This is a genomic window from Allostigmatella hybrida, from assembly GCF_020103775.1.
Lineage (GTDB): Bacteria > Myxococcota > Myxococcia > Myxococcales > Myxococcaceae > Hyalangium > Hyalangium aurantiaca.
In genome coordinates, this window is the sequence record NZ_JAHXBH010000004.1 from 396,607 (window position 1) to 453,747 (window position 57,141).

Genomic DNA, 57,141 nt, shown 5'->3' on the forward strand with positions numbered 1-57,141 from the left:
GGAGCTGTGGGTCGCGCACAAGGAGCTGGGGCTGTCGCTGGAGGACCTCGCCACCATCCTCGTCTCCGGCTTCAAGAGCGCCTTCCTGCCGTTCCGGGAGAAGCAGGACCTGCTGCGCAGCGTGAACCAGGAGATCGCCACCACGCTGGCCGCGTTCGAGACCCGGCCGAAGATGGTGCGTCAGCCCGCCTGAGCGGCTCCCATGGACCTGGAACTCGCCGGGAAGGTGGTGCTCGTCACGGGCGGCTCCGAGGGGCTGGGGGCCGCCGTGTGCGGCCGGCTCGTCCAGGAGGGGGCCCGGGTGGCGCTGTGTGCCCGGAACGCGCAGCGGCTGGAGGCCACCGCCACGGCCTTGCGCGCCCAGGGCGGTGACGTGCTGGCCTTGCCTACGGACGTGACTCAACCCGAATCGCTGGAGCGCTTCATCGAGGCGGCCCACGCGCGCTGGGGGCGGGTGGATGCGCTGGTGAACAACGCGGGCTCCGCCGCGTCGGGTCCCTTCAGCGCGCTGAGCGATGCCCAGTGGGAGGAGGATCTCCAGCTCAAGCTGTTCGCCGCGGTGAGGGCCGCCCGGCTGACAGTGCCGCACCTTCGCGCGGCCGGGGGCGGGGCCATCCTCAACGTGCTGTCCATCCGGGCCAAGGCCCCAGGCGCCCAGTCCATGCCCTCGTCGGTGACGCGCGCGGCGGGCATGGCGCTCATGAAGGCCCTCTCCAAGGAGCTGGGGCCCGACCGGATCCGCGTGAACGCGGTGCTCGTGGGAATGATCGAGAGCGGCCAGTGGGCGCGCCGCGCCGAGGCCTCCGGCAAGCCCCCGGCGGAGCTGTACGCCCAGATGAGCCGGGACGCGGGGGTTCCCCTGGGCCGCATCGGACGGGCCGAGGAGTTCGCCGACGCGGTGGCCTTTCTCGTCTCCCCCCGGGCGTCCTACATCAGTGGGACGGCCCTCAACGTGGACGGCGGCCTGTCCCCGGTGGTCTGAGCCCCGGCGCTAAGGCGTCCGCGGGGCCCTGGGGACGAGGAAGAGCAGCCGTCCCTTTTGCTTCATCAGGCCCGCGGCCAGCTCCGCATCGGCCCCCCGGCCCCAGAAGACGTCCACCCGCCCCGCGCCACGGATGGCACCGCCCGTGTCCTGGTTGAGGACGAACCGGGACAAGGGCTGCCACGCCACCTGGCCGTCCGCCGTGGCCACGGGCCGTTCGGTCCGGATGTAGGCCAGCGCGCCGCGGGGGAACAGCCGTGCATCCGTGGCGATGGACCGGCCCGGCGTCACCGGCCGCCCGAGCGAGCCCACCGAGGCGCCCTCCAGGAAGCGGAAGAACACGTAGGACTCGTTGTGGTCGAGCACCCGGTGGCACTGGGCCGGGTTCAGGGCCAGCCAACCGCGCAGGGCCTGCATCGACATGGTCTCGCGGGGAATGGCGCCCTCCTGGATGAGGAGGGCGCCGATGCTCCGGTAGGGCCGTCCATTGGAGGCGGCATAGCCGACGCGCCGCTCCGTCCCGTCTGGCAGCCGCAGGATGCCGCTGCCCTGGACCTCCAGGAAGAAGAGCGCCACGGGATCCTTCGCCCAGGCCAGCTCCAGCTTCTGGTTCCCCAGCTTGCCGCCGCGAATCTCCGACCGGGTCCAGTAGGGGACCACCCGCCGCCCGTCGAGCCGTCCGAAGAGGCGCTCCGCCTTGAACCGCTCGGCGAACGGTTCGAGCGAAATCTCCAGCAAGTCGCCCGGGGGGCCGTGGATGGGCGTGGCGTACTCGCCCGTGGGGCTCAGGCTCGCGTCGATCAGGGGCTCGTAATAGCCCGTGAAGAGCACCGTGCCGTCCTCTCCACCCGCGGCCTCCATCCACTCGAAATCTTCGAGCACGCGCCGGGTGAGCTCCGCGGGCGTCAGGCCCGGGGTGACGCGGGCGCTCAACCGCTCCAGGGCATCCCGCATCTCCCCCGCGGTGACGGTGCGCGGTCCGAAGATGAAGCCCTTGCCGGCGGGCTGGGCGCGGAGCCAGGTCAGGCTCTGGGAGATCGCCGTCCGGAGCGACTCGGCATCACCATCGTCGCTCAGCTCCAGGGGACGCGAGAGGGGGACGAGCGCCTCTTCAGGGCGGGTGATGGGGGCCCGGGCCGCGCGGGAGCACGCGGCGGCGAGCAGCAGGCACGCGGCCCACCCGAGGGCATGAGACAATCGCATGCCAGGGTCTATCGCGTACCGGCCTGGGACGGCGCAAGCGCGGGAAACACGCGGCCCGCATTCATCCCCGCGCCCACCCCCAGGGCGAAGGCGAGCGCAATCCACAGGAGGGTGCCCCGCCGGGAGCGGGACGGCGCCTGCCGGGGGTGCGCCTGGGCCGGGGGCGTCTCCTGTTCATCCGGGATGAGCACCAGGACCTTGATGCCGCCGTAGAAGAGGGTGTCCACCAGCTCGGTGAAGAACCGCTCGTACTCTTCTTCGGTGAGGTCCAGGCCCCGGCCGTAGCGGCTCCGGTGGCGCTTCAACACCGCGGCATGGTTGCGCAGCTGGGCTTCCTTCTTCGACACATCCACCCAGCCACAGGGAATCGCGGGGGCCCACTCCTGCGTCGACACGAGGGAGATGGGCTGCCGGGCCAGGAGGCCCCCCGCGGTGCTGGGCCCATCCGGCTCGTCGATGCGCAGCCGGTAGGCGGCCGTCCCATAGCTCTTCCGGGCGAACGCGGCCCGGACGAGATCGGCGATCACCGCGGCCTTGTTCGCGAACGCCGTGCGCAGCTTCTCCCCCGTCTGATGGGGGTCTCCCGCGCTGGCCGCCGTGATGACGGAGGCCGGTTCGAGCGGCGCCTCCAGCCGGTAGTCGGGCTGGGTGACGGTGGGAATCGGCGCGTGAAGGCTCCCGTCGGCGGGCTTGGCGGAGGGCCTGGCGGCGGGCTTGGGGGCGGGCGTGTCCGGAATCTCCAGCGGTGGGAGGGTGTAGGGCGCGGTGGCCGGGGCGGGGGGCTCGGCCTTCGCGGCCTCCAGGGCCCGGCGGGCCCCGGTGTTCCGGCGGATGGGCCGGGTGGCGTCGTCGTTGGGAGGGGGCGTGGCCGGGCCGCGCAGCCGTGGCTCGGGGGACGTCTCCTCCTCCGGCTCGGGCTCCTCCCAGGTGGGCTGGGGCGGCGAGGTATTCAGGACGAGGCGGGTGGAATCCTCCGGGGCTTCCCAGGACTCCTCCTCGTCAGCGGGCGGCGCCTCCTCCTCCAGCGGACGGATGCGCGTCTCTTCGGTGGACACCGCGGGGGGCCGGGGCTCCCGGTGTTTGCTCGCCATGTTCCTCCCCTTTCGTCATGGATATCCGCGCGCGGGTTCTATCCTGTTCACGGCGTGTCCTGGGAGTCGAGAGGCAAGGACACGGAGAAGCGGGTCCCCTGTCCGGGCCCGGGGCTCGTGGCCTGGATGGTTCCCCCGTGGCGCTCGACGATTTCCCGGCAGATGGCCAGGCCCAGGCCCAGGCCCCCCGCGTAGTGCTGGGCCGCGTTCCGGGCCCGGAAGAAGGGGGTGAACAGGCTCGACAGGCTCTCGGCGGGGATGCCGATGCCCCGGTCCTCCACCGCGAGGTGGACCCGGGGCGGCTCGGCGTGGAGGCGCACCTGAATGGGGGCGTCCGGAGGCGAGTAACGCGCCGCGTTCTCCACCAGGTTGGTCAACAGCTGGTCGAGGCGCTGCTCGTCCCACTGGCCCACCAGGGGGGCCTCGGGAAGCTCGAGCTGGATGGGCGTGCGCCGCTCGCGGCTGGCGTGCTGGATGCGGTCGACCACCTCGCGGGCCAGCGCGGACAGGTCCATGGGCGCGCGCTTCAGGGACAGGCGGCCTCCCTGGAGGCGGGCGATATCCAGCATGTCCGAGACGAGCCGGGTGAGGCGGTCCACCTGCCGCCGCAACCGCTCCAGCGTGGAGCGCTGCCGCTCCAGGGGGAGCACCTGGTTGTCCTGAGCCTGCCGGAGCAGCAGCTCGAGCGTGGCCTTGAGGGGCGTCAGCGGGGTGCGAAGCTCATGGCTGGCCATCGACAGGAATTGATCCCGGATGGAGACCGCCTCGCGCAGCTCCTTCTGGGTCTGTTCGATGCGGGCCGCCATCTCGTTGAAGCTCGCCGTGAGCTGAGCGACTTCGTCGTCTCCCCGGGCGGGAATGGGCTGCTTGAGCGACAGCGTCTTGAGCGCGGAGAAGCCGTCGCGGAGGGCGCCCAGCCGCTGCGCCACATCCCGGCCGACCCACTGGGACAGCAGGAGCGCGACCGCCCCCGCCAGCAGGGCGACCGCCACGACGATGGCGCTCAGCCGCGTCACGGGCGCGAACGCCTGGCGCAGGCGCGAAATCACCACCACCGTCCAGGGGGTGCCCGGCACCTGGGCGTGGGCGATGAGGAGCCGTTGCCCCGAGGCATTGAAGGTCTCGAGCAGGCCCTCGGACACGGAAAGTTCTTCCTCCTTCACGAGGGAGAGAACGGGCGCGCGCGTGAGGACTTCGCCCCGCTCGGTCTCCCGCAGGAGGCGGCCGTCCCTCCGGTCGAAGAGCTCGACGTGGTATTGCTGGGAGGCCAGCGTCGCCTGATTGCCCAGCCGGAGCAGTGAGACCCCTCCCACGAAGACATCCGGGGCCGGCAGGCCCGTGTCCACCTGTGCGGAGAACGCCACGGCGGGGATTCCCGCCGCGTTGAGGAAGGGCCGGGACAGGTACACCCCGGCCGAGGCCAGGGCCTCCTGGAAGTAGTCCCGGTGCGCGAAGTTGCCCTGGATGGGGCCGGTCCGGGGGGAGGCCACGGCCACATTCCCGTGGCCATCCAGCATCCAGACCTCATCGAACTGGCCGGAGACCCTTTCGAGAAGGGAAAACCGCGTCCGCAGGGAGGCCGTGTCCCGGTCGCGGATCCATCCCCGCAGCGAAGGGTCCTGAACCTGGGTGGACAGCAGGGCACGGGACATCGACGCGCTCTGCTCCAGCCAGGCCGCCTCGGCCAGGGCCGCCTGTTGGGCCTTGCCGCGCAGCTCGCGCTCGATGGCTTTCTGCGCAAGGACCGAGGCCAGGGCCCCCACGGCGATGATGGGCAGCACCGACGCGAGGGCCATGCCGCGGAACAGCCGCCACCGGACCCCGGAGGGCTGGGGCTGCCGCGTCACGGTGGCCAGCAGCAGGCAGCCCAGGGACAGGACCATGTAGAGTTCCATTCCCGTCCAGGAGTTGGCGGCGGCCAGCACCACGGCCATGATCGCGAACAGGACACAGAGCACCCCCGCCCCGGCCCGGCACAGGTGCCGGTGGCCGCGCAGCCCGCCCACGGTGAGCAGGACACTGGAGCCCAGGAAGAGCAGGGCCATGGGAAAGGCCATGGGGGCGATTCCCCGGCTGATGGTGGGACCCGCCTGGCTGGGACTGACCAGCAGGAGCACCCCGAACGACACGGACACCGCCGCCAGAAACCACGGCAGCAAGGTCCGCTCACGCCAGCGGGGAAGCTGCTCCAGCAGGAGGCCCACCGCCATCAGGGGGTAGAGGATGCCCCCCGTCAGGCCGCGAAAGGTGACGGACGCGGTCCACCAGTAGATCGCCAGCGGTACGAGGAACAGCGCCCAGCCGGACCAGCGGATCCACGCGGGCCAGCCGCTGTACAGCATGGAGGCGATCATCATCGCCGAGCCCACGAGGAACGCCGAGCCCAGCAGCCGGATGTACGGGTAGATGGGCTGGAAGATCCGCGCGCCGAACTCGTAGGGCACGTAGACCATCGTGATGCCCACCAGCAGTCCGAAGGCAGCCGCGACTTGCTCGACACGAACGCGAATCAAAGGGAGAGGTTTCCGGAGCCAGGGGCCAAGGCCGTGCCAAGTCGAACAGGATTGCAAGCCAGCCCAGTGGAGTCCAACGAGAAGACGCCCCGCGTGCGGCCCGGCGCGTGAGGGTGTGCTAAGTCCTGGCGCCCAGCGCGCCCTGCGGGTGGAATCGCGCTGAACCCGGGCCGTGCGTCCGGAACGAAGCTCACGCCAATCATTTCAGGGAGGGAAGATGGAAGACATGTCTGGAGGGCCGGGGCCGATGGGCGGCGATGCCCGGGAGAAGGTGAACCTGCCCGGGATTCTGCTGATGGTCAGCGGCGGCATCGGAATCGCCTTCGCGTTGCTGGGCGCCGTGCAGTCCCTGACCGGGGGCAGCGCCGCGCAGATGGAGCAGATCCTCAGCGATCCGAACCTTCCCGAGGGCGTGAAGACCTTCGCCACGGCGTCGAGCAAGGGCGGCATCTTCGTCAACCTGATCAGCCTGGCCCTCAATGGCCTGGTCTTCTTCGGCGGACTGAAGATGAAGAACCTGGAGAACTACAAGATGGCGATGGCGGCCTCCATCATCGCCCTCATCCCGTGCTTCGGGTGCTACTGCATCGGCATCCCGGTGGGCATCTGGTCGCTCATCACGCTCAACAAGCCCGAGGTGAAGTCCGCCTTCCGGACCGTCTAGCGCCGCGCGGCGCCGGGCCTGGGGGCACCTGCTCCCACGCCCGCACCGGTGGGGAGGAGCACCCCGGGCCCGCGCTTCTGCATTCGCGTGCACACCAGCTGCACCTCCGGCGTGAGGACACGCCGGGCCGCATGCAGGGGCACGTAGCCCCGCGCCCGGTAGAAGGACTCCGCGTTGAGGCTGGCATCCAGGTTCAGGGTCCGCGCATGGGCGCCCCAGGCCAGCGCCTCCAGCGCGGACAGCAGCGCGGAGCCCACGCCATGGCCCACCGTCTCCGGGGCGACGTAGAGCGCCTCCAGCTCTCCGCGCACTGGGTCGAGCTGCCCGAAGCCCACCAGCTCGTCCTCCCACTCGGCGACGAGCACCGTCCGGGGTGGGTCCACGGGCATGTAGGCCTCGGGCCGCAGGAGGTCCACCCAGGTGCTCACCTCCTGGGCGCTGTAGGCTCCCCGGCACAGCGAGGAGACGGAGCGGGTGTGGAGCCGCCACAGGCCGTGGCGGTCCCCCGCGTCTGCTTCTCGCATGCTCAGGCGGCGGGGCATGCGGCGCTCAAGTCACCTTCATGCCCTTGGGGATGACGACGACGCCCCCCGAGGTGACGTGGAAGCGGCGGCGATCCTCGTCCAGGTCGTACCCGATGGTCATCCCGGGAGGAATCTCCACGTTCTTGTCGATGATGGCGCGGCGGATGCGGCAGCGCCGCCCGATGGTGACGTTCTCGAAGAGGATGGAGTCTTCGACTTCCGAGTAGGAGTTGACGCGCACCTTGGGGGAGAGCACCGAGCGCTTCACCCCGCCGCCGGAGATGATGCAGCCCTCGGACACCAGCGAGTCCATGGCCTTGCCCACGCGTCTGTTGGGCTCGTCGGCGAAGACGAACTTGGCGGGGGGCAGGTTGTTGGGCTGGGTGTAGATGGGCCAGCGGTCGTTGTAGAGGTTGAAGGTGGGGTCCACCTCCACCAGGTCCATGTTGGACTGGTAGTACACGTCGATGTTCCCCACGTCGCGCCAGTACCCGTGCTCCTTCTCCTCCTGGCCCGCGACGCGGTTTTGGGCGAAGTCGTACACGTACACCGGGGCGTGCTTGTACAGCTCGCTGATGATGGACTTGCCGAAGTCGTGCGCGCTCTTCTCGTCGGCCGCGTCCCGGACTACCTCCTGCACCAGCACGTCGGTGGAGAAGAGGTAGTTGCCCATGGAGGCCAGGCACATCTTCGGGTTGCCCGGCATGGGCGGCGGGTCCTTGGGCTTCTCCAGGAACTGGCGCATCTGCCCGTCGGGCCCCACGTCGATGATGCCGAACTCCCGGCCCTGCTCGATGGGCACCGGGATGGCGGCCACCGTGCACGCGGCCTTCTTGGCCACGTGGAAGCTCAGCATCTCCCGCGTGTCCATCCGGTACACGTGGTCCGCGCCGAAGACGAAGATGTAGTCCGGCTCCTCGTCCGTGATGATGTTGAGGTTCTGGTAGATGGCGTCCGCGCTGCCCTTGTACCAGTCGAGCCCGGTGCGCATCTGCGCCGGCACCGCCTCCACGTAGTGGCCCAGGAAGGCCGTCATGCGCCAGGTGCGCGACAGGTGGTTGTTCAGCGAGTCGCTCTTGTACTGCGTGAGGACCTTCATCCGGTACACGCCGGAGTTCGCGAAATTGGAGAGAACGAAATCGATGATGCGATACCGGCCGCCGAACGGCACCGCCGGCTTCGCGCGCTCGCGCGTGAGCGGCTCGAGCCGGGTCCCCGCACCACCTGCCAGAATCATCGCCAACAGCTTTGCCATAGGCGCGGCACGTTAGCCTTGCCGCCCTCTCCGACAAGAGTGCTTGCGTCAAGTCCGGGTGGTTCGTTGAGTTGACAACCGCCCAGGGGGGGGCACCCGGAGGCAACCCCCCGCGCCTGCTCGATGGGCGCGGCGCAGTGTTACCTACATGGCTTCCGCTCCCCGAAGCGTGCTAATTCTGGGTCTCGATGGCTGCCGATGAAACTCGGGTCACCAAGATCTCCACGATTACCGTCGGAAAGGCAGCCAATCGGGATTGCTGCCTCGTCCAGATCCACGGTCCGGAGCTGGGGAAGAAGTATGTCCTGGAGAGCGAGGAGTACACGCTCGGCCGCGATGAGGGGAACCACATCGTCGTGGACCTGGACAACGTCTCGCGCCGGCACGCGCGCATCCTCGTGCGGCAAGGCCGCATGTTCGTCGAGGACCTGGGGTCCACCAACGGCACCTACCTGAATGACGAGGAGGTGCGCCAGCCCCAGCCGCTGCGCAGCGGAGACCTCGTCAAGGTGGGCGGCTCCATCTTCAAGTTCCTCGATGGCGACAACATCGAGACCCAGTACCACGAGACCATCTACACGCTCACCATCTCGGATGGCCTCACCGGGGTGAGCAACAAGCGCTACTTCCTCGAGTACCTCGAGCGGGAGATGGGGCGCTCGCACCGCTACCACCGGGCGCTGTCGCTGATGATCTTCGACATCGACCACTTCAAGAAGATCAACGATGTGCACGGGCACCTGGCCGGGGACCACGTGCTGCGCGAGCTGGCGCAGTCGGTTAAGCGCCTGGTGCGCCGCGAGCAGTGCTTCGCGCGCTACGGCGGCGAGGAGTTCGCGCTGGTGATGCCCGAGGACGGGCCGGACAAGGCGCGGCTGTTCGCGGAGAAGATCCGCAAGCTCATCGAAGAGAAGACGTTCATGTTCGAGGACAAGGAGATTCCGGTCACCATCTCCATCGGCGTGGCCGACATGACGGCGGACATGACCGAGCCCTCCCAGTTCATCAAGGTCTCGGACGCGAACCTGTACAAGGCGAAGAAGTCCGGGCGGAACCGGGTCATCGGGTAAGCACCGGTGGCGGACAGCGGTCCATCGAAGTGGCTCCGGGCCGTGTTCGTGCTGGGGGGCCTGGCGGTGCTGGGGCTGGCCGCGGTGTGGCCCTCGCTGCCCAAGCGGGGCCCTTCCCGGGTCGAGGTGGGCGAGGCGCTGACCGGGGTGAACACCGGCCAGTCCTACGCGTGGGTGCTCAAGACCGAGGACGGCGCGGTGCTCGTGGACGCGGGGGGAGACGCGGAGGGCAAGGCGCTGCTCCAGGAGCTGTCCGCGCAGGGGCTGAGCCCCGAGGACGTGCACAGCATCCTCATTACCCATGGCCACATCGACCACTGGGCCGGTGCGCACCTGTTTCCCAACGCGCGGGTGTGGGTGGGGCCGGGCGAGACCGCCATCCTCCTGGGCCGGGTTCCCCTGAAGAGCCCCGTGGGCCGGTTGACCGGCCTGCTGCCCCGGCCCCCGGTGCCCACTCAGCTGGAAGCGGCGCGGGACGGGGAGGAGCTGGACCTGGACGGGGAGAAGGTGCTTGCCCTCCACGTGCCGGGGCACACCCCGGGCAGCATGATGTACCTGTGGCGGGACGTCCTCTTCACCGGGGACTCGCTCGTGCACAGCAACAGCGGCCTGGCCCCCGCGCCCTTCCTCATGTCGGAGAGCCGGGCGCAGAACGTCGCGTCCCTGCGCAAGCTGGCCGAGGTGCCCTTCACGCGCACGGCGGATGGGCACTCGGGCGTCACGGACAACGCCCGCGAGGCGCTGCGCGGGCTGCTGCGCTAGGTCAGGTGCCCTCGCGCTTCTCCGCGAGGTGGCCCTTGATGCCCGGCAGGCTCTTGGGCGGCATCTTCGTGTAGATGTACTGGACCGTGTCGTGCAGCGTCTGCTGCGGGTCTCTCGCCACGAAGCCCAGCTCGCGCTCCGCCTTCGTGGCGTCCAGGTAGAAGTAGTGCTCGCCGATGTCCACTTCCTGGGGATCCAGGACGGCTTCCGAGCCCCGCATCTTCGCCCAGCGCTCCAGCACGTGGGCCCCCAGGACGTTGAGCTGGGAGGGCAGGCGGAGCCGGGGCGCCGCCACGCCGGTGAGCCGCTCCAGCCGGTCGAAGAAGTCCGTCATGGACATGTTCACGCCCATCAGGTGGCGGCCGTAGAGCTCCCCCCGCGTCAGCGCCTGGAAGAACCCTTCGGCCGCGTCCCGGGCGTCCACGAAGGACATGCCGCCGCCGGGCATGGCGGGCAGCTCCCGGTTGAGGAACTTCACCACCGTCCACGTGGAGGAGAGCCGGTCATCCCCGGGCCCCATCAGCAGGCTCGGGTTGAGCACCACCAGGGGGATGGCGTGCTTGCGGCAGAACTCGAGCGTCAGCTTCTCCTCGTAAATCTTCGAGAGGTAGTACGGCCAGCGCCCCACCACGGTGATGGGGTAGTCATCCGCCTCGGTGCCGATGCGCTCGTCCTTGGAGACGGCGATGGTGCCGGAGGTGGAGGCGAGGATGAAGCGCTTCACCCCGGCCTCGCGCACGTCCTTGAGCAGCTCGCGCGTGGCGTCCACGTGCAGCGAGTACATCTGCCGCGCGTCCCGGTCCCGGAAGGAGACGAGCCCCGCCAGGTGGTAGACGGCCTCCACGCCCTGCAGCGCGCGGCGCACCGCCTCGCGGTCCTTCAAGTCGCCGGGGATGTACTCCGCCCGGGCCAGGCTGGGCAGGGTGGGCTTGGAGCGGCCAATGAGGCGGACGTCATGGCCCGCGTCGAGCAGCTTGGGCACCAGGTGGATGCCCAGAAAACCGGTGCCTCCCGTCACGAGCAGCTTCACGCGTCATGTCCTCCGCTGGGCCTGAGGGCCTTGCGCTGCTCCTGCGGCGTGGCCTGGGCGTCGATGTTCAGCACATGGCCTTCCTTGAGCGCCTTCACGGAGTCCTCCGCCAGCCTCGTGGCGTAGCGGTAGCTCTCCGAGCGCGACATGCCCTGCGTCAGGTTCCGCAGGTCCGTGTGCTTCAGCGCGGGGCCGATGTGGACCTCGAGCTTCTTCGACTTCGGGAAGAGGGTCCCCTTGGGGAGCGCCTCGTAGGTGCCCCGCAGGTAGAGCGGCAGCACGTCCACCTCATACGTGAGCGCCAGGTAGCCCAGGGTGGGCTTGAACTCCAGCAGCTCGCCGGAGGGCGAGCGCGTGCCCTCCGGGAAGATGAGCAGGTTGTAGCCCAGCCGGAGCGACTCCCCGGCGAGCCGCAGCGACTCGCGCAGGCTGCCGTGCCGGTCCATGGGGATGAGGTCCGTGAAGTTCTCGAAGTAGGCGCGCTTGAGCGGCGTGTCGAAGAAGTAGTCCCGGGCCGCCAGGGCCACCAGCTTCTGGCCCTGCTCCTTGAGCACCGTGCGGATGAGCCCCGCGTCCAGGTGGCTCACGTGGTTGGCGATGACGAGGAAGTTGCGGTTCTGCGGCACGAACGGCCGGCCCGTCACCTTCACGTCGAACACGCCGCCGTAGAGCACCTGCTGGCCGAAGGTGAGCAGCTGCCGGCCCAGGTCCGCCGCGAGCTGGGGCACCGGAATCTCCACCTCCTCGGAGCGCTTGTTCTCCTCGGAGATCTCCTTCGCCCGGGTCTCCGCCGCGGGCCGCTTGCCCGAGGCGACGATGAGCTTGCGCAGGTCCTCCACGGTGTTCACCTGCGTCAAGTCGTTCACCGCGGGCAGGGGGACTCCCGCCTGCTCCAGCGCCACGGACAGCTCGGTGAGCATGAGCGAGTCGAAGCCCAGGTCTCCGGCCAGGTGCGCCTCGGGGCGCACGTCCGACAGCGGGCGGTTCACCACCTCGGCGACGAGCGGGTAGAGCCAGTCGCTCACGCCGCCCGTGGAGGGGTGGGCCACCTTCTCGCGGGCCTTCTCGCCGCTGGAGGCCAGCCGCTCCAGGCGCTTGAGCTCCTCCACCACCAGCTTGCGCTTCACCTTGCGCGTGGAGGTGCGCGGCAGCTCTCCGTCCCAGAAGCGCAGGACCTTCACGCGCCGGTAGAAGGGCATCTCCGCGCTCGCCTGCCGGAAGTGGGCCTCCAGCTCGCGGCGCACTTCCTCGCGCGGCCGGTCCTTGTACTCCGGCACGCACAGGCAGGCGACCTTCTCGCCCCCGGCCTCGTCCGGCAGGCCGACGATGGACAGCTCCTTGATGTGCTCGTGGGTGCTGTACTGCTCCTCGAGCTCGTCCGGGTAGACGTTCTTCCCGTTGGCATCGATGATGACGTCCTTCTTGCGGCCCATCAGGTACAGCCGCCCCTCGTCATCCAGCCGTCCCAGGTCTCCCGTGTAGAGCCAGCCCTCCTTGAGGACGGCCTCGGTGGCCTCGCGGTCCCCGAAGTAGCCCGCCATGATGTTGGGGCCCTTGGCCAGCACCTCGCCGATGCCGTCGTTGTCCGGCTGGTCGATGCGGAACTCGATGCCGGGCAGGGCCTTGCCCACCGTGCCGGGCTGGCGCTTGTTGGTGCCCTCCGCCACGGACAGCACGGGCGCCGCCTCGGTCAGGCCGTAGCCCTCGGTGATGTTGAAGCCGAAGGCGTGGAAGGCCTTGTGCACATCGTCCGGCAGCGCCGAGCCGCCCGACACCAGGAACTTGATGCGCCCGCCGAACTTGCGGTGCACCGGCCAGAACAGCAGCTTGCCCAGGTTGATGGAGCTGCGGTTGCGCAGCTCCCCGTGCGTCGCCTGGAGCGCCTTGATGGCCTGCTCGACGATGGGGGGACGGGAGGAGAGCTCCTGGGTGATTTTCCGGTGCAGGAGCTGCCACACGGCCGGCACGCCGATCATCGCCGTCACCCGGCCGGTCTCGAACACGTCGCCCAGCCGGTCCGCGGTCAGCTCGTCGATGTAGGAGATCTCCGCGCCCCGGGAGAACGGGGTGAGGAAGCCGGCGGAGAACTCGAAGGTGTGGTGCAGCGGGAGGATGGACAGCAGCCCATCGCCCACGCCGATGGAGAACGCCCCGGCCAGCTTCGCCACCAGCGAGGCGAAGTTGCGGTGCGTGAGCATCACGCCCTTGGGGTTGCCCGTGGTGCCCGAGGTGAAGATGAGGCTCGCCACGTCGTCGGCCGCGGCCGACTTGCGCACCGGCCCGATGCCATCCGGGTAGGCGGGGTCGCCGCTCATGGCCTCGGCGAGGCTGAGCACCTGGCTGGGGTTCTCCCCCGAAGTGAGCGCGGGGGCCAGGCCGGGGTACTCCTCGAAGGACTGATCCGACAGCAGGCACACGCGCGCCTGGGCGCGGCGGGCGATGTTGAGCACCTCCGCCTCGGTGAGCGCCGGGTCCACGGGCACCACGGTGGCGCCCGCGCGCAGGATGCCGAAGTACGCCGTGCCCCACTCGGGCCGGTTCTCCGACACCAGGAGCACCCGGTCCCCGTGCTTCACGCCCGCGCGCAGGAGCGCGCTGCCGATGCGGCCCGCGTAGCGGTGCACCTCGCCGTAGGTGAGGCGCTCCTCGCGCTCGCCGGAGACCATGCGGAAGGCCACCCGGTGCCGCCACGCGTGCACGGACGCGTCGAAGAGCTCCAGCAGGTCGCGGTGCGCGGAGATGACGGTGCGCCGCTTCGTCTCCTCCTCCAGGCCAGGGAAGACGAACTTCTCCAGGCCGGGAAGGTGCGTCTCCATCCAGTACTCGCGCCAGTCGATGTTCGCCGGATCCCAGGGAATCTTCGCCCGGTCCGAGGGCAACATCCGCGTGTAGACGGAGCGCGTGTTGTCACAGCGGAAGACGTAGCGGTTCTCCCAGAGGAAGGGCATGAACAGCTCGATGAGCTGGCTGAGGCTGGAGGCTTGGTCCTCCACGTCGTCCAGCTTCACCTTCGCCCGGTCCAGCAGGGCCTGCACGGCGGGGGCGCCCCAGGTGGGCCGCACCTCGTCGATGGCCTGCTTGAGCAGGCGCGCGCCCTTCACGAAGGCGGGCGCGCTGAGGTTCTCGAAGTGCTGGCGCGTGACGGGCTGCGGCTCGATGCGCGCGCGGACCGCGTTGAGCAGCGCGTTGCCGCCTTCCTTGCGGCGGTAGTAGCGGCGGCGGTAGAGCCCCACCAGTTCCACGGAGCGGCTGGCGTAGAACGGGTTCTCGTCGCCGGAGGCCAGGTGGTAGACGCGCCGCTCGTGCACCGTGAGGGCGTGCGCGGTGATGCCCAGGGTGGCGCCGGCCACCTGGTCCACCGGGATGATGTCCAGGATGGTCTTGAACCCGGCGGGGATGCCGCGCTGGCCCTTGATGCCGGCGAAGGCCAGGGGCGCCGAGGTGGTGAAGCCCTCGTTCCACCCCGGGAAGGGGAAGTGGCGCGAGGTCTCCACGATGGAGGGCCGGACGATGGAGTAGCGCAGGCCCGGCGTGGCGGCCATGACCTGCTCGCCCAGGCTCTTGGTGTACGTGTACGTGTTGGGCCAGCCCCAGTGCTGGGCGCGCTCCATGCCGGCGCGCACCAGCTCGGTGGTGAGCCACAGCTTGCGCTCGCGGCCCACCGCCAGGCGCAGCGTCTTCTCGTCCCGGCTGTCGCGGCCTTCCTCGGCCAGCCGGTCCAGCGCCTTCTTGCGGAACAGCGAGGTGAGGGCCTTGTCGTCGGCCTGCTCGCGCAGGCGCGCCACGATGCGCTCGGCGTCCTTCAGCTCCTGCTCCAGGCTGAAGTCGCGCCCATCCAGCTCGTCCTTCTTGGGGAAGTAGCCGGCCACCTCCTCGTCCTCGAACACGAGGCCGCTGCGGTTGCCCGCCACGAAGGCGGTGGACATGTGGATGAGCGGGGCGCTCCACTGGAGCGCCAGGTCCACCGAGTACTTCACCCCGTGGGTGTTGACGTTGAGGCCCACCTCCAGCGAGGGGTTGAAGGACACCAGGCCCGCGCAGTTGACGATGGCGGCGACCTTGCCGGTCAGCTCCTCCGCCTGCGCCTCGGTGAGGCCCATGCGCGGATCGGTGATGTCGCCATCCAGCACCTGGCACTTCTGCCGGATGAACGCCATCGCGGCTTCGTCGCCGAGCGCGTCCCGGAGCGGCTGGAACGGCTCGCTGGGGGCCACCTTGTCGAAGAAGCGGCGCTCGGCGGACGCGGCGCTGCCCTTGCGGACGAGCACGTAGACCTTGTCCAGCGCCTGCCCGTAGTGGGTCAGGAGCATGGAGAGGGTCACCTTGCCCACGAAGCCGGTGGAGCCGGCGAACAGCAGGCGCTTACCGGAGAAGGCTTGAGAGACGTTCAGTTCGGGCAGCTGGCTCATGTCCAACTCGGGGCGCCAGGGGCGCGGTTCAGAGCTTCACGTCCGCGAGCAGGGTGGGCGCGATGCGGAGCAGGCTGATGGTGGCCGAGCGGCCCATGAAGCCGCGGGCCTCCTCGATGGCCTCGGTGAGGGTGTCGGTCCGGTCCCAGCCGAGCAGGGCGGGCACGTGGTTGTTCTCCGCCCCGGCGACGATGACCTTGCCCACGTGCTGGCGGCCGTTCTCGCCCCAGTACCACATGTAGAAGGGGTGCACGCCGTGGTAGGCATTGCCCTTGCGGTACAGGTGCACGTAGCTGGGGTTCTCCGCGAACTCGCGCTCGTACTTGTGCTGGAGCTTCATCGAGTCCCGCGTCTCCGGGAGGATGCGGTTGAAGAACTCGATGTAGCTGGGGTGGTGCTCGGGATCGAACTCGTCGTAGGCCGGGTGCAGCAGAATGAGCACGCCGCCCTTCTTCACCAGCGGAATGCCGCGGTTGAGGTTGAAGAAGTAGCCCAGCCCCATCACCTGCACGAGCAGCGGGTTGAGGATGGAGTTGACGCTGTAGGGCGAGATGAACGGGATGGGGAAGATGACGATGTCGCTCTGCCCCTGCACCGGCACCGAGTACTGCTTCCAGCTCGTCTCCAGCGTCTTGACGTGCACGGGCTCGGTGGCCCCGGCGTACACGCCCGTGACGTCATAGGGCGCGGGGATGGCGTTGAGCACCTTGCGGGCCACCGCGCGCGGCATCTTCCCCAGCGCGAAGCGCATTGCCTGGAACTTCAGCCGGTCCGCCTCGGTGTAGTCCTCTTCCTTCTTGGCCAGGAAGTCCGTGGGGGCGCCGAACATGCGGTTGTTCAGCGTGGTCTCGATGTGGAAGACCTTCAGGTGCTTGTCGATGACCGTGCCGATGCGCGAGTTGCTCTTGTAGAGCGCGCTCGCCTTGGGCTCCATGTAGCTGTCGGAGTCCCGGATGGTCTTCGGGTTGTGGTGCGCCTGGAGCGAGGCGTAGTTCGTCACGCCGGTGCCCATGGACTTGTGCCCGCCGTTCATGGGCACGAAGTTCACGTTCACGTAGACGATGAGATCGCTCTCGGCCACGCGCCGGTTGACGGCCACCACCTCGTTGTGGGCGGTGCGCTCCAGCTCGGTGATGCCGTCGGGGTCTTCCGCGTCGTGGTTGTAGTAGCGGTCCGGGTAGTAGGCGTCGAAGATCTTCGTGCCCACCATGCGCCGCATCTCGCCCTCGGTCATGCGGCGGTGCAGGGCGTTGGCGATGAGCAGGTGGATGTCGTCCACGCCGCTGTCGGCCGCCAGCTCCAGGACGATCTCCAGGATGCTCTGCCGCACGTCCGGGGTGACCATGGGCGGCAGCGGCACCGAGATGTCGTCGATGACGCAGGTGAGCTTCATGCCCGGGCGCAGCAGGGCGTGCAGCGGGTCCATGCCCTCCGGGTGGTTGATGGCCCAGCGGATGGCGGCCTTGACGTTGGGCACCCCCTCCATGGGGGGACGGGGGAAGATGACCCGCGTGCCGACCGGCAGGTCCTCGAGCAGGAAGTTCTCCCCGGAGAACAGGGCGCGCGGGGGGCTGCCCTTCTCGGTGATGACGACTTGGCTTTCCTCGTCGTGGAGCTTCTGGAGCGTCTTGATGGGGCGCATGGGAGGGCTTTTCACTTCAGATCGAGGATGGGCCAGTTGTAGGCCCGGGCGATGGAGCGCAGGCGCATGTCGGGGTTGACCGCCGTGGGTCTGCCGACGATGGCCAGCATGGCGTAATCCGAGGAGCTGTCCGAATACCCGTGGCAGTGGGCCAGCGACAAGCTCTCGCGGGCGCAATAGTCGCGGATGGCGTTGGCCTTGTTGGCGCCCTCGATGATGGGCGGAATCACCTTGCCGGTGGCCTTGCCACCCACGAACTGCATCTTGTTGGCGATGAGCTCGTCGGCGCCCAGGTAGCGGGCAAGCGGGCGCATGGCGAAGTCCAGCGCCCCGGTGACGAGCACGATGCGGCAGCCGGAGCGGCGCGCCTCGGCGATGAGGTCCTTGGACTGCTCGTAGAGGGCCGGCTTGAGCACGTCCTCGAACATGTCCTCGGCGACCGTGAGGAGCCGGTCCTCGCTGAGCCCCTCGTAGTACCGGTAGAAGAACTCGTTGAAGACCTTGCGGTTGAAGGCGTCCAGGGCGCCGAACAACGGCAGGCTGGCGACGGTGCCGAGGGTGCGCCCGGCCATGCCCAGGAGCGAGCCGCGGTTCATCGCGTAATAGGCGTACACGTGAACGACATTCGTCTTCACGAGCGTCCCGTCGACATCATAGAAGGCAGCTTTGGCGGGCATGTGGCTGGCGGCTTCCTGACATTCCTGTCCGGGAGTGTCAACGGCGCCGGAAGGGGGGGGATTTCTATAGCCAGCCCTGTTCCTGGTACCAGCGCGCACTGCGGCGGATGGAATCCGCCAAATCCCGGCGGGGCCGGAAGCCCAGCAGCCGCTCCGCCTTGGCCCCCGAGCACGTCCAGGCCGGGGCCAGGAGTTGACGCGCCAGCTTCCGGTTCAGGGGCAGCTTGCGGCCGGTGGCCTGGGTGATGACGTCCGCCCCGGCCCCCAGCGCCCGGAGCAGCCAGGGGGGCAGACGGACCGTGCGGGGGTGGAGCCCCAGCTCCCGGGCGCCGATGTCCTGCAGCGCCTCCAGCGAGAGGTACTGAGACCCGGCCACGAAGAACGCCTGGCCCAGGGCCTCGGGCCGCTCGGCCACCAGGAGCATCAGGTCCACCACGTCCTCCACGTCCACCAGCGTCAGGGGCCGGGGGCCGCCGCCAATCTCCAGCCGGATGCCGCGGTGCACCAGCTTGAAGAAGGTGAGGTTCTCGTGGTCGCCCGGGCCCAGGATGCGCGGGGGGCGCACCACCGTCACCGGCAGCCGGTCCGCGTAGGACAGGACGATGCGCTCGGCCTCGGCTTTGCTCTCGCCGTACCACTCGGCCGGGTGAAACGGGTCCTCCTCCACGTGGGGCCGCTCCAGCGAGGAGGGGCCCGAGGCGGACAGGGAGCCGCAGAGCACCAGCCGGGCCCGGCTGCCCGCCTGCACGAGCGCCTCGCACACGTGGCGCGTGCCCTCGGCGTTGACGCGCATGAAGTCCTCGCGCACCGCGGCACGCCGGATGCCCGCGAGGTGGAACACCACGTCACAGCCCGCTACAGCCTGCTTCAGCGATGCGGGGTCTGTGACATCTCCGTCCACCCGGCGATAGGGCAGCCCGGCGAGCCCCGTCACGTCGCTGGTGCGCCGCAGCAGGCACGTCACGGCGTCGCCTCGCGCCACCAGCGCGCGGGCCAGCCAGGTTCCCAGGAATCCATTTCCACCGGTGATGAGGGCATTCATGTGCGGCTGTTTTCAAAACCAAATACATCACGGCGGCAAGGGAAAATCCGTCCGGGGAATTACTTGCGCGCAGGCGGAAACCCGAGGATCAACGTGGCTCGTGCCGAGGGGGCCGATGCGATTCCGAGGTCCGTTCTCCGAGGGAAAAACGCACGGGAGGGCTGTTTTTCGGCCTCGGGCGTGCTACTACGCCCCCACGGCTCTAGATTGTTCATGCCGTAATCAACGTCCCCTTCGGAGGGGAGGAGACAGAACCGAATGGCCGCAAAGAAGGCTGCTGCGAAGAAGACCGCTGCGAAGAAGGCTGCTCCCGCCGCGAAGAAGGCCGCCGGCGCCAAGAAGCCGAACGCCGCGTTCATGAAGGAGTTCAACCCTACGCCCGAACTCGCCGCCGTCGTCGGGGACAAGCCGCTTCCTCGCACCGCGGTCATCAAGAAGCTGTGGGACTACTTCAAGAAGCACGGTCTCAACCAGGGCCAGCTCATCAACCTGGATGACAACCTGAAGAAGGTCTACGGCAACAAGAAGCAGATCAAGATGACCGAGGTCGCCGGCGCCTTCAAGCACCTGAAGGAGTAGTCCGCTTCAGCAGCGGGCCCTTCTTGGGGGCACGCGGCATTCGAGGGCTCGCCGGGTACGGCGGGCCCTCTTCTTTTGGGCCCCCCGTGGGCGCCGAGCGTTGGATAGAGGGCGGACGGGCATCTGCGCACTGGCCAACGGCCTTGGGAGGTTCTACCTCTCTGCCCCAAAATGCTCGACGGATCGAAAGAGGCGAAGGCCGCGACGCCGCAGCAGGTGGAGCGGGAGGTGGCCCAGGTGGCCGAGGCGCTGTATGGGCGGCTGCGCGAGGAGCTGCTGGAGAATGCCCGCAGGACGCCCCTGTCCACGTACCGGTTTCAATTGCATCAAGGCTTCCGGTTCGAGGATGCGCGCAAGGTGGTGCCGTACCTGGCCCGGCTGGGGGTGAGCGATCTGTATGCCTCCCCGTACCTGAAGGCCACCCCGGGCAGCACCCACGGGTATGACTGCGTGGACCACCAGCAGATCAACCCCGAGGTGGGCTCGCCGCAGGAGCACCAGGCGCTCTGCCAGACGCTGAAGGAGCACCGCCTGGGGCACGTGGTGGACGTGGTGCCCAACCACATGGGCATCGAGCGGCTCAACCCCCTGTGGTTCGACGTGCTGGAGAACGGCCCGTCCTCGCTGTACGCGAAGCACTTCGACATCGACTGGGCCCCGGTCAAGGCCGAGCTGCGCGACAAGGTGCTCCTGCCCATCCTGGGAGACCAATACGGCATCGTCCTGGAGCGGGGTGAGCTGAAGCTGACCTTCCGCGAGGGGGCCTTCTTCATCCAGTACTACGAGCACTTCCTGCCGCTGGCCCCGCGCCAGTATGGCTATGTGCTGAACCAGGAGCTGGAGGCGCTCACGGCGAAGATGGGGGCCACGAGCCCTCACCTCATCGAGCTCCAGTCCATCCTCACCGGCATCGAGCACCTGCCCTCGCGCACCGAGACGGAGCGCTCCAAGGTCATCGAGCGCAACCGCGAGAAGGAGGTCATCAAGCGGCGGCTCGCGGCGCTGGTGGAGGCGAGCCCCGAGGTGGCCGCCTTCGTGGAAGCCCGGGTGAATGCCCTCAACGGCACCCCTGGCAACCCCAGGTCCTTCGATCAGTTGGACACGCTGCTGTCCCACTGCTGCTACCGGCTGGCGCACTGGCGCGTGGCGGGCGAGGAGATCAACTACCGGCGCTTCTTCGACATCAATGGGCTGGCGGCCATCCGCGTGGAGGATCCGGACGTCTTCGACGAAGCCCATGCCCTCATCTTCGACTGGCTGCGCGACGGCTGCGTCACGGGGCTTCGCATCGATCACCCGGATGGATTGTTCGATCCGACGGCCTACTTCCTCCGGCTCCAGGAGCGCTTCTTCCTGGAGCGGGCGAAGAAGCACTTCCAGGCCGAGCACGGCACGCAGGATGCGCGCTGGCCCGCGGTGGAGCAGCGCCTGGCGCAGCGGTGGCAGGAGGAGGCGGGACAGGACCCGGCCTCGCCGCTGCGCAAGGCGCTCTTCGTGTCGGTGGAGAAGATCCAAGGGGGCAAGGAGCGCATCCCCGAGGTGTGGGCCGTGCATGGCACCACCGGCTACCGCTTCGCCAACGCGGTGGGCGGCCTGTTCGTGAACCCGGAGGCGGAGAAGCCGCTGACGGAGACCTACCACCGCTTCATCGGCGAGGCGCCCGACTTCGAGCAGCTCGTCTACGAGAAGAAGCAGTTCATCATGCGCACGGCCATGTCGAGCGAGATCAACATGCTCGCCCATGAGCTCAACCGCATCTCGGAGCTCAACCGCCGCACCCGCGACTTCACGCTCAACAGCTTGCGCCGCGCGCTCGTGGAGTTCATCGCGCTGTTCCCCGTGTACCGCACCTATGTGGACGGCTGGCGGCCGGAGCTGGACGCCCGGGACGTGCAGTACATCGAGTGGACCATCTCCCGGGTCAAGGCGGCCAACACCAACACCAGCGCCAGCATCTTCGACTTCCTGGGCGACATCCTCCTGCGGCGCTACCCGGAGCACGTCAACGAGGACGAGCGGGCGCAGATGCTGCGCTTCGCCATGAAGCTGCAGCAGGTGACGGGCCCCGTGATGGCCAAGGGCCTGGAGGACACCGCCTTCTACATCTACAACCGGCTCGTCTCGCTCAACGAGGTGGGCGGCGAGCCCGAGCACTTCGGCATCGGCACCGCCACCTTCCACCAGCGCAACCATGAGCGCGCCGAGCACTGGCCCGCGAGCATGCTCACCACGAGCACGCACGACACCAAGCGCAGCGAGGACGTGCGCGCCCGGCTCAACGTGCTCACCGAGCTGCCCGACGTGTGGCGCCAGAAGGCCCTGCACTGGGCGCAGCTCAACGCCCGGCACGTCACCTTGCTGCCCTCGGGCCCGGCCCCCTCGCGCAACGACGAGTACCTGCTGTACCAGACGCTCGTGGGCGCCTGGCCCATGGGCGAGAGCGTCCCGTCCCAGGAGTTCGAGGCCTTCCACCTCCGGGTGCGCGACTACATGGCCAAGGCCCTGAAGGAGGCCAAGGTCCGTACCTCGTGGACCAACCCGGACGCCGACTATGACGCGGCGGTGGCCCGCTTCGTGGACGCCTGCTTCGATGCGAAGCAGTCCTCGGCCTTCCTGGACGACGTGCGTCAATTCAAGCGCCACATCGAGCGGGCAGGCCAGCTCAACGCCGTGGGGCAGCTGGTGCTCAAGCTGGGCTCTCCGGGCGTGGTGGACACCTACCAGGGGTGCGAGCTGTGGGATTTGTCCCTGGTGGATCCGGACAACCGCAGGCCGGTGGACTACACGGTGCGTGCCCAGCTCCTGGAGACGCTGGACGCGCAGGCCGCGAAGGACCGCGCCGCGCTGTGCGCCCGCCTGATGGCCCACATGGACGACGGGCACGTGAAGCTCTACGTACTCACCGAGGGCCTGCGGCTGCGCCAGCGCCAGGCGAGCCTGTTCCGCTCGGGCGCGTACCGGGCGCTGGACCTGTCCGGCCCCCGGGCCCAGGCGGCCGTGGCGTTCGCCCGGGAGCAGGGGGATGCGGCCGTGCTGGCAGTGGTGCCGCGCTTCACCCTGAATGCGATGGACAAGGCCGGCGGGCTTTCCAGCGCCTACGAGGGCACTTTCGTGGACCTTCCGGAGTCGTATGGAGGCATGATGTTCCGGGACGTGTTCACCGGACGACAGGTGCGGCCCGAGCGCGGGGTCACGGGTGGCGTGGTGCTGCCCCTGGCGCCGTTGCTCGCTGGGTTCCCGGTGGTCCTGCTAGAGAGGAGCAGTGGATGAAGAAGGCGGAGGTCCTTCCAGGGAAGCCCTACCCGTTGGGCGCGACGTTCGATGGGGAGGGGGTCAACTTCGCGGTCTTCAGTGAGCACGCGAAGCGCTTGGAGGTCTGCCTCTTCGATCCGGAGAATCCTACCCAGGAGGTCCGGCGCTTTCCGCTGCTGGAGACCACCCACCAGGTGTGGCACGGCTACGTCCCGGGGTTGAAGCCCGGGACGCTCTATGGCCTGCGGGCGCACGGCCCCTACGAGCCGAAGAAGGGCCTGCGCTTCAATCCCCACAAGCTCCTGGTGGACCCGTACGCGCGGGCCCTGCACGGCAAGGCCGACCCGTCCGCGCCCATCCACGCCTACCGGAGCGTGGACGAGCAGGACAAGGACGCGGACCTGACGATGGACACCCGCGACAGCGCCGCCGGGGTGCCCAAGGCGGTGGTGCTGGCCGGAGGGGACTTCGACTGGGAGGGGGACCGGCTGCCCTCCATCCCCTGGCACCGCACGCTGCTGTACGAGCTGCACGTGAAGGGCTTCACGAAGCTCCACCCGGAGGTGCCCGAGGCCCAGCGGGGCACCTACGCGGGGCTGGCCCACCCGGCGGTCATCGCGCACCTGCAGCGGCTGGGCGTCACCGCCGTGGAGCTGTTGCCCATCCATGCCTCCGTGGACGAGTCCTTCCTGACGAAGAAGGGGCTCACCAACTACTGGGGCTACAACACGCTGGGCTACTTCGCCCCGGATGCGCGCTTCAGCGCCTCGGGCTCCCGGGGCGGCCAGGTCACCGAGTTCAAGCAGATGGTGAAGGCGCTGCACCGCGCCGGCATCGAGGTGATTCTCGATGTGGTCTACAACCACACCTGCGAGGGCAACCACCTGGGCCCCACGCTGTCCTTCAAGGGCCTGGACAACGCGGCCTACTACCGGCTCACCGACAAGGATCCGCGCTACTACCTGGACTTCACCGGGTGCGGGAACTCGTGGAATGCCACGCATCCCTATGCCCTCAAACTGGTGGCGGACTCCCTGCGCTACTGGGTGGAGGAGATGCACGTGGACGGGTTCCGCTTCGACCTGGCCACCACGCTGGGGCGGGACCGGGGCGGCTACGACACGCGCGCGGCCTTCTTCCAGATTCTCCACCAGGATCCGGTGCTCAGCCGGGTGAAGCTCATCGCGGAGCCCTGGGACGTGGGGGACTTCGGCTACCAGGTGGGCAACTTCCCGGTGCTCTGGGCGGAGTGGAACGGCAAGTACCGCGACACCATCCGCCGGTACTGGAAGGGCGATGACCGGCAGGCGGCGGAGATCGGCTACCGGCTCACGGGCTCCTCGGACCTGTTCTCGCTCTCGGGGCGCAAGCCCACCGCCAGCGTGAACTTCGTCACCGCGCACGACGGCTTCACCCTGCATGACCTGGTCACCTACGGGGAGAAGCACAACGAGGCGAACCTGGAGGGCAACCGGGATGGCGCCAATGACAACCACTCGTGGAACTGCGGGGTGGAAGGGGAGACCTCCGACGCGGTGGTGAACGCCCTGCGCGAGCAGCAGAAGCGCAACTTCCTGGCCATGCTCTTCATCTCCCAGGGCGTGCCCATGCTGGTGGCCGGCGACGAGATGGGGCGCACGCAGCAGGGCAACAACAACGCCTACTGCCAGGACAACGCCCTGTCCTGGGTGAACTGGACGCTGAGCCCCCGGCAGCAGGAGATGCTGGGGTTCACCGAGCGGATGAGCCGGCTGCGGCGCGAGCAGCCCGTGCTCTCCAAGCGCCGCTTCTTCCGGGGCGCCCATATCTGGGACAGCGAGCTGAAGGACCTGGCGTGGTTCCGGCCGGACGGCAACGAGATGCGCAAGGAGGACTGGGAGAAGCCCTACGTGCGCTCCCTGAGCTTCCTCCTGGGCGGGGACGCCATCGCCACCCTGGATGACCAGGGGCACCGCGTCGTCGGCGACACGCTGCTGGTGCTCTCCAACGCCCACCACGAGCCGGTGACGTTCCTGCTGCCGGCCATCGAGTGGGGGGCGGACTGGGAGCGCGTGGTGGACACCACCGTGGCCGGGGACTGCTCCCACATCCACACGCCCGCGGGCGGGAAGATCCAGGTGGCGGGCCGCTCCCTGGTGGTTCTGCGCAGACCGGCGACAGAGTTGTAGCCAGCGGGCCGGGGACGCGTTAGGCAAGGGAACTGGAGAACGTCCGATGCATGTGGGTAGCGTTCACCCTTTCGCACCACTCGGGATCCGCTCGTGAACACGCAAGTCGCGCTCTGGGTAGGCTTCAACCTCTTCGTCATCGCGATGCTGGCGATCGACCTGGGCCTTTTCCACCGTAAGGACCATGCGGTTTCGCCGAAGGAGGCAGGCATCTGGACGGCGGTCTGGATCAGCATCAGCCTGCTGTTCTGCGCGGGCATCTGGTACTTCTCGGGGCCCACCCCGGCGCTGCAGTGGTTCACCGCCTACGTCGTCGAGTACTCGCTGTCGGTCGACAACCTGTTCGTCTTCCTGATGGTGTTCAGCTACTTCCGGGTGGCGGCCGAGCACCAGCACCGGGTGCTGTTCTGGGGCATCGTCGGCGCGTTCATCATGCGCGCGGTGCTCATCATCGCCGGCGCGGCGCTGGTGTCCCGCTTCCACTGGATCATCTACGTCTTCGGCGCCTTCCTGGTCTTCACCGCGGTGAAGATGCTGGTGTCCAAGGACGAGGAGGTGGACCCGGAGCAGAAGTGGATCGTCAAGATGGCCCGCCGCACGCTGCCCGTGGCGCACCTGGGCGAGGGCAGCAAGTTCTTCTTGAGGGAGCGCGGGCAGCTCAAGGTGACGCCGCTGTTCGTGGTGCTGCTGGTGGTGGAGGCCACGGACCTGCTGTTCGCCCTGGACTCCATCCCCGCGGTGCTGGGCATCAGCCAGGACCCGTTCATCATCTACACGTCCAACGTGTGCGCCATCCTCGGGCTGCGCTCGCTGTTCTTCGTGGTGGCCAGCCTCATGGACAAGTTCCACTTCCTCAAGGTGGGCCTGTCGGGAATCCTCGGCTTCGTGGGCGTGAAGATGTTGGTCACCTACTTCGACTTTCACGTGCCCATCGGGATTTCTCTGGGCGTGATTGCCGGCATCCTGCTGGCCAGCATCGTCGCCTCGCTCATCTGGCCGAAGGCGCCGGATCCGGGCCATGACCGCGAGAGCGCGAAGACTTAAAGAGGTCAAGCCATGTCCACGACGACCACGGAGGGCATCCGCATCACCGTGAAGCCCTCCTACTGGCCCGAGCGCAGCGCCCCGGAGTCCGGGCACTACGCGTTCATGTACACGGTGGAGATCGCCAATGTGGGCAACCTCCCCGCGCAGTTGCGCAGCCGCCACTGGATCATCACCGACGCCAACGGACGCATCGAAGAGGTGAAGGGGGAGGGCGTGGTGGGAAAGCAACCCCGGCTGGAGCCCGGCGAGCGCTTCGAGTACACGAGCTGGGCCATGCTGCGCACCTCGTTTGGCTCCATGCGCGGCAGCTATGCGCTGGTGCGCCCCAACGGCTTGCAGTTCGACGCCCAGATTGGCGAGTTCGCCCTGACGTTGCCCCACGCGCTGCACTGAGCCCCATGTCCACCGTGAAGAAAGGGTTGTTGCTCGTCAACCTGGGCACGCCGGATGCGCCCGAGGCCGGGCCGGTGCGCCGCTACCTGCGCGAGTTCCTGAGCGACCCCCGGGTGCTGGACATCCACCCCGTGGGCCGCTGGATGCTGCTCAACCTGGTCATCCTGCCGTTCCGGCCCGCCCGGAGCGCCGAGGCCTACCAGAAGGTGTGGACGAAGGAGGGCTCGCCCCTGCTCGTGCACGGCCGGGCCCTGGCCTCGGCGGTGGCCGGGCGTCTGGCGGGCGAGTACGAGGTGGAGCTGGCCATGCGCTACGGCAACCCCTCGCTCCCGGCCGCGGTGCGCGCGCTCCGGGCCCGCGGGGTGTCCGAGTTCATCGTCCTGCCGCTCTATCCGCAGGAGGCCACGTCCAGCTCCAGCTCCACCCGGGCCCGCATCTATGAGGTGCTGGAGGAGGCCTGGGACGTGTCGCCGGTGAAGACGCTGCCGGCCTTTCACGATGACGCGGGCTTCCTGGAGGCCTTCGCGGCGGTGGCGCGGCCCGTCATCGCCGAGGCGCGCGCGGACCATGTGCTGTTCAGCTACCACGGGCTGCCCGAGCGCCACATGCGCAAGAGCGATCCGTCCGGGCAGCACTGTCTGGCCTCCGCGGGCTGCTGTGACGTGCTCACCGCGGTGAACCGCAACTGCTACCGCGCCCAGTGCTTCGCCACCACGCGGGCCCTGGTGGAGCGGCTGGGGCTGCCGGCCGGTGGCTACACCACCTCGTTCCAGTCCCGGCTGGGCCGGACGCCGTGGGTGAAGCCCTACACGGACCTGGTGCTCCCGGAGCTGGCCCAGAAGGGCGTGAAGCGGCTGGCGGTGATGTGTCCGGCCTTCGTGGCCGACTGCCTGGAGACGCTGGAGGAGATTGGCCTGCGGGCCCGGGAGCAGTTCCTGGGCTGCGGGGGCGAGTCCCTCACGCTCGTCCCGTCGCTGAACGCCCACCCCACGTGGGTGGACGCCGTGTGCAACCTGGTGCGGAGCGCGGACGGCACCGCGCCCGCTGCTACTTCAGGGCTTCGAGCTTCAGCCCTGCCGGGACCGCATCCAGCGGGGTGAGCCGCAGCGCGTACGTCCCCTCCGGCACCTGGGACGTGGCGCGGGTGGGGGACTTCGGGGTGTAGCCCTCCGTCCTCGCCGAGAGCGAGCCCTGCCAGGTGCGCCAGCGGCCCGCCTTCACCAGGAACTCCCCGCGCCCCGTCACCGTGACGGTGGTGCTCACGTCGCGGGCGGCACCGCTGGGCTTCTCCGCCTCGTGGTCGTGGTCCTCCGCCGCCTTCTTCTTCGCGAGGGGGGACTTGCCGTGGCCGTGGAGGTGGATGCGCGAGGGGCCCTGCTGCGGGGTGAGCACGCCGCCCATGCTTTCGTGCAAATCGTACTCGAGCGTGGCCACCTGCTCGTCGCCCTCGGCGGTCAGGGCGGTGAGCTTCACGCTGTTGCGCAGGGTGGACGTCTTCGTGGCGAAGCCCGGGCCCAAAGGGGCGGTGTCCACGAGGTCCGCGCCCAGGGCCCACTTGTCCCCGAGGCCGACCCGGTCCCGGGGCAGCTCCATCATCAGGGCCGCCAGGGTGCGCGTGGTGCTGTCGAGGCCATCCAGCACGAAGCCCCGCTCGCTGACGGTCCCCTGGTCGGGCGTTCCTCCCTCGGGGGCGACGCGCAGGAGGAGGTCTCCCGTCTCGGGCTGCTGGAGGACATAGACGATGTTCAGGGCCCTGGAAGCGGCGGCAGGCTCCGGCGAAGGGGCCGCCTTGGCCCCCTTGCCCTTCTTCGTGGCGGGGGCAGGGGCCGAGCCCTTCTCGGGCGTGCCCTCCAGCCGCAGGGCGAGCGGGGAGTCCACGGCGAGCTTCCAGCGCAGCAGCACCTTGCTGGGGTCCACGGGCTCCGCGGGCCGTTTCACCTCGGGCTGGGGCGCGGGCTCCTGATACCCGGCGGGGCGGGGGATGGGTTCCATCTCGCCGCGCGGCGAGTCCTTGCACGCGCAGAGGACACTCAGAACGAGGAAGAGGCTGCGCTTCACGAAGGCACACTCCTTGGGAGAAGCGGAGAGCGGGATATCGGAGTGGGGGCGGTCCTTCAAGTGCCAGGGGTCCTGGGGGCGGCGGCCCGGGCCAGGCGGTCCCTCACGGCGAGGCCCAGGCCCTTCGCGGGGGGAAGACAGGCCAGGAGCAGGTCCAGGCCCGCGAGGTCCGCCTCGCGCAGGCGCAGGTACAGGTCATGGGCCGCCCCCACGGGGTCCTCGGGCATGTCGAAGCGGGGCACGCCCGGCGGCAGCGCCAGGGTGGCGGGGCCGAGCACCCCCACCCGCACGCCCTGGCCGAGCAGGGCCTTCGCCCGGGCGCTGGCCTCCGGGGGCTCCACGAGCGTCACCCCCGCCCGGGGAGCGTAGTGCGAGGCGAGGGAGCCGGAGACGCGCACGGAGGAGGCAGCGCGGACCGGGACGGGGCGCCCGAGGACGCGCTCCAGCTCCTCGGCGGCGAGCCCCCCGGGCCGGAGGATGGCGGGCTCCCCGGCGCTGAGGTCCACGATGGTGGACTCCACGCCCACCGTGCATGGGCCTCCATCGAGGAGGAGGTCCACGTCGTCCCCGAGGTCCTCGCGCACGTGGCCCGCGGTGGTGGGGCTGACCCGGCCGAAGCGGTTGGCGCTGGGGGCCGCCAGGCCGCCGCCCAGGGCGGAGAGGACCGCGAGCGCCACGGGGTGCTGGGGCACGCGCAGGGCCACGGTGTCCTGGCCTCCGGTGACGGCGTCGGTGGCGCGCGCGGTGCGGCGCAGCACCAGCGTGAGCGGCCCCGGCCAGAAGGCGGCGGCCAGCGTCCAGGCCTCGGGGGGAATGGCCTGGGCCCAGTCCGGCAGGGCCTCGGCGCGGGGCAGGTGGACGATGAGGGGGTGGGTGGCGGGGCGGCCCTTGATGGCGAAGACGCGGCGCACGGCCAGCTCGTCCTCGGCGTTGGCGGCCAGGCCGTACACCGTCTCCGTGGGCAGGGCGATGACGCCCCCGCGCCTCAGGATTTCCACTGCGCGGTCAATGCGGTCCGGGGTAAGCATGCGCGGCCTGCACTGTTGCGCTGGGAGGGGTCATGGGCAAGTCACGGGTATTCGATGCGCGCAGTCAGATGCCAGTTTCCGCCCCGGAGCTGTTCGCCTGGCACACCCGGGAGGGGGCCTTCGAGCGGCTGACCCCCCCGTGGGAAACCATGGAAGTCCTGGAGCGCCGCGGGGAGGGGATTCGCGAGGGGGCCCAGGCGGTGATGCGGATGCGCCTGGGGCCGGTCCCCCGGAAGTGGGTCGCCCGGCACACGCGGTACGAGGAGGGCTTTCTCTTCCAGGATGAGCAGGTGTCGGGCCCCTTCGCGCGCTGGGTGCATACCCACCGGATGCTGCCCGAGTCGCACACGGCCTCGGTGATGGAGGACGCGGTGGAGTACGCCCTGCCCCTGGGGGCCCTGGGGCAGGGGGTGGGCGGAGGGTTCGCGCGCCGCACGCTGGAGCGGATGTTCTCGTACCGGCACACCCTGCTGCGCGCGGACCTCCAGCGGCATGCGGCCTTCGCGGACGCGGGCCCTCTCACGGTGGCGGTGAGTGGCGCCTCGGGGCTGGTGGGGGCGGCGCTCGTGCCCTTCCTCACCACGGGCGGCCACCGGGTGCGGCGGCTGGTCCGGGGACGGGCGGAGGCGGCCCGGGGGGATGTGGCCTGGAACCCCTCGCGGGGAGAGATCGACGCCGCGGCGCTGGAGGGCGTGGACGCGGTGGTGCACCTGGCCGGCGAGAACGTGGCGCAGCGCTGGACGCCCGCAGCCCAGGAGCGCATCCGCCGCAGCCGCACGGAGGGCACCCGGGTGCTGTGCGAGGCGCTGGCGCGGCTCCCGCGCAAGCCGCGTGTCCTGGTGTGCGCCTCGGCCATTGGCTTCTACGGGGACCGGGGGGATGAGCGCCTCACGGAGGCGAGCGGCTCGGGCGAGGGGTTCCTGGCCAGCGTCGTCCGGGACTGGGAGGCGGCGGCGGCCCCGGCGCGGGAGGCGGGCATCCGGGTGGTCCACCTGCGCATCGGCGTGGTGCTGGACGCGCGCGGGGGGGCGCTGGCGAAGCTGGTGCCCGCGTTTCTCATGGGCGGAGGCGGGCGCGTGGGCAGCGGCCAGCAGTGGTTGAGCTGGGTGTCGCTGGAGGATGTGCTGGGGCTGGCGCACTTCGCCCTGATGACGCCTGGGCTGAGCGGGCCCGTCAATGCGGTGGCCCCCCAGGCCGTGCGGCAGGAGGCGTTCGCCCGGACCCTGGGGCGGGTGCTCTCGCGGCCCTCGGTGTTCCCGCTGCCCGCGGTGGCGGTGCGCACCGTGTTCGGCCAGATGGGCCAGGAGGCGCTGCTGGACGGCGCCCACGTGCTGCCCGAGGCCGCCCAGCGTCAGGGGTTCTCCTTCCTCCATTCCGAGCTGGAGGAGGCCCTTCGCTTCACGCTCGGACGCACCACAGCGGGGCCCCGGTTCGTGCACGGCCCCGCGTCCAAAGAGCCTTGACAATCATGCCGGCTGAGCCATTTAGGACGCGCATTTTTCCGCACGGTACAGAGGGTCCCCGATGATTCAGGTGGAAGGGCTCAGCAAGTACTACGGCGAGCATGCGGCGGTTCGAGACCTCTCCTTCTCCATCGGCAAGGGCGAGGTCATCGGCTTTCTGGGGCTCAACGGCGCCGGGAAGACGACGACGCTGAAGATCCTGGGGTGTGTGTTGCTGCCCACCTCGGGCCGGGTCGTCATCGACGGGTTCGACGTGGTGAAGGATCCCCACGCGGTCCGCCAGCGCATTGGCTTCCTGCCGGACACCCCGCCGCTGTACGACGAGATGACGGTGGGCGAGTACCTGGCCTTCGTGGCCCAGCTGCGCGGGGTGGCGGCGAAGGACACACCGGCCCACGTCGCCGAGGCGGAGGCGAAGACGGGCCTGCGCGAGGTGGACGGGGCGCTCATCTCCACGCTCAGCCACGGGTACCGCCAGCGTGTGGGGGTGGCGCAGGCGCTGGTGCACCGGCCCGCGTTCCTCATCCTGGATGAGCCCACCAGCGGGCTCGACCCGGCGCAGATTCGCGGCATGCGCGAGCTCATCCGGGGGCTCAAGGGCTCGCACACGGTGCTCGTGTCCAGCCACATCCTGCCGGAGATCAGCGAGACGTGTGACCGGCTGCTCATCGTCCACGGCGGGCAGCTCGTGGCGCAGGGCGCGGAGGAGGAGCTGGCGCGCAAGCTGGGCGGCGGCTCCATCGAGGTGGAGGTGCGTGGGGACAAGGCCCGGGCGCTCGCGGCGCTCCAGGACGTGGGGCCGGTGAGCGTGACGCACGAGGAGGGTGGGGTGGTGGGGTTGCGCGTGGAGGCCTCGCCGGAGCTGCGGCCGAGGGTGGCGCAGGCGCTGGTGGGCGCGGGGCTGGAGCTGCTGCGGCTGGACCGGGGCGCCGAGCGGCTGGAGTCCATCTTCCTGCGGCTGACGCAGAGCGGAGGGGCCATGTCCCGGGAGGTGGCCTCATGAAAGCCCTGCTCATTGCCCGCCGCGAGCTCGCGGGGTACCTGCGCACGCTCAGCGGCTACCTCATCATCGCGGTCATCCTCGCGTTGAATGGCCTGTTCTTCAACGCGTTCGCCCTGGGCAAGGCGGCGGAGCGCTCCGCGACCGTGCTGTCCAACTTCTTCTATTACTCGAGCGGCTTCACCATCGTGGCCTCCGTGTTCATTTCCATGCGCCTGCTGGCCGAGGAGCGCCAGGCGGGCACGCTGCCGTTGCTGTACTCCTCGCCGGTGCGGGACCGGGACATCGTGCTGGGCAAGTACCTGGCCGGGCTGGTGTTCCTCGCGCTGTACCTCGTGTGCACGGTGTACATGCCGCTGATGGTGATGGTGAACGGCAAGGTGTCCGCCGGGCACATCGCCGCGGGCTACCTGGGGCTGCTGCTGCTGGGCAGCGCGTCCCTGGCGGTGGGCACGCTCGGCTCGGCGCTGGCGCGCAATCAGCTCCTGGCCGCCATCCTCACCGCGTGCATGCTGGTGGGGCTCATCGTCTGCTGGCTGCTGGCGCGCATCACCGCCCAGCCGCTGTCGGATGTGTTCAGCGCGCTGTCCCTGTGGAACCAGCACTTCCCGCCCTTCCAGGCCGGGTTGGTGCATGTCCGGGACGTCGCCTACTACCTCCTCGTCACCTATGTGGCGCTCTTCGGGGCCACGCGGGTGCTCGAGGCGCGGAGGTGGCGATGAGCGCGCGCGCCAGCAGTCTTCCCTCGACGGTGTTGTTCGTGGCCGTGCTGGTGGGCGGCCTCATCGCCGAGCGCATCGCCGGGGCGGGCACCTCGCTCACCGCCGTCATGGTGCTGCGCCTCCTGGTGCTCCTGGGCATCATCGCCTGGGGCGCGGTGCGCCTGATGCGGGTGAGCGGGGAGCGCCGGGTGCTCTGGCGCTGGACGCTGATCTGCTACGCGGTGGCCTTCACAGGGCTGGTGCTCTACACCGCCCAGACGGAGCTGGGGACGCGGCTGCTGGGCACGCCCCTGGCCCAGGCCGCGCCGAAGCTGGCCGTGGCCTTCCAGGTGCTCTTCCCGGCGCTGCTCGTCCTGGGACTGGTGCCGCTGGCGCTGCTGGAAGTCTCCGCCGCGGCCATGGTGCGCGCGCCGGTGCTGGAGACCGAGCGGGCCCGGGGCGCCCTGTTCGCGGGGCTGGGCACGGCCTTCGTGCTCATCTTCGCCTTCTCGGCCATGTACGTGGCCACCCAGCTCGATGCGACGTGGGATCTGTCCTACTTCCGCACCGCCCGGCCTGGGGAGTCCACGCGCAAGGTGGTACGGGGCCTCAACGAGCCCCTCCAGGTGACGTCCTTCTTCCCCCCGGCCAATGACGTGGGCAGCCAGGTGGAGCAGTACTTCCGGGAGCTGGCCGGGGAGTCCTCCCAGCTCCAGGTGGAGCGGCTGGACCAGGCCGTGGAGCCGGCCCGGGCCCGGACGCTGGGGGTGACCACCAACGGCGTGGTCGTCTTCTCCAAGGGCGAGAAGCGCGAAGTGTATACGGTGGGGCTGGAGCTGGACCGGGCCCGCGGGCAGCTCCAGCGGTTGGACCAGGAGGTCCAGCGGCGGCTGCTGACGGTGGCCCGGCCCCGCCGGGTCGTCTACTTCACCACGGGCCATGGCGAGCGCTCGGATGGGCGCGCCGCGCCGGGAGAGGCAGCCCGGGCGGGCATCAACCAGCTCAAGGAGCTGCTCCGCGCGCAGAACGTGGAGCTGCAGAACCTGGGGGCATCCGAGGGCCTGGGCTCGGAGGTGCCGCGCGACGCGGCGGTGGTGGTGCTCATGGGGCCCACGAAGGACTTCCTCCCGGAGGAGGTGGCCACCCTTCGCGAGTATGCGGAGCGGGGCGGACGGCTGTGGATCGCCTTGGACCCCGACGGGCCTTCGTCTGATGCGCTCCTGGAGCCGCTGGGCCTGCGCTACCTCAACACGCCGCTGGCCAACGACCAGGTGTTCTTCCGCGCCACGCGTCAGCCGAGCGACCGGGGCAACCTGGGCACCTCGACGTTCTCCTCGCACCCCTCTGTGTCCACGCTCTCCTCGCTGGGCACCCAGGCGCCGGTGGCGTTCTTGAGCGCGGGGGCCCTGGAGCCGCGCAACCCGCTGCCGCCCGGGCTGGGGCAGGACATCACGGTGAAATCCCACGAGGCGACGTTCCTCGACAAGGACCGCGACTTCACGGAGGACCCCGGCGAGGAGCGCCGCACCTGGCCGCTCGTGGTGGCCGTGGAGAAGTCCCCTGGTCCCGGCAAGGAACTCATGCGGGCCGTGGTGATGGGGGACTCGGACGCCCTATCGGACGGGGTGGTGCCGAACCTGGCCAACGCCTACCTGGTGATGGACACGCTGCGCTGGCTCACCGGCGAGGAGGCCATCTCCGGGGCCGTGTCCAGTGAGGAGGATGTTCCCATCCAGCATACGCGCGAGCAGGACGTCGCCTGGTTCTACGCGACCGTCTTCCTGGGACCCATGCTGGTGCTGGGGGTGGGCTTCTTCGTGACCCGGCGGCGGGGCAAGCGCGCGCCGCGGGACGTGGCGGAAGGGGGTGCGCGATGAACACGAGAGGGGTGGCAATTCAAGGCGCGCTCGCGGTGGCGGGGCTGGTGGCGGCCTTCCTCGTCTGGCAGCGCGAGCCCGAGGGGATGCCCGGCGAAGTCACCGTCCTGGATGTGTCCCCGCGGTCGCTCCAGCGGGTGCGGTACGAGGATGCAGCCCGGACCACGGAGCTGTCCCGGGACCCGAACGACGAGGAGACGGTCTGGTTGCGGCTCGAGACCCAGCCGCAGCCGGCCGTGGCCGCCGCGGATGGCGGTGTCGCCGATGCGGGTGGGGTGCCTCCGCCCACGCCTCCCCGGGAGCTGCGTGGCAACGAGACGGCGAAGGGCTTGTGGAAGCGCCTGGCGCCCTTGAAGGCCACGCGGGCCCTGGGAGAGCTCGACGCGAAGAAGTTGGAGGAACTGGGGCTGACGAACAGCCCCCGGAAGCTGACGCTGACGGTGGAGGGGCGCGAGCAGACCTTCACCGTGGCGTCTCCCTCGGGGACGTCCTGGGGCAGCCCGTACCTGCGCCGCGAGGATGGCCGGGTCTTCCTGTTGGGGCCCGCGCTCCTGCCGGACCTGGAGAATGCGTCGAGCCGGCTCGTGGACCGCCGCAAGCACACCTTCGAGATGGGGGGCTTCGATGCCTTCACGGTCTTCCAGGGGAAGAACTCGCGCGCCTTTGTGGTGAACGGCAAGCCGCCGTCCCCCGTGACCGTGGCCCCGCAGAGCGCCCCGGACAAGCAGGATGAGTTCGTCCGCAACTGGTTCGACCGGGTGTGGAGGCTCGTGCCGACGGACCTGCTCGGCAAGGGCGAGGAGCCGGCGGGCGGCGCACCGGAAGAGGTGTTCCGCGTGGAGTTCCGCCAGGGCGGGAAGCCCCTGGGCTTCGTCCTCGTGGCGCGGGGGCTCCAGGGCGGCTTCTTCCTGAAGACCGAGCACCTGGCGGGCTGGGCGAAGCTTCCCTCCGGTGTGGACACGCTCGCCTCGGAGGCCGTCAAGGTGAGTCAGGCGGACTGAGCGCTCTTTCCGGGGAAAAAAGCGGGGTGGGAAGCAACTCTCTTCCTCATGATTCGAGAATCAATTCGAAATCACCTGCTCGACCGAAGGGGCCTCCAAATGAGCACCGCCGCCATCCGCAGCCAGCCGTCGTCCGGAAACTACAAGATCAACTACGGGGACACGCTGTCGGGGATTGCCAAGGCGAAGGGCACGACGGTCAGCGCGCTGATGAAGGCGAACCCGCAGATCAAGGACGCCAACAAGATCTACGCGGGCCGCAGCCTGAACATCCCCGGGCAGCGCGACAGCTTCGAGGCCGCCCAGCCCTCGCGTCCGGGCTCCAGCCGTCCCTCGGCCCCCAGCACCCAGGCGCCCGGCGCCACGGGCCCGGCCTCGCAGGGCCCCAAGGGGAGCCCCTTCGACATCGCCAAGAGCCATCTCGGCAAGAACGCCGGCAGCCTGAAGCTGGAGAAGGGCGGCGTGGGCTCGGACATGGAGGACTGGGTCCCCAACAACGTCAACTGCGCCAACTTCGTCTCCGCGTGCCTGGAGCAGGCCGGGCAGATCAAGAACGGCCAGCACCACAACGCGGTGACGGGCCTGCAGGCCAACCTGGACAAGGATCCGAACTTCAAGCGCGTCTCGCTGGCCGATGCGAAGCCGGGCGACGTGGTGAGCATGAAGACGCCGGGGGGCCACCACGTGGTGATGTTCGCCGGGATGAAGAACGGCAAGCCCCAGTTCATCGGCTCCAACAACGTGAACGCGGATGGCTCGCAGCGCATCTCGATGACGTCGATGAACTACCCCATCCTGTCGGTCCACCAGTACCGCGGCTGAGCAGCGCCCCCGGCCTCGCCCGTCACGCCAGTGCCGGGCGCACGCGCCGCAGTCCGGCGTACTGAAGTCCCGCGAAGGCCGCGACCGCCAGCGCCTGGCCCAGGGTGAAGAGGTAGCCCAGGGCCGTGGGGTCCGCCCATCCGGTCACCAGCAGCAGCACGCTGTCGAGCGCCCACAGCAGGTTGTAGCCCACGATGGCCCAGACGAGCCGGTGGGAGACGGACGCCCGGGAGGCCAGGAACACCAGCAGGGCGGCGAAGGGCAGCAGGCTGAGGCCCGCCATCCGGAGCAGGGTCTCGTTGAGCCCCAGCAGGCCGCCCAGGGGCGCGGCCGCGGCCAGCATGAGCCCCCCGGTGGCACCACTGACGAGCCCATCGGCCAGCAGCGCCCGGCGCAGCAGGTTCCACGACGCCGACATCGAAGCCGTCACTGAATTCATCGCGTTCATCGCACGCATCTCCTGAAAAGGGGGCCGCCGCGGCGGGACGAAACCCCCGTGGTTTCAGGCACAAAATGCGTGGCCGGGGTGCCGGAGTCGATTACCTCGGAGGGAATTGGCGCGATGACGCCGGGCTCCTATCGTCGGGCCATGGCAACCCCGAGCCCTTCCACCGGACGTCCCGTGGGCGCGCTGCTGCGCCAGTGGCGTGAGCGCCGTGGCCTCAGCCAGCTCCACCTGGCCTGCCGCGCGGATGTCTCCAGTCGGCACGTCAGCTTCCTGGAGACGGGCCGCTCTCAGCCCAGCCGGGAGATGCTGCTCCACCTCGCCGAGGAGCTGGAGGTACCGCTGCGCGAGCGCAATGCCCTGTTGATGGCCGCCGGGTACGCCCCCGTCTACGCCGAGCGGAGCCTGGATGATCCGGCCCTCCAGGCCACGCGGGAGGCGGTGGAACTCGTCCTCAAGGGCCACGAGCCCTATCCCGCGCTCGCCGTGGACCGGCACTGGCGCCTGGTCTCGGCCAACCGCGCCCTGGGGGCCCTGTTGACGGGCATCGCGCCCGAGCTGCTCCAGCCCCCGGTCAATGTCCTGCGGCTCAGCCTGCACCCCGCCGGGCTCGCGCCGCGCATCCTCAACCTGGCGCAGTGGCGGGCCCACCTGCTCGCGCGGCTCCGGCATCAGGTGGACCTCAACGCCGATCCGGTCCTCTCCGCGCTCCATGACGAGCTCCGGGGCTATCCCGCCCCGGAGGGCCCCGCGCACGGCAAGGGCCGGGAGTCCGGGCCGGTGGGCGTCGTGGTGCCCCTGCGCCTGGAGACGGCCGTGGGGGTCCTCTCGTTCTTCAGCACCATCACCGTCTTTGGCACCCCCATCGACATCACCCTCTCCGAGCTCGCGATCGAGTCCTTCTTCCCCGCGGACCCCGCGACCGCCGAGGCCTTGCGAAGGCTCTCCGAGCAGGCTGCTCCCCCGGCCGCCTGAGCTTGGCGGGGTGATGTGCGTGGAGGCAGCCTGGCGGAGGGGAGCTGCCCTGCCTGGGACGGCGCGCCGCGTCTGGCGGCCATGAGAGGCTTGGGTTAGAGGCGCATGACTCCATGGCATCTCCCACAGGCCCTTCCCATCCGTTGTCCGTCTTCCGCCACCGCGACTTCCGGCTCTACCAGCTGGCCCGGCTGTGCGCGGTGCTGGCCGTCCAGATCGAATCGGTGGCCATCGGCTGGCAAGTCTACGAGATGACCGGGAGCGCGCTGGCGCTGGGCTACACGGGCCTGGCGCAGTTCGTGCCCTTCTTCGCCTTCGCCCTCATCGGCGGCCAGTTGGCGGACCGGGTGGATCGCCGCGCCATCCTGGTGGTGTGCCAGGCCGTCATGCTGGTGTGCAGCCTGCTGCTCCTGGTCTTCTCGCTGGGCCACATCCAGGACGTGCGCTTCGTCTACGGGGTGCTGATGCTCTTCGGCACCGCGCGGGCCTTCTACGCGCCCGCCGGTTCGGCGCTCACCCCCCGCCTGGTGCCCGCCGAGGACCTCACGCGCGCCGTGGCCATCAACTCCACCAGCTGGCAGGTGGCCACCATTGCCGGCCCCGCGGTGGGCGGGCTCCTCTATGGCTGGGCGGGGGCCGAGGGCGCATACATCGGCTCCGCGTCGCTGTGCGCGCTCAGCGTGCTGTGGACGGTGTCCTTGAAGGTGAGGACGGGGCGGTCCTCCAACTCCTCGTTCTCCGTGGAGTCGGTCCTGGCGGGGTTCCGCTTCCTGCGCCGCCAGCGGGTGCTCCTGGGCAGCATCACCCTCGACTTGTTCGCGGTGCTGTTCGGCGGCGCGGTGGCCCTGCTGCCCATCTACGCGCGGGACGTGCTGCACACCGGGCCCTGGGGCATGGGCCTGCTGCGCAGCGCGCCGGCCCTGGGCGCCGCCGCGGTGGCCGTGGTGCTCGCCTCCCGCCCCCTGGGCCGCCGGGCCGGGTGGAAGATGTTCATCTCGGTGGGCATCTTCGGCCTGGCGACGCTCGCCTTCGGGCTCAGCCGCTGGCTGCCCCTGTCCGTCGTGGCCCTGGCGGTGGCGGGGGCGGCGGACATGGTGAGCGTGGTGGTGCGCGGCACGCTGGAGATGGTGGCCACGCCGGATGAGATGCGTGGCCGCGTGGGCGCGGTGAACATGATGTGCGTGGGCGCCTCCAACGAGCTGGGAGAGTTCCGCGCGGGCGCCTTCGCCGAACACCTGGGGCCCGTGGCGGCGGTGGTGTCTGGGGCGCTGGGAACGCTGGTGGTGGTGGCGCTCTGGGCCACGGCCTTTCCCGAGCTGCGGCGGGTGGATGATCTGGAGCAGGCCGCCCGCGAGCCCCTTCCCGGGGAGGAGCCCCCGGCGGCCGCTTCCGCGCACTGAGCCCGGGGTTCAGCGGTTCTTCGGAGGTTCTTCCCGCGTCAGCCGCAGCCGGATGTCCGCGAAGTGGTAGGGCGCCCAGGGGCCGGTGAACTGGAACGTCAGCATCGCGTGGTTCGCGGCGAGCGACTTGACCCGCGAGTCGAAGGCGGCCTCGCGCTCGCGGGCCACGAGGAAGACGGCGTTGAGCATCATCCGCTCGCCCACGGGGCTCACCACCCGGGCCGCCGCGGCTACGGGCCGCAGGGCGTCCACCAGCGCCTCGCCCTCCCGCCGCGCCCGCTCCTGAAGTGCCCCCTCCAGCTTGCGCGCGTACTCCAGGTGGCCAGGACTGCCCGGAGGCTGGAGCGCCAGGTGCCCCAGCTCCGCGTCCGCCAGCTCCAGCTCGCGGGCCACCCGGTCCTGGTCCCAGAGCACCTTGAGCCCCAGCTCGACGTGCCCCTCCAGCCGCGTCAGCACGCCGCTGAGGGCGTCATGCGCCGCGCGCAGCAGCTCCGTGACGTCCTCGGGGGAGGGGAAGGTGAGGCCAAAGGCCGTGGGCAGCAGCGTGTGCTCGCGCATCACCGCCTCCTGCACCCGGTGGTGCGTCAGCACGTTGTCGCGCGTCGGGTCCGGCACCCCCAGGGGGCCCTTCGAGACGACGGCGCCCAGCCCCCGGTACACGAGGGTGCTCACCTCGGCGGGGGGCACGCCCAGCCCGATGGGGCCAAAGCGCAGCGCTTCCTCCGTGCGCAGCACGCCATAGACATAGACGCCGTGCGCCGGGATGAGCCCTTCGGACGCGGGAAGCGCGGCGCGAAGGGGCTCGGGCTCGGCGACGGGGCGGGGAGGATCGACGGCCGGGGGCGGCTGGCGCTTCGCCGGACGCTTGGCGGTTCGGGAACTTCCTTTCCGGACGGGGGGCCGGGCCATGTCTCACCGAGCCGGAAGCGTCTTGCGCCCTGCCAGCATCCGCTTCACTTCCTCCACCAGGGCATCGGGCAGACAGGGCTTGATGACGAAGGAGTCGCACCCGGCGTCCTGGGCGCCTCCGGGCTGGCCCGTCAGCGCGTGGCCCGTCAGCGCCACCACGGGGATGGTCTTCGTGCGCTCGTCGTTCTTGAGCCGGCGCGTGGCCTCCCAGCCGTCGATGACGGGCAGGGACAGGTCCATCAGGATGACGTCCGGCAGCAGCTCGAAGGCCTTGTCCAGCGCCTCGGCGCCATTCTTCGCCTCGGCCACCCGGAAGCCGGAGAACTCCAGGTACTCCGCATACATCTCGCGTGCATCCTGGTAGTCGTCGACGACCAGGACGAGCGGCTTGAGGCCTTCGCCAGGGAGATTACTCATGTGCGCCTCGTGCGCCGGGGTAGGTGCAGTGTGAAGGTGGAGCCCTGGCCCAATGCGCTTTGAACGGTGATGCGTCCTCCCAGCATCGCCGCCAGGCGACGGCAGATGGACAGGCCCAGGCCTGTGCCGCCATACGCGCGCGTGGGGGAGCTGTCCACCTGCTGGAAGTCCTCGAAGATTTTCTCCTGGTGTTCCGGCGCGATGCCGATGCCGGTGTCCTTCACGGAGATGAGCACCAGCGACAGCGGCGCCTGGTACTCGGCCGTCACCTGGATGGAGCCCTCGTGGGTGAACTTGAGCGCATTGGACAGGAGGTTGAGGACGATCTGCTTCACCTTCTGCCGGTCGCTGTGCACCTCCGGGAGCTTGGCGGGCAGGGCGGTGTCCACCCCGAGCTTCGTGCGCGCGATGATGGGATCCAACTCCGCCATCACCTCCTGGAGGAGCTCCGGCATCTCGAAGTCCGACAGGTTGAGCGGCATCCGGCCCGCTTCGATGCGGGTGATGTCGAGAATCTCGTTGATGACCTGGAGCAGGTGCCGCCCGTTGGAGTCGATGCGCTGCAGGTTGCGCTTCTGCGTGGGCATCATCTCCCCGGACACCCCCTGGAGCAGCATGTTGGTGTAGCCGAGGATGGCGTTGAGCGGGGTGCGGAACTCGTGGGACATGTTGGCCAGGAACTGGGACTTGGCCGCGCTGGCCTGCTCGAGCTGGAGCGCCTGCCGGCGCAGCTTCTCGTTCTGCTCGGCCAGCTCCGCGGTGGCCGTGTGGACCTTGGCCTCCAGCTCGCTGGAGGCCGTCTTGAGCTGCTCCAGCAGCCGGGCCTTCTCGCGCGTCTCGGTCCGGTCGTTGAGCAGGGTGACGATGGAGGCCGTCTCCCCCTGATCCGTGAGGACCTTGCTGGCCACGGCCTCCATGGGCAGGGGCGCGCCCGTGGAGGGCTCCACCAGCTGAAGCTCGCCGCGCCAGCGCCGGGCGCCCCCCTGGGACAGCAGGTGGGAGAGGAACGAGGAGAAGTGCGCGTCGTTGGTGCGCACGCGGCGCCGGGCCGCCTCGCCGCTGTCCGCGGGGGTGGAGAAGAGCCGCTCGGCCGGATCATTCATCAGCACCATTCTCCCGGACGGGTCCGTGAGGATGATGGGGTTGGGCACCGAGTCGAGGATGAGGTCCAGGCGCAGCCGCTCCGAGCGGGCCTCCTGCTCCGAGGCCCGCAGCCGCCGGTAGCTCTCGCCGAGCGCCTGGGTGGCGCGGCCCAGGTCCGTCACGTTGCGCAGCACGCTCATCACCCCCTGCACGCCATCGGCCTCGCGCATGGGGGTGGTGACCAGCTCGAAGAGCAGGTCCGTGCCCTGCTGCGGGTCAACGAGGGACAGCTCGCGCCGGCGCACGGTGGAGGCCCCCCCGGTGGCGGCGCTGGCCAGCGCGGTGGTGAACAGGTGCTGGTTGAGCTCCACCGCCCGGCGGTGCCCCTCGCTGGCGCCCGCCTCCGCCACCAGCAGCTCGCGGGCCCGCGCGTTGGCGATGCGCAGGTGCCCTGCCTCGGTGGTGAACAGCAGCGGATCGGTGACCGCGTCCAGCAGGCGCATCAGGATGACCTGGTCCGCGGAGGCGGCCGGCGTTCCTGCGGGTGACGGCTCCTCGGGCAGGGGGCTGGAGGGCATCAGGGGCGCGGGGGAGGACACGGCGCTACGCTCCGGTCCCCGTCATGCCGGAAGGCGGCGCGGGCGGCTCCAGGTGGGTGTCCACGGCCTCGACGGTGATGTGGAGCGTGTCCGGGCCGGACAGGGGGCCTGTCCGCGGCGCGTTCGGGCGCACGTCGAACCGGATGCCCTGATCCAGGACACGGTCAAGGATGTCGACGAGGCTGGTGATTCCGGGGTTTCGTGCGACAGGCATCCGGGACTCCCGCGGGAGGTGGCCCGCGCTCCTTTCATAGCGCGTCATAGCGCGCCCGGCCCGGGGGACCCCACGGTTTTGGCAAAGGTCCGCAAATGGCCAACACCTGGGAGTCCACTCTGTTGCCTCGCACACACCGGCCCCAGGCCGGGGCCCGCCGCGAGCAGCCAGGGAAGCAGGCCCCGGCACGCGCCTTACCGGCCTCCGGGGGCATCCCTAGCCTTGGGGCATGAAGGAAGAGCGAATCAACCCCTCTCTCTGGACAACGACCGCGCACGGCAGACGCTTCCCGGTGTTGCCCGGAGACGTGACGGTCGACGTGGTGGTCATCGGAGGCGGCATCGCCGGCCTCACCACCGCCTGGTTGTTGAAGAAGGCGGGAAAGAGGGTGGCCGTTCTGGAGATGAACCGGATTCTCACCGGCCAGACGGGACAGACCACCGCTCACCTCACGGAGCTGCTCGACACCCCGTACGACACGCTGCGCTCGGACTTTGGCGAGCGGGGCGCGCGCATGGCTGCCGCCTCCAGCCGGGCTTCCATCGAGCAGATCGCCTCGATCGTGAAGGAGCTGAACATCGACTGTGGCTTCCAGCGGCTGCCCCTGTACCGCTACGCGGAGACCGACGCGCAGCTGCGCGAGCTGGAGAAGGAAATCACCGCGGCGCAGGAGGCGGGGCTGATGGTCCGCTTCACCCGCGACACGCCGCTGCCCCTGCCCGTGAAGGGGGCGCTGCGGCTGGAGGACCAGGCGCAGTTCCACCCGCGCCAGTACCTGCTGGCGCTCGCCGAGCACATCGAGGGGGACGGCTGCTACATCTTCGAGGACACGCGCGTGGTGGACGTGCAGGACGGCACGCCGTGCCGCGCCGTCACGGACCGGGGCACCGTCACGGCCGGGGACGTGGTGGAGGCGACCCACAGTCCGCTCAACCGCGTCTTCATGCACACGAAGCTCTACCCGTACCGCAGCTATGCGGTGGCCGGTCCGCTGGAAGGGCCCCTGGAGCAGTGCCTCTATTACGACAGCCAGGACCCCTACCACTACATCCGCACCCAGCGCGTGGACGGGGTGAACTACGTCATCGTGGGCGGTGAGGACCACAAGGTGGGGACGGAGGAGGACACGGAGCAGCACTTCGCGGCCCTGGAGGCCTACACGCTGCGGTGTCTGCCCGTCTCGAAGCTCACCCACCGCTGGTCCGGCCAGGTCATCGAACCGGCGGACGGCCTGGCGTACATCGGCCGCAACAGTGCCTCGCACCACACCTGGGTGGCCACGGGCTTCTCGGGCACGGGGATGACGTGGGGGACGCTGTCCGGGATGATCCTCTCGGACCTCATCCTCGGCCGGCAGAACCCGTACGCCGCGCTGTATGACGCCACGCGCGTGAAGGTGCGGGCGGGCGCCAAGGACTTCATCCAGGAGAACGCCGAGGTGGCCTTCCGGTTCGTCGCCGACCGGCTCTCCCGGCCGGACGGGCACGCGCTGTCCGAGGTCGCCCCGGGCGAGGGAAAGATTCTGGAGGTGTCCGGGCAGAAGGTCGCCGTCTACCGCGAGGAGGGTGGCGCCTGCCACGCCGTGTCCCCGGTGTGTACGCACCTGGGCTGCCACGTGCACTGGAACAACGCGGAGCGCTCCTGGGATTGCCCCTGCCATGGCGCCCGCTTCAGCCCCACCGGCAAGGTCCTCAATGGGCCCGCCGTGAAGGATCTCGCATCGAAGAAGCTCCCACCCGAGGCCAGCACATCATCAGATGGAGAGACACCATGAACGCCATTGAACTGCTCGAGGACCAGCACGAAGAGGTGAAGAAGCTGTTCAAGAAGTACGAGGGCCTCAAGGAGGGCGCGGACGCGGAGCGCCAGGAAATCTTCGAGAAGATCGCCGACCGGCTGTCGGCCCACGCCACCATCGAGGAGCTGTACTTCTACCCCTCGGTGAAGGCGGCCCGTACGGAGGACAAGCTGTATGAGGCGGTGGAGGAGCACCTGGCCGCCAAGCGCATCATCGCGGATCTGCTCCAGATGGAGCCGGACAGCGAATACTTCGACGCGAAGATGAAGGTGCTCCAGGAGAGCATCGAGCACCACGTGGAGGAGGAGGAGGAGGACCTCTTCCCGAAGGTGCGCAAGCTCCTGAACGAGGAGCAGCTCCTGGTGCTCGGCATCCAGATGAAGGAGGAGTTCGACGAGCTGATGGAGGCCGAGCCCCGCTACGAGACGCCGATGCAGACGGACGCGGCGGCGCCCCTCTAAGCGGACACGTGCAGTCCTCGCGCGCGGGTGGCACCATGGTGCTCCATGGCTGCCACTTCGCGCGCTGCGGCGTCCTTGCCCGAGTCCTTCACGGTGTCCGCCCGCCGGGCCCTGGCCCGCGCGGACCCCACGCTGGGCGCCCTGATGCGGAAGGTGGGCCCCTTCCGGCTCCAGCTCAAGCCGCTGTTGAGCCCCTTCGAGGCCCTGGCCGAATCCATCGTCTACCAGCAGCTCCACGGCCGCGCGGCCGCCGCCATCTTCGCCCGGCTGTGCGAGCGGGTGGGCAGCGGCGTGGGCCTCACGCCCGAGGCGCTCCTGGCCACCTCCGATGAGTCCCTGCGCGCCGCGGGGCTGTCGGGGGCCAAGGCCGCGGCCTTGAAGGACCTGGCGGAGAAGACCCGGGCGGGCACGGTGCCCTCGCTGGCCCAGGTGCGGCGGCTGAGCGACGAGACGCTCATCGAGCGGTTCACCGAGGTGCGCGGCATCGGCCAGTGGACGGTGGAGATGCTGCTCATCTTCCGGCTCGGCCGGCCGGACGTGCTGCCGGTGGATGACTACGCCATCCGCAAGGCGTTCACGCTGCTCCAGGGGCTGGAGGCCTCGCCCCTGCCGAAGGAGCTGCTGGCCCATGGCGAGCGGTGGCGGCCCTGGCGCAGCGTGGCGAGCTGGTACCTGTGGCGCTCGCTGGAGTTGCCCGAGGTGCAAGAGGCCGCGCGCCGGGCGAAGAAGGACTGAGCCAGCCGCTCCCCCGGCGCTAGGCCGGGCCCGGGGAGGGCCGTGCGGCCCGCAGTCCCCGGAGCGGCAGCAAGAGGAAGAGGAACGCCCCGGAGAGGACCGTGCCCAGGAGAAACGCCTGGGCATAGCTCCAGTGCGCCTCGCCCACGAGCAAGCCGCCGATGGGGCCTCCGGGGGCCTTGCCCAGCACCTCGAGGCTGGCGAACAGCGTGTAGTGGGTGGCGCCGATGCGCGGATCCGTCTGCGACATCATGAAGGCGAACATCACCGTGGTGAGCGCCCCGCCGAAGAACTCCTCGGCCATGGTGACGCCGATGATGCTCGCATCGGACACCCCAAACTGGGCCAGCCACCACCGGCCCGCGAGCGGGAGGATGCGCAAGCTGGCCGTCAGCGTGAGGGCGCCCAGGAGTGGCATCCGCGTGGCGAGCAGCCCCCCGGCGGTGGAGCCCAGCAGCGAGGCGGCCATGCCCCACGTGCCCACCCAGAGGCCAATCCGCGCGGGGGAGATGCCCTCCTGGACCAGGAAGACCTTGTAGAGCACGTCCGAGAGAGACTCGCCGAACTTGTAGGTGGCGATGAAGAGCAGCACCCAGCCGGTGCCCGGCAGCAGGAACACCTGCCGGAGCCGGGAGAGCACCTCGCGCCACGTGGTCCGCTCGCCGGAGTGCTCCCGGGGGGCGGGCTCTCGGGCGAAGGCCGTCACCCCGAAGACGATGAGGCTGAGCACCGCCATGGAGAGGAACAGGCCCCGCCAGCCGATGGACTGGCTGGCCCAGACGAGCAGCCCGCCGCCGGTGAGCATCCCCAGCTTGTAGCCCACCACCTGCGCGGCGTTGCCCAGGCCCATCTCCTCGGGCAGCAGCGAGTCCACCGCGAAGCCGTCCACCGCGATGTCCTGCGTGGCGGCCAGCAGGTTCATCACGAAGATGAGGCCCAGTAGGGAGGGCAGGGCCGTCTCGACGGGAACGAAGGCCGCCAGGGCACAGGTGGCGGCCAGGGCCGCCTGGAGGGGCAGAATCCACGACTTGCGCCGGCCAATACGCGCGGAGCCGTAGCGGTCCACGAGCGGGGCCCAGAGTGCCTTGAACATCCAGGGCAGGGACAGGAGCCCCAGAAAGCCAATGGCGGTGACCGAGACGCCCTGCGTCCGCAGGTAGACGGGCAGGGCGGTGGCCTGGAACCCGAAGGGCATGCCCTGCACGAAGTAGAGCGCGCCCAGCAGGCCCAGCTTGGACGGAAAGCGCTTCACGGCGCGGAGGATGCCCGCGCGTGCTTCATCACCAGCGCCTCCAGCCGGTTGAGCGCCTTGTCCAGCACCTCCATGGAGGGGCCGAAGGACAGGCGCACGTAGGTGCGGAAGCGCGAGGCGCGGGCGCGGCGCTTGCCGGGGTTCACGTCGAAGAACTCGCCCGGCACGCAGATGATCTTCTCGTCCAGGGCGGCCCGGAAGAAGCCCATCCCGTCATTGAGGGGAGGGGGCAGCCCCGCCACGTTGCCCCAGACGTAGAACGTCCCATCCGGCGGCCGGTCCGTGCGGATGCCCAAGCGCTCCAGCCGGGAGTGGAACCGGTCCCGCTTCTCGCGGAAGACGGCGTTGATGGCCATCGTCTCGGCCACCACGGGCCCTTCCTCCAGCAGGGGCAGGGCGGCGCGCTGCAACGGGCGGCTGCCGCCCCCATCCAGGAAGCTGCCCGCGCTGGAGACCGCCTCGATGACCTGGCGGGGCGCGAGGGTCCACGTCATCCGCCAGCCCGGGTAGCGCCAGTTCTTCGTGAGGCCGTCGAAGAGCACCACCGGGTCCCGGTTCACGTCCTCCACGTAGCGCGCGGCGCTCTCGGCGGGCAGGTGCCCGGGGCGCCCCGTCCACACGTAGTGGGAGTAGAACTCGTCGATGAGCAGGGCGCACTCCTGTTCGCGCGCCACGCCCACCCAGCGCGCCAGCTCCTCGCCGTGCACCAGCTTGCCCGTGGGGTTGCAGGGGTTGGAGAAGAGCAGGGCGGACAGGCCGCGCCCCTGCACCTCGCGCCGCAGGTCCTCGTGGGTGAAGGCGTAGCCGCGCTCGCCCTCCAGGAGGATGGGGATGGAGGTGAACGCCTTGAAGACGTCCAGCAGCTCCTCGTAGGCGGTGTAGTCCGGCAGGAAGTGGCCCAGGTTCACCGCCCCCAGGCTGGCCGCGGCGCGGGTGAGGGCCGCGCGGCCGCCTCCGGACAGGCACACGTTCTCCGCGCTGTACTGGCTGGGCATGCCGCGCCGGTAGAGCCGGTTGTACAGGCTGGCGACGGCCTCGCGGACCTCCCACAGCCCCGCCACCGGCGCGTACTCCAGGTCGCCCACGTCCACGGAGACCTGGTCCACCCGGGGCGGGGCCCCGGGCAGCTCGCCGGTCTCGGGCTGGCCCTGCCCCAGGTTGCACCACTCGGAGTCTCCGGGGCGGTAGCCGCGGCGGCTCGCCTCGGTGGTGACATAGATGACGCCCGTGCGCGGCACGGTGCGGAACGCGGGAATGGGTGTTTCTTCGCTCACACCGCGCACGCTACCGGAGGATGGGCCCGGGCGCCCGTCTTCCGTTACTCGCCCAGCGTGGCGCGCAGGAACCAGGTGTGCTTCTCGAACTCGGTGATGGCGCCCGTCAGCAGGTCCACCGTGTCCGTGTCCTGGTGCTGCTCGCCCAGCTTGCGGCTCTCGCGCAGCCCGGCCAGGTACACGTCGAACCGTTCGGCCAGCAACTTCACATGGTCCAGGTCCTTCACCGTCTCCTGCTGGTACTCGGGGATGCGGCTGGCCTTCGCCACGTGCCGGCTGGTGCCGTAGGCCCGGCCGCCCAGCGTCACCGCGCGCTCGGCGATGGCGTCATTGTGGTTCGACAGGCTCACCGCGAAGGTCTCGAACAGCGGGTGCAGCGCGGCGAACTGGGGACCCTTGATGTTCCAGTGGGCCACCTTGATCTGGCTGTGCAGGTCCAATCCATCCGCCAGGCGCTCGTTGAGCGAAGCGGCGAGGGGAGCGCGGACCTGCTCGGAGAGGGGGCTGGGGCTGCGGTACATGGTTTCGTCCTTTCGTGGGGCAGGAAGGGCTGCGTCCTGAATGCAAGGTTGGATGCGCGAGGCCCAAAAACAGAGCGCCCCCAGGTGCATTCACCTGGAGGCGCTCTTGAACAGCCCGGCTCAGCGGGGCTTATGACTCCAGGCCCACCGCCGCGGCATGGATGACCGAGGCGATACGGACCGCGTCGTGCACCTGGTCCTCCGAGAGGCCGCCTTCGATGACGACCTTCTCGTGGGACTGCACGCACATCTCGCAGCCGTTGATGGCGCTGACGGCCAGGCAGACCAGCTCGAAGTCCACCTTGTTCGTCAGAACCTGCGCCAGACGGTTCATCCGCAGCCCCGGGCGCTTGGTCGAGTAGGACTCCTTCCCGATCATGTGCCGGAACCGGTAGTACACGTTGTTCATCCCCATCAGGGAGGCCGCCGCGCGGGCGTCCTCGATGACGGGCTCGGCGTTGGCCAGGGCCTTCTTCGCCTCGTTGACGATGGCCTCCTTCACCCGCTCATTCCGGGCGGCGAAAGCGCACGCAACGGCCACACCCCAGCGCTGCTCGGGGGTGAGGCTGCCACCCTCCAGGACGGCCTGGAGGTTGAGGCGGGTGTCCTTGTGGGCATCCGCGAGCTCGCCGCGGATGACTTCGAGCGAGGCCATGGTGGATTACCCCGCCTTCGCCAGCTTCGAGGTGAGGGTCTCCTCACCCTTCTGCCAGTTGCAGGGGCACAGCTCGTCGGTCTGGAACGCGTCCAGGGTGCGCACCACCTCGGAGACGTTGCGGCCCACCGACAGGTCGTTCACCGACACGTGGCGGATGATGCCCTCGGGGTCGATGATGAAGGTGGCGCGCAGCGCCACGCCCTCCTCCTTGTGGAGGATGCCCAGCGCGTTGCACAGCTCGTGCTTCAGGTCCGCCAGCATGGGGAAGGGCAGGTTCTTCAGGTCCGCGTGGTGCGTGCGCCACGCGTGGTGCACGAACTCGCTGTCGGTGCTCAGGCCGAGCACCTGCGCGTCGCGGTCATTGAAGTCCTTGTTCTTCTTCCCGAACTCGGCGATCTCGGTCGGGCAGATGAAGGTGAAGTCCTTGGGCCACGCAAACAGGATGATCCACTTTCCCTTGTAGGTGTCCTGGTTGATGGTCGCGAACTCCTTGCCCTTCTCGAGGCTCACGGTGGCCTTCACGGAGAAATTGGGAAGCTTGTCGCCAACGGTCAGCATGGTGTGTGACTCCTCGGGGGGTAAGGGCCCGTCCCCAAGACGGGCCGAAAGTTGATGCGTCAGGTACCACTAGAGCAGGGGTCGTGCCAGAAAAACGGCCTCAATCTATTCAAGAGGTTACGCGAGCAGCCTCTCAAAAAGCCCCGCCGGGAAGGTGAATAACGGCATCTCGGTGCGCTTTGCCACTGCAATTTCGGTGGCCACCGACTATTCGTGTGCCATGGTGGACGATTCCAAGGCCATGGTTGCCTCCGCTCCGGGACTCCTGGAGGACAAGGACTTGCTGGAGCTGGCCAGTGCCGAGCCCTCCGTGACGGAGCTGCTCCGGCGGGGCTTGGACTGGGTAACGCGCATCGCCCGCTTTGATCTGGCGACGCTCTTTCTTTTGAAAAATGCCCGCCTGGTGGCCGTGGCTGCGCGCGGGCCGCTGGCCAACGCCCAGGTGCGGGGCCACGTGCTCGAGCTGGCGCGCTTTCCCCAGGTCCGCCAGGCCCTGGAGACGCGCCGGGCGCGCGCCTTCACGGAGGAGGACCACACGGGGGAGGGCGACCCGTTCGACGGGGTGCTGGACCTGCCGCCGGGCCACTCCTGCATGGTGGTGCCGCTGTGCTCGGGCGAGCGGTGCTACGGCGTGCTCACCCTGGACCGGGCCGAGTGCGAGACGTACGCCCCCTCGGTGGTGGAGCTCGTCGAGGTGTATGGGCAGATCCTGGCCACCGCCCTCCAGAGCGCCGAGCAGCGGGCCGTCCTGGAGCGGATGCACCGGCAGGACCGCGAGCACGCGAAGCTGCTGGAGTCCGAGCTGGGCGGGGACTCGGAGGGCATCCTCGAGTCGAGCCTGAGCCCGGTGATGAGGGACCTGGCGCGGCGGGCCCGCCAGGTGGCGGAGACGGACACGCCGGTGCTGCTCCTGGGAGAGACGGGCACGGGCAAGGAGCGCCTGGCCCGGGCCATTCACCGCTGGAGCGCCCGGGCGGACCAGCCCTTCGTCACCCTCAACTGCGCGGCCATTCCGGCGGGCCTGTTGGAGAGCGAGCTCTTCGGCCACGTGAAGGGCGCCTTCACCGGGGCCATCAAGGACCGGGCGGGCCGCTTCCAGATGGCCCACCGGGGCACGCTGCTCTTGGACGAGATTGGCGAGCTGCCGGTGGACCTGCAGGCGAAGCTGCTGCGCGCGCTGCAGGAGAAGACCTTCGAGCCGGTGGGCAGCGACCGGGTGGTGCGCGCGGAGGTGCGCATCCTGGCGGCCACGCACGTGGACTTGCTGCAGGCCATCTCCCAGCGGCGCTTCCGGGAGGACCTCTACTACCGGCTGAGCGTCTTCCCGTTGCGGCTGCCCCCGCTGCGGGAGCGGCGGGAGGATCTGTCACAGCTGTGCGCCTTCCTGCTGGAGGAGCAGGCCCGGCGCACGGGGCGGCGGGGCATGCGGGTGACACCGGAGGGGCTGGCGCGGCTGGCGGCCTACGATTGGCCGGGCAACCTGCGCGAGCTGGCCAATGTCCTGGAGCGCGCCACCATTCTGTCATCGGGATTGGAGCTGGGCCCCCAGGCCTTCGAGCTGCCCACCCGCGCCCCGGTGGAGGCCCCCGCGACACTTCCTCCGGTGACGGTCTCGGAGGATGTGCCCACCCTGGCCCGGGTGCAGCGCGAGCACATCCTGCGCGTGCTCTCCCTCACCAAGGGCCGCATCTACGGCCCGGGCGGGGCGGCGGAGCTGCTGGGGCTCAAGCCCTCCACGCTCCAGAGCCGGATGAAAAAGCTTGGTATTGCGCGTCAGGATCAATTCGTCATCGAAGGTCCACGTTGACCCGGCTGGGTGAAAACAGCCCTGTGAAACATCGCTCGTGAGTCTGGAACGCCCCGTGAGCCTTCACGCCGGGGCGCGAAACGGCAAGGGGACTGGCTGCCTTTGACGGGCGGGTAGGGCTACACTCCCGCCCGCCTCTCGAACAGCGCGGCAAGCCGCCGCCGCGCGTGAACGAGGGGAATGCCACGCCACCCCTTGAGGGCCTGCTGTATGAAAAGTCTCGCAGCGACCTATGCCATCCTGGGCAGCTTCCTCTGGGCTCCGGTGAGCCTGGCGGACACGGCTGAGTTCGCCACCACCGTGCAGAAGCGCTTCACCACGCAGGAAGACTTCGCCCAGGGCAGTGCCTCGGGCCTCAAGCCCAGCGAGGCCACGCCCGGCCAGCTCGAGCTCCAGTTCGGCCCGCCGTATCTGTGGATTGGCAATCCCAGCATGGGCTACGTCCTCAAGACCGATGCGCGCACGGGCAGGCCCGTGGCCTGGTACCACTCCGTGCTGCTCAAGAACTGGGACCAGTCGGCCCCGGCGGTGAGCCCCCTGAGCAGTGGGTGCAATTACCCCTCCGTGGCGGCGGTGAACGCGGCCGGAGATGCCTTCGTCGTCAACCGCGGCAATTGCCCCGGAACGTATGCCTCCATCACGAAATACGCGGGCTCCCTGTCCGCGTGCGTGGACCGCAACGGCAACGGGGTGATTGATACATCGTTCGATGAGAACGGCGACGGCGTCATCAACCTGAACAATCCCCGCGAGTTTCCCGGCCAGGGCGACGAGTGCATTCTCTGGACGAAGAACTACGCGGATGTGGATGACCCGGGCCGCTCGCTCGTGGTGGACAAGGATCAGAACCTCTGGGCCGCGGGCTATACCAGCGCGAAGCTCTACCAGATCAGCGGTCAGACGGGCGCGGTGCTGCAGACCATCCACCTCAAGGCGGACACGGAGGTGGCGCAGATCCAGGGGCTGGCCATCGGGCCTGGAGGTTTTCTCTACGCCTCGGACGCGTCGCCGCAGCGGCAGGTCCGGAAGATTGCTCTCTCCGCGGCGAGCGGCGTCCACGTGGTGGATTCGGTCATCACCCCGGTGCCCACGACGGGCATCAGCGTGGATGCCAGCGGCGCGGTGTGGGCGGGCGCGGAGTCCGACTCGGTCACCGGGCCGCTGCGCGTGGACTTCACGGCGCACCGGGCCGATCCGGTGGGCAGTGGCTGCACGGGCCGCTCGCGCGCAACGGCGGTGGATGCCCAGGGCCGCGTCTGGGTGGCGTGCTGGTCCAGCCGGCGGCTGATGGGAATCGGGCCGCATGGGGGTGTGCTGGGCACGTGGACGTTGAGCGAGCGTCCCGAGGGGGTCGCCGTGGATTCGAACGGGAAGATCTGGCTCAACTCCGGCGCCAGCCCCTCCGTCTTGTGGAAGGTGGATCCGGCGGTGCCGCAGACTGTCCAGAGCTTCCTGGCGGGCACCGCTCCGCTGTCGGTGGGGGACGTGACGGGCTACCAGCACCACCACTTCATCCGCAGCGAGGGCAGTTGGAGCGTGATTCACGACAGCGCCCAGGCCTCCAAGACCTGGGGCCACGTCACCTGGAACACGGAAGCGGAGGGGGCCGGGCCGACAGACAGCATCACCGTGCAGATCCGCGCGGCGAACACCCGGGAGGCCCTGCCCTCCCTGAGCTTCAATACCGTGGTGAACAATCAGCCTGTCGAGGCGATCAGTGGGCGTTTCATCGAGGTGAAGGTGTCTCTGCGGACGGGAAACTTCGGTGGCGCCCCGGTGCTCAGCGACCTGACGCTCTATTCGTTCAACCATCCCCCCGTGGCCCAGTGCCTGGCCCAGAACGTGTGTGCCGGTCCGGCGTGCGTGGCCGAGGCCCAGATCGACAACGGCTCGTACGATCCCGATGACGACAGCCTCTCCTATTCCTACTCGCCCGCGGGCCCCTATTCGATTGGCCAGCGCACGGTGGCGCTCACGGTCTCCGACGGGAGCAAGACGGACAGCTGCTCCGCGGCCGTGCGCGTGCGGGATTGCGAGCCACCCTCGATCGTCTGCGCGGCGCCCTCGGTGTTCGAGTGTACGGGCAATGAGTCCGCTCAGGTGACGCCCGCGGGGGCTCAGGCGACGGACCAATGCTCCGCGGTGAGCGTGAGCGGCCCGGGTGCGGCGGCGTATCCCCTGGGCAGCACGCCCCTGACGTACCAGGCGCGGGATGCGGCGGGCAACACGGCCACCTGCAGCACCACGGTCGAGGTGCAGGACACGCTGGCCCCATCGATTGACTGTCCCTCGCCCGTCACCGCCGAATGTGTGGCGGGAGGCGCCTCGAGCGAGGGCGTGGGCGACGCGATCTCTCGCGACCAGTGCTCCCCCGTGGAGATGGTGCGCCCGGCGCCCGTACGGGTTCCGGTGGGCAGCGAGGTGTCCTTGACGTTCGCCGCGCAGGACACCTCTGGGAACAGGGCGGCTTGCTCCACCCCCTTCAAGGTAGAAGACACCCAGGCGCCCACCGTCACGCTCAACGGGCAGGCCCTGGAGCGCGTGGAGTGTGGTTCGTCCTTCGGTGACGCGGGGGCCACGGCGAGCGATGTCTGCGCGGGCAACCTGAGCGCCCAGGTGGTGGCCACCGGCACCGTCAACCCCGCCCAACTGGGAAGCTACTCCGTGCGCTACGGCGTGACGGATCCGGCTGGGAACCCGGCCGCTTCCGTCTCCCGCACGGTGGTGGTCGAAGACACCGTGGCCCCCGTTCTCGTGCTTTCAGGACTGGCCCAGCAGATGCTGGAGTGTGGGGATGCCCACGTGGATCCGGGCGCTGCCGCCACCGATGTGTGCGCGGGTGACTTGACCCAGGCCGTGGTGCGCGGCGGCGCGCTCGATCCCCTGCAGCCCGGCCAGTACGTGCTGACGTACACCGTCGAGGATCCGTCCCAGAATGCGGCGGCCCCCGTGACGCGGACGGTCTCCGTGGCCGATACCCAGGCCCCGTCCCTGCTGCTCACGGGTTCAAGCAACGTGCCCCTGGAATGTGGCTCCGCGTACATGGACCCCGGCGCTCAGGCGATGGACATGTGTGTGGGAGATCTCACCAGCGCCATCCATGTGCTGGGCTCCGTCGATGCCTTCATGCTGGGCGCCCAGACGCTGACTTACCGGGTGGTGGATCTCTCGGGCAATGAGGCCTCGCCGGTGAGCCGCGTCATCACCGTGTCCGACACGCAGCCTCCCGTGGTGGCGCTGCGCGGCGCGGCCCAGGCCTCGCTGGAGTGTGGGGAGGCCTTTGGGGATCCCGGTGCCAGTGCGCACGATGCCTGCGCCGGTGACCTGAGCGGGCAGATCTCGAAGACGGGCCAGGTGGATACGCGGAAGCCGGGGGCCTATGCGCTCCAGTACGGCGCCGTGGACGCCTCGGGCAACAGCACCGTGGCGACGCGAACGGTGACGGTGACGGACTCGGCCCCCCCGGTTCTCCAACTGGTGGGACCGGCCTCGCTGGCTCAGGAGTGTGCCACGCCGTTCACCGACCCCTCGGCCACGGCGTTCGATGCCTGCCTGGGGGATGTGAGCCAGCGCATCACCGTTTCCGGCACGGTGAACACGGCCCAGCCGGGAGCCTACGTGCTGACCTACAACGCGGCGGATACCGTGGGGAACGCCGCGGTGCCTGTGCAGCGCACCGTGCAGGTGACGGACTCCGAGAAGCCCTCGCTCGTCCTCAAGGGCGTCAATCCCGTGGCCCTCGAGTGCAACCGGGACACGTACACCGAGCCGGGCGCGACGGCGGTGGACCGGTGTGCCGGGGACCTGTCGGCGTCCATCTCCATCCAAGGGGATGCCGTCAACCCCAGCATCCCCAGGGATTACGCCGTCACGTACCGGGCCGTGGATGGGGCGGGCAATGCCGCCACGGCGGTGCGCAACGTCCGTGTCCAGGACACGCTGGCCCCGTCGCTCTTCCTCAACGGTGCTTCCGCCCCGGTGCTGGAGTGCAAGGCGAGCACCTTCACCGACGCGGGCGCCACCGCGCAGGACCTGTGCTCTGGCAACCTGTCGGGCGCCATCACCGTCACGGGCAGCGTGAACACGGCCGAGCCGGGCGCCTACCCGGTGACCTACCGCGTGCAGGATGGCCAGGGCCTCTGGGCGGAGAAGACGCGGAACGTGAGGGTGGCGGACACGCGCCGGCCGGTCATCACCTTGCTGGGCAGCGGCACGCCCGTGGTGGAGTGCACGCGCGGGACCTTCGTGGACCCGGGCGCGACGGCCACGGACCTGTGCGCGGGCGACCTGTCCGGGAAGATCACCGCCACGGGCGCCTCGAAGATCACCGGACCGGGCACCTATCCCATCACCTACACCGTGAAGGATCCGTCCGGGAACGCCGCGCTGACCGTCACGCGCACCGTCAAGGTCCAGGACACGCTGCCCCCGTCGCTCACGGTCAACGGCGCGTCCAAGATGACCTTGGAGTGCAAGCAGGACACGTACACCGAGCTGGGCGCCACGGCGCAGGACGCATGCGACGGGCCGCTGACCTTCGCCACCTATGGCAGCGTCAACACCCAGTCGGTGGCGATCTACTCCGTGCAGTACCAGACCCACGACTCGAGCCACCGGTACGTCAGCGCCACGCGGACGGTGGAGGTGGTGGACCGGCTGCCGCCCACGCTCACCCTCAACGGCCCCACTGCCCTGCATCACGAGTGCGCGAGCGGCTCCTATGTCGATCCGGGCGCCACCGCGTCCGACGTCTGCTACGGGGAGCTGTCGTCCTCCGTGGTCATCGACCACAACGTGAATGCCTGGGTGCCCGCCACCTATCAGGTCACGCTCAACGTGCAGGATGGGACGGGCCTCAAGGCGCCCACGCTCACCCGGACGGTGACCGTGGCGGATACCCAGGCCCCGGTGCTGGCGTACCGCCAGGTGGTGCTGTCTCCGGCGAACCAGGGGATGCACACGCTCTCGCTGGACAACTGCGCGACCGCTCAGGACCAGTGCGATGGGTGGTCGGACATCAACACCGGGAACATCGTCTCCATCTACAGCGACGAGCCGGAGGAGGCCCCGGGCGATGGCGATGGCGCCACCCAGCAGGACATCGTCATCACCGGGAAGAACACCTTCAGCGTGCGGGCCGAGCGCCAGAGTGGGGGCAATGGGCGCGTCTACGGGGTGAACTTCACCCTCAAGGACAGGACCGGCAACACCCGCGCGGGCCTGTGCACGATTCAGGTTCCCGCCGAGGGAGGCACGGCGGTCGATAACGGGCCCGGCAGTGGCTACACCGTGACGGCCCCAGCCGAGGCGCCTCTGGCAAGCCGCGTCACGCCTTGAGACTTCCTGACGCAGTGAGATAAACAGCGGCCGGTGTTCTGCCCAGAACACCGGCCGTATTTGCGTTCAGGCCTCGAAATCTTGCAGAGTGAGAAAGCAAGGGAAAACCAGACCATCTTGGGCGCGGCAATGTTCCTTTTTCGGACAAGCCCCCAACCGCTGGTGAAAAGGCCTCTGCGCTGAAGTGCGCAGGGGTAGGGAAGGGCCCCCACTGAACCGGAAATTCGATTTAAGCGAGAAATATTCCGCTTGCCTGCCTCCAGCAAAGGAGGAAAATTGCCGGAGTATTGAAGAGCTATCGCTCGATATGAGAATACTTGCAAATCCGCCTCGGCACATTGCGCCCACATGCTCGTCTGCGGGTGAATTCACTCTTCTTTTGAAGCCGTCGTACTTCCGTCCTGGGGGACGTTCCGCATGAAACCAATAGGCGTATGGGGAACTT

46 protein-coding genes (1 of these 46 only partly in view) are annotated in these 57,141 nt (G+C 69.5%); 24 read left to right on the plus strand and 22 right to left on the minus strand.

Going from position 1 to position 57,141, the window contains the following annotated elements; genetic code table 11:
• On the plus strand, positions 1-193 hold the 3' end of the coding sequence (gene add, locus KY661_RS10610) for an adenosine deaminase (RefSeq protein ID WP_075004622.1). It extends 968 nt beyond the left edge of the window; only the last 193 of its 1,161 coding nucleotides appear in the window; its start codon lies beyond the left edge, outside the window; the stop codon is at positions 191-193.
• A gap of 9 nt (positions 194-202) precedes the next feature.
• On the plus strand, positions 203-982 hold the full coding sequence (locus KY661_RS10615) for an SDR family NAD(P)-dependent oxidoreductase (protein ID WP_225410085.1): 780 nt from the start codon (positions 203-205) through the stop codon (positions 980-982).
• Between the two features lie 9 nt (positions 983-991).
• On the opposite strand, the gene mltA is transcribed toward KY661_RS10615, so the two are convergent.
• From mltA to KY661_RS10630, 3 genes are read right to left on the minus strand one after another with little or no spacing between them, the layout of a single operon-like run.
• A complete protein-coding gene (gene mltA, locus KY661_RS10620; protein ID WP_225410086.1) occupies positions 992-2,185 on the minus strand; it encodes a murein transglycosylase A in 1,194 nt (397 codons plus the stop codon).
• Positions 2,186-2,193: 8 nt separating this feature from the next.
• On the minus strand, positions 2,194-3,276 hold the full coding sequence (locus KY661_RS10625; protein WP_225410087.1) for a hypothetical protein: 1,083 nt from the start codon (positions 3,274-3,276) through the stop codon (positions 2,194-2,196).
• Positions 3,277-3,323: 47 nt separating this feature from the next.
• Entirely contained in the window at positions 3,324-5,789 is a 2,466-nt protein-coding gene (locus tag KY661_RS10630) for a sensor histidine kinase (RefSeq protein ID WP_317987243.1), read from the minus strand.
• A 217-nt stretch (positions 5,790-6,006) separates the two neighbouring features.
• Between KY661_RS10630 and KY661_RS10635 the strand changes: the two genes are divergently transcribed.
• Complete coding sequence (locus tag KY661_RS10635) at positions 6,007-6,453, plus strand: hypothetical protein (protein WP_225410088.1); 447 nt, start codon at positions 6,007-6,009, stop codon at positions 6,451-6,453.
• On the opposite strand, the gene KY661_RS10640 is transcribed toward KY661_RS10635, so the two are convergent.
• Positions 6,450-6,995: a GNAT family N-acetyltransferase gene (locus KY661_RS10640; protein WP_225410089.1), complete on the minus strand. Its 546-nt coding sequence runs from the start codon at positions 6,993-6,995 to the stop codon at positions 6,450-6,452. The genes KY661_RS10635 and KY661_RS10640 overlap by 4 nt on opposite strands.
• Positions 6,996-7,002: 7 nt before the next feature.
• The gene (glgC, locus tag KY661_RS10645; protein WP_225410090.1) at positions 7,003-8,232 is read right to left on the minus strand and encodes a glucose-1-phosphate adenylyltransferase; all 1,230 of its coding nucleotides are present in this window, start codon (positions 8,230-8,232) and stop codon (positions 7,003-7,005) included.
• A 188-nt stretch (positions 8,233-8,420) separates the two neighbouring features.
• Here glgC and KY661_RS10650 point away from each other — a divergent pair, with 188 nt between their 5' ends.
• Both KY661_RS10650 and KY661_RS10655 read left to right on the plus strand, forming a co-directional pair.
• On the plus strand, positions 8,421-9,302 hold the full coding sequence (locus KY661_RS10650) for a GGDEF domain-containing protein (RefSeq protein WP_075004630.1): 882 nt from the start codon (positions 8,421-8,423) through the stop codon (positions 9,300-9,302).
• Positions 9,303-9,308: 6 nt separating this feature from the next.
• Entirely contained in the window at positions 9,309-10,064 is a 756-nt protein-coding gene (locus KY661_RS10655; RefSeq protein ID WP_225410091.1) for an MBL fold metallo-hydrolase, read from the plus strand.
• Position 10,065: 1 nt separating this feature from the next.
• On the opposite strand, the gene KY661_RS10660 is transcribed toward KY661_RS10655, so the two are convergent.
• The 5 genes from KY661_RS10660 to KY661_RS10680 form a co-directional block, all read right to left on the minus strand.
• On the minus strand, positions 10,066-11,094 hold the full coding sequence (locus KY661_RS10660; protein WP_225410092.1) for an NAD-dependent epimerase/dehydratase family protein: 1,029 nt from the start codon (positions 11,092-11,094) through the stop codon (positions 10,066-10,068).
• On the minus strand, positions 11,091-15,503 hold the full coding sequence (locus tag KY661_RS10665; protein ID WP_225410093.1) for an AMP-binding protein: 4,413 nt from the start codon (positions 15,501-15,503) through the stop codon (positions 11,091-11,093). Before KY661_RS10665 ends, KY661_RS10660 begins: the two co-directional genes overlap by 4 nt.
• 28 nt (positions 15,504-15,531) lie before the next feature.
• A complete protein-coding gene (locus tag KY661_RS10670; RefSeq protein WP_075004633.1) occupies positions 15,532-17,145 on the minus strand; it encodes a lactate racemase domain-containing protein in 1,614 nt (537 codons plus the stop codon).
• 11 nt (positions 17,146-17,156) lie between these two features.
• Positions 17,157-17,822: an HAD family hydrolase gene (locus KY661_RS10675; protein WP_075004634.1), complete on the minus strand. Its 666-nt coding sequence runs from the start codon at positions 17,820-17,822 to the stop codon at positions 17,157-17,159.
• Between the two features lie 64 nt (positions 17,823-17,886).
• A complete protein-coding gene (locus KY661_RS10680; protein ID WP_225410094.1) occupies positions 17,887-18,864 on the minus strand; it encodes an NAD-dependent epimerase/dehydratase family protein in 978 nt (325 codons plus the stop codon).
• Positions 18,865-19,122: 258 nt separating this feature from the next.
• Between KY661_RS10680 and KY661_RS10685 the strand changes: the two genes are divergently transcribed.
• From KY661_RS10685 to hemH, 6 genes are all read left to right on the plus strand, one after another.
• Complete coding sequence (locus KY661_RS10685; RefSeq protein ID WP_225410095.1) at positions 19,123-19,443, plus strand: SWIB/MDM2 domain-containing protein; 321 nt, start codon at positions 19,123-19,125, stop codon at positions 19,441-19,443.
• 171 nt (positions 19,444-19,614) lie between these two features.
• Positions 19,615-22,713 carry a malto-oligosyltrehalose synthase gene (gene treY / locus KY661_RS10690; protein WP_263436866.1) on the plus strand — a complete coding sequence of 1,033 codons (3,099 nt, stop codon included), beginning with the start codon at positions 19,615-19,617 and terminating at the stop codon, positions 22,711-22,713.
• Entirely contained in the window at positions 22,710-24,863 is a 2,154-nt protein-coding gene (glgX, locus tag KY661_RS10695; RefSeq protein WP_225410096.1) for a glycogen debranching protein GlgX, read from the plus strand. The genes treY and glgX overlap by 4 nt, the downstream gene beginning before the upstream one ends.
• 93 nt (positions 24,864-24,956) lie before the next feature.
• On the plus strand, positions 24,957-25,907 hold the full coding sequence (locus KY661_RS10700) for a TerC family protein (RefSeq protein WP_225410097.1): 951 nt from the start codon (positions 24,957-24,959) through the stop codon (positions 25,905-25,907).
• A 12-nt stretch (positions 25,908-25,919) separates the two neighbouring features.
• Positions 25,920-26,303: a Co2+/Mg2+ efflux protein ApaG gene (apaG, locus tag KY661_RS10705; RefSeq protein WP_075004638.1), complete on the plus strand. Its 384-nt coding sequence runs from the start codon at positions 25,920-25,922 to the stop codon at positions 26,301-26,303.
• Positions 26,304-26,308: 5 nt separating this feature from the next.
• Entirely contained in the window at positions 26,309-27,403 is a 1,095-nt protein-coding gene (gene hemH, locus KY661_RS10710) for a ferrochelatase (protein ID WP_075004639.1), read from the plus strand.
• On the opposite strand, the gene KY661_RS10715 is transcribed toward hemH, so the two are convergent.
• A complete protein-coding gene (locus KY661_RS10715; RefSeq protein WP_225410098.1) occupies positions 27,351-28,361 on the minus strand; it encodes a hypothetical protein in 1,011 nt (336 codons plus the stop codon). The genes hemH and KY661_RS10715 overlap by 53 nt on opposite strands.
• Positions 28,362-28,417: 56 nt before the next feature.
• Positions 28,418-29,389, minus strand: coding sequence for an L-threonylcarbamoyladenylate synthase (locus KY661_RS10720; protein WP_225410099.1), 972 nt, complete (start codon positions 29,387-29,389; stop codon positions 28,418-28,420).
• 32 nt (positions 29,390-29,421) lie between these two features.
• Between KY661_RS10720 and KY661_RS10725 the strand changes: the two genes are divergently transcribed.
• The 6 genes from KY661_RS10725 (at position 29,422) to KY661_RS10750 (ending at position 36,253) form a co-directional block, all read left to right on the plus strand.
• The gene (locus KY661_RS10725; protein ID WP_225410100.1) at positions 29,422-30,852 is read left to right on the plus strand and encodes a TIGR01777 family oxidoreductase; all 1,431 of its coding nucleotides are present in this window, start codon (positions 29,422-29,424) and stop codon (positions 30,850-30,852) included.
• Between the two features lie 61 nt (positions 30,853-30,913).
• Positions 30,914-31,855: an ABC transporter ATP-binding protein gene (locus KY661_RS10730; RefSeq protein WP_225410101.1), complete on the plus strand. Its 942-nt coding sequence runs from the start codon at positions 30,914-30,916 to the stop codon at positions 31,853-31,855.
• Positions 31,852-32,574, plus strand: a complete 723-nt coding sequence (locus tag KY661_RS10735) for an ABC transporter permease (protein ID WP_075004643.1) — start codon at positions 31,852-31,854, stop codon at positions 32,572-32,574. Before KY661_RS10730 ends, KY661_RS10735 begins: the two co-directional genes overlap by 4 nt.
• Positions 32,571-34,430, plus strand: a complete 1,860-nt coding sequence (locus KY661_RS10740; RefSeq protein ID WP_225410102.1) for a Gldg family protein — start codon at positions 32,571-32,573, stop codon at positions 34,428-34,430. The genes KY661_RS10735 and KY661_RS10740 overlap by 4 nt, the downstream gene beginning before the upstream one ends.
• An 11-nt stretch (positions 34,431-34,441) precedes the next feature.
• On the plus strand, positions 34,442-35,431 hold the full coding sequence (locus tag KY661_RS10745; RefSeq protein ID WP_317987244.1) for a hypothetical protein: 990 nt from the start codon (positions 34,442-34,444) through the stop codon (positions 35,429-35,431).
• Positions 35,432-35,530: 99 nt separating this feature from the next.
• Positions 35,531-36,253 (plus strand): LysM peptidoglycan-binding domain-containing protein, encoded by a 723-nt coding sequence (locus KY661_RS10750; RefSeq protein WP_225410104.1) that lies wholly within the window; start codon positions 35,531-35,533, stop codon positions 36,251-36,253.
• Between the two features lie 22 nt (positions 36,254-36,275).
• On the opposite strand, the gene KY661_RS10755 is transcribed toward KY661_RS10750, so the two are convergent.
• Positions 36,276-36,701 (minus strand): hypothetical protein, encoded by a 426-nt coding sequence (locus KY661_RS10755; RefSeq protein ID WP_225410105.1) that lies wholly within the window; start codon positions 36,699-36,701, stop codon positions 36,276-36,278.
• A gap of 141 nt (positions 36,702-36,842) precedes the next feature.
• Between KY661_RS10755 and KY661_RS10760 the strand changes: the two genes are divergently transcribed.
• Positions 36,843-37,673 (plus strand): helix-turn-helix domain-containing protein, encoded by an 831-nt coding sequence (locus tag KY661_RS10760; RefSeq protein WP_225410106.1) that lies wholly within the window; start codon positions 36,843-36,845, stop codon positions 37,671-37,673.
• Between the two features lie 113 nt (positions 37,674-37,786).
• On the plus strand, positions 37,787-39,073 hold the full coding sequence (locus KY661_RS10765) for an MFS transporter (protein WP_225410107.1): 1,287 nt from the start codon (positions 37,787-37,789) through the stop codon (positions 39,071-39,073).
• A 9-nt stretch (positions 39,074-39,082) separates the two neighbouring features.
• Here KY661_RS10765 and KY661_RS10770 read toward each other — a convergent pair whose 3' ends face one another.
• The 4 genes from KY661_RS10770 to KY661_RS10785 are packed head-to-tail and all read right to left on the minus strand — an operon-like array spanning position 39,083 to position 42,295.
• Positions 39,083-39,982 carry a GvpL/GvpF family gas vesicle protein gene (locus KY661_RS10770; protein WP_225410108.1) on the minus strand — a complete coding sequence of 300 codons (900 nt, stop codon included), beginning with the start codon at positions 39,980-39,982 and terminating at the stop codon, positions 39,083-39,085.
• Between the two features lie 3 nt (positions 39,983-39,985).
• Entirely contained in the window at positions 39,986-40,399 is a 414-nt protein-coding gene (locus tag KY661_RS10775; RefSeq protein ID WP_225410109.1) for a response regulator, read from the minus strand.
• Positions 40,396-42,081 carry a PAS domain-containing sensor histidine kinase gene (locus tag KY661_RS10780; RefSeq protein WP_225410110.1) on the minus strand — a complete coding sequence of 562 codons (1,686 nt, stop codon included), beginning with the start codon at positions 42,079-42,081 and terminating at the stop codon, positions 40,396-40,398. Before KY661_RS10780 ends, KY661_RS10775 begins: the two co-directional genes overlap by 4 nt.
• Positions 42,082-42,085: 4 nt before the next feature.
• Entirely contained in the window at positions 42,086-42,295 is a 210-nt protein-coding gene (locus KY661_RS10785; protein ID WP_225410111.1) for a hypothetical protein, read from the minus strand.
• A 229-nt stretch (positions 42,296-42,524) separates the two neighbouring features.
• Between KY661_RS10785 and KY661_RS10790 the strand changes: the two genes are divergently transcribed.
• The 3 genes from KY661_RS10790 to KY661_RS10800 are packed head-to-tail and all read left to right on the plus strand — an operon-like array spanning position 42,525 to position 45,289.
• Positions 42,525-44,069, plus strand: a complete 1,545-nt coding sequence (locus KY661_RS10790) for an FAD-dependent oxidoreductase (protein WP_225410112.1) — start codon at positions 42,525-42,527, stop codon at positions 44,067-44,069.
• Positions 44,066-44,554, plus strand: coding sequence for a hemerythrin domain-containing protein (locus KY661_RS10795; RefSeq protein ID WP_225410113.1), 489 nt, complete (start codon positions 44,066-44,068; stop codon positions 44,552-44,554). Before KY661_RS10790 ends, KY661_RS10795 begins: the two co-directional genes overlap by 4 nt.
• 45 nt (positions 44,555-44,599) lie before the next feature.
• Positions 44,600-45,289, plus strand: coding sequence for a DNA-3-methyladenine glycosylase family protein (locus KY661_RS10800; RefSeq protein ID WP_225410114.1), 690 nt, complete (start codon positions 44,600-44,602; stop codon positions 45,287-45,289).
• Positions 45,290-45,308: 19 nt separating this feature from the next.
• Here the strand turns inward: KY661_RS10800 and KY661_RS10805 are convergent, their stop codons facing one another.
• The 5 genes from KY661_RS10805 to KY661_RS10825 form a co-directional block, all read right to left on the minus strand.
• Positions 45,309-46,541, minus strand: coding sequence for an MFS transporter (locus KY661_RS10805; RefSeq protein WP_225410115.1), 1,233 nt, complete (start codon positions 46,539-46,541; stop codon positions 45,309-45,311).
• Entirely contained in the window at positions 46,538-47,815 is a 1,278-nt protein-coding gene (locus KY661_RS10810) for a pyridoxal phosphate-dependent aminotransferase (RefSeq protein ID WP_225410116.1), read from the minus strand. Before KY661_RS10810 ends, KY661_RS10805 begins: the two co-directional genes overlap by 4 nt.
• Positions 47,816-47,859: 44 nt before the next feature.
• Complete coding sequence (gene dps / locus KY661_RS10815) at positions 47,860-48,336, minus strand: DNA starvation/stationary phase protection protein Dps (protein WP_075004656.1); 477 nt, start codon at positions 48,334-48,336, stop codon at positions 47,860-47,862.
• Positions 48,337-48,466: 130 nt separating this feature from the next.
• Positions 48,467-48,991, minus strand: a complete 525-nt coding sequence (locus tag KY661_RS10820) for a carboxymuconolactone decarboxylase family protein (protein WP_093522037.1) — start codon at positions 48,989-48,991, stop codon at positions 48,467-48,469.
• Between the two features lie 6 nt (positions 48,992-48,997).
• Positions 48,998-49,552, minus strand: coding sequence for a peroxiredoxin (locus tag KY661_RS10825; protein ID WP_075004658.1), 555 nt, complete (start codon positions 49,550-49,552; stop codon positions 48,998-49,000).
• 220 nt (positions 49,553-49,772) lie between these two features.
• Between KY661_RS10825 and KY661_RS10830 the strand changes: the two genes are divergently transcribed.
• Both KY661_RS10830 and KY661_RS10835 read left to right on the plus strand, forming a co-directional pair.
• Positions 49,773-51,359 (plus strand): sigma 54-interacting transcriptional regulator, encoded by a 1,587-nt coding sequence (locus KY661_RS10830; protein WP_398577174.1) that lies wholly within the window; start codon positions 49,773-49,775, stop codon positions 51,357-51,359.
• A 210-nt stretch (positions 51,360-51,569) separates the two neighbouring features.
• The gene (locus tag KY661_RS10835; RefSeq protein WP_225410117.1) at positions 51,570-56,696 is read left to right on the plus strand and encodes an immunoglobulin-like domain-containing protein; all 5,127 of its coding nucleotides are present in this window, start codon (positions 51,570-51,572) and stop codon (positions 56,694-56,696) included.
• Positions 56,697-57,141 lie beyond the last annotated feature (445 nt).

Excerpts from the sequence above, each read along its gene's own strand:
- KY661_RS10615 (WP_225410085.1), top strand. The coding sequence starts at position 203 with ATGGACCTGGAACTCGCCGGGAAGGTGGTGCTCGTCACGGGCGGCTCC.
- mltA (WP_225410086.1), bottom strand. The coding sequence starts at position 2,185 with ATGCGATTGTCTCATGCCCTCGGGTGGGCCGCGTGCCTGCTGCTCGCC.
- KY661_RS10625 (WP_225410087.1), bottom strand. The coding sequence starts at position 3,276 with ATGGCGAGCAAACACCGGGAGCCCCGGCCCCCCGCGGTGTCCACCGAA.
- KY661_RS10635 (WP_225410088.1), top strand. The coding sequence starts at position 6,007 with ATGGAAGACATGTCTGGAGGGCCGGGGCCGATGGGCGGCGATGCCCGG.
- KY661_RS10640 (WP_225410089.1), bottom strand. The coding sequence starts at position 6,995 with ATGCCCCGCCGCCTGAGCATGCGAGAAGCAGACGCGGGGGACCGCCAC.
- glgC (WP_225410090.1), bottom strand. The coding sequence starts at position 8,232 with ATGGCAAAGCTGTTGGCGATGATTCTGGCAGGTGGTGCGGGGACCCGG.
- KY661_RS10650 (WP_075004630.1), top strand. The coding sequence starts at position 8,421 with ATGGCTGCCGATGAAACTCGGGTCACCAAGATCTCCACGATTACCGTC.
- KY661_RS10665 (WP_225410093.1), bottom strand. The coding sequence starts at position 15,503 with ATGAGCCAGCTGCCCGAACTGAACGTCTCTCAAGCCTTCTCCGGTAAG.
- KY661_RS10670 (WP_075004633.1), bottom strand. The coding sequence starts at position 17,145 with ATGCGCCCCATCAAGACGCTCCAGAAGCTCCACGACGAGGAAAGCCAA.
- KY661_RS10675 (WP_075004634.1), bottom strand. The coding sequence starts at position 17,822 with ATGCCCGCCAAAGCTGCCTTCTATGATGTCGACGGGACGCTCGTGAAG.
- KY661_RS10680 (WP_225410094.1), bottom strand. The coding sequence starts at position 18,864 with ATGAATGCCCTCATCACCGGTGGAAATGGATTCCTGGGAACCTGGCTG.
- KY661_RS10685 (WP_225410095.1), top strand. The coding sequence starts at position 19,123 with ATGGCCGCAAAGAAGGCTGCTGCGAAGAAGACCGCTGCGAAGAAGGCT.
- treY (WP_263436866.1), top strand. The coding sequence starts at position 19,615 with ATGCTCGACGGATCGAAAGAGGCGAAGGCCGCGACGCCGCAGCAGGTG.
- glgX (WP_225410096.1), top strand. The coding sequence starts at position 22,710 with ATGAAGAAGGCGGAGGTCCTTCCAGGGAAGCCCTACCCGTTGGGCGCG.
- apaG (WP_075004638.1), top strand. The coding sequence starts at position 25,920 with ATGTCCACGACGACCACGGAGGGCATCCGCATCACCGTGAAGCCCTCC.
- hemH (WP_075004639.1), top strand. The coding sequence starts at position 26,309 with ATGTCCACCGTGAAGAAAGGGTTGTTGCTCGTCAACCTGGGCACGCCG.
- KY661_RS10720 (WP_225410099.1), bottom strand. The coding sequence starts at position 29,389 with ATGCTTACCCCGGACCGCATTGACCGCGCAGTGGAAATCCTGAGGCGC.
- KY661_RS10725 (WP_225410100.1), top strand. The coding sequence starts at position 29,422 with ATGGGCAAGTCACGGGTATTCGATGCGCGCAGTCAGATGCCAGTTTCC.
- KY661_RS10730 (WP_225410101.1), top strand. The coding sequence starts at position 30,914 with ATGATTCAGGTGGAAGGGCTCAGCAAGTACTACGGCGAGCATGCGGCG.
- KY661_RS10735 (WP_075004643.1), top strand. The coding sequence starts at position 31,852 with ATGAAAGCCCTGCTCATTGCCCGCCGCGAGCTCGCGGGGTACCTGCGC.
- KY661_RS10740 (WP_225410102.1), top strand. The coding sequence starts at position 32,571 with ATGAGCGCGCGCGCCAGCAGTCTTCCCTCGACGGTGTTGTTCGTGGCC.
- KY661_RS10750 (WP_225410104.1), top strand. The coding sequence starts at position 35,531 with ATGAGCACCGCCGCCATCCGCAGCCAGCCGTCGTCCGGAAACTACAAG.
- KY661_RS10755 (WP_225410105.1), bottom strand. The coding sequence starts at position 36,701 with ATGAACGCGATGAATTCAGTGACGGCTTCGATGTCGGCGTCGTGGAAC.
- KY661_RS10760 (WP_225410106.1), top strand. The coding sequence starts at position 36,843 with ATGGCAACCCCGAGCCCTTCCACCGGACGTCCCGTGGGCGCGCTGCTG.
- KY661_RS10765 (WP_225410107.1), top strand. The coding sequence starts at position 37,787 with ATGGCATCTCCCACAGGCCCTTCCCATCCGTTGTCCGTCTTCCGCCAC.
- KY661_RS10770 (WP_225410108.1), bottom strand. The coding sequence starts at position 39,982 with ATGGCCCGGCCCCCCGTCCGGAAAGGAAGTTCCCGAACCGCCAAGCGT.
- KY661_RS10775 (WP_225410109.1), bottom strand. The coding sequence starts at position 40,399 with ATGAGTAATCTCCCTGGCGAAGGCCTCAAGCCGCTCGTCCTGGTCGTC.
- KY661_RS10785 (WP_225410111.1), bottom strand. The coding sequence starts at position 42,295 with ATGCCTGTCGCACGAAACCCCGGAATCACCAGCCTCGTCGACATCCTT.
- KY661_RS10790 (WP_225410112.1), top strand. The coding sequence starts at position 42,525 with ATGAAGGAAGAGCGAATCAACCCCTCTCTCTGGACAACGACCGCGCAC.
- KY661_RS10795 (WP_225410113.1), top strand. The coding sequence starts at position 44,066 with ATGAACGCCATTGAACTGCTCGAGGACCAGCACGAAGAGGTGAAGAAG.
- KY661_RS10800 (WP_225410114.1), top strand. The coding sequence starts at position 44,600 with ATGGCTGCCACTTCGCGCGCTGCGGCGTCCTTGCCCGAGTCCTTCACG.
- dps (WP_075004656.1), bottom strand. The coding sequence starts at position 48,336 with ATGTACCGCAGCCCCAGCCCCCTCTCCGAGCAGGTCCGCGCTCCCCTC.
- KY661_RS10820 (WP_093522037.1), bottom strand. The coding sequence starts at position 48,991 with ATGGCCTCGCTCGAAGTCATCCGCGGCGAGCTCGCGGATGCCCACAAG.
- KY661_RS10825 (WP_075004658.1), bottom strand. The coding sequence starts at position 49,552 with ATGCTGACCGTTGGCGACAAGCTTCCCAATTTCTCCGTGAAGGCCACC.
- KY661_RS10830 (WP_398577174.1), top strand. The coding sequence starts at position 49,773 with ATGGTGGACGATTCCAAGGCCATGGTTGCCTCCGCTCCGGGACTCCTG.
- KY661_RS10835 (WP_225410117.1), top strand. The coding sequence starts at position 51,570 with ATGAAAAGTCTCGCAGCGACCTATGCCATCCTGGGCAGCTTCCTCTGG.